This is a genomic window from Slackia faecicanis (assembly GCF_003725295.1).
Classification (GTDB): Bacteria; Actinomycetota; Coriobacteriia; order Coriobacteriales; family Eggerthellaceae; genus Slackia; species Slackia faecicanis.
On sequence record NZ_QICB01000003.1, the window covers coordinates 172,782 to 230,452 of the forward strand.

The following is a 57,671-nucleotide window of genomic DNA, read 5'->3' on the forward strand; positions in this document are numbered from 1 at the left end:
GGATGACGAAGCCCACGATCATGATGGTCATGAAGCCCGACTCGATCGTCATCTGCATGAGCAGGGCCGCCGACATGGCCTTGCCGCCGGGAATGCCGCGGCGCCTGGCGTCGTCGACCACCAACGTGGCACCCGCCATATTCAGCGACGGCGCGATCGTGTTCATGAAGAACGTGCCGAATACCAGGGGCAACGTCTCTTTCGGCCCCATCTTTTCATCTACTGCGGCAAACGTGAAATGATACGACCAGCTTTGCGCGTAGTATTTGCCGAGCTGCGTCAAAATGGCGGCCACGAGCGGAATCACGGCGCCGCGCTTCATGGTCTCGATCAGCTCGACCAGCTGATCGCCCCTCAAGAGAATAAACGCCAAAACGATGACGATGACGAACCCGACGAGAAGTTTTTGGATGCTCGGCTTCAAGGCGAACCAGCTTTCCTGTCGAACGGCCGGCGAAAACGCTGCCGGCGAATGGACGGCCGCGAAAAGCGCCGCATGCCTACGTGTCGAAACGCGGCCTGGACCGTGCGACGGCGTGATTATACTCCGCGAACGCACGGGGCCGTCCCAAAGCGGCACATCCGTTTCGTATGCGGCACGCGAACGTCACCGCTTCGCGACAAAGAGCGCCCCGTTCGCAGGCGACATCAAGAAAGGTTTTCCGCACCCTCGAGCGCATCGCAATACACGTCGTAGAAACGCGGCCCCAAACCGAGCGCGAACGCTTGGTCGACCGCCCATACGCGCTCCGCATGCTCCTGCGAAGACTCCACGGATGCGTCGGCGCAGCATGCGACCAAATCGGCGTTTCGCGCATAGAACTCAAACGCCTCGGGGGTCATTATCTCCGCACGAACCGCGCGCGCCGTCTCCTCGTCCACGCTTTTACGGGCGCAGAAATACGTCGGCAGAAGAAGCGGACCCTCCGCGAATGTCCCGTGAACACGTCGCACGCCGTCGGCGCGCAAGCCGTACAGCGACGGCGCGACCGACACGTCGACGGCGCCCATACGGGCGGCCTGGAACGCCTCGATCGGCATGTCCGTAACGCGGCATTCCTCCAAAACATGACGCGCCGCCTCTTCCCCGTAGCGCTCCCATACCGCTTTGACCACCGTTTTCGCGGCAGAATTGTCTATGCCGCCGAACGAGACGCGGCATTGATCGACCGCTTCGATCAACGACGCCCCTTCGCACGAAACGCTCCCGTACGCCGTCATGGGGATCGCGACGAAAGGCAGCAGGTCATCCCCTCGACGAGACGCGCGCACGATCGGGGTGTTTTTCAGCTCCATCCACGACGCGCACGGATGGCACGGACCGAGCTTCGCGGCGATCCGCGCATTCTCGAACACCTCCAAGTCGGCAGAAACCACGATGTCGGGAAGCACCGCATCTTCGTCGTGCAGATACGATGCCATATGACGGCCGTAGCCCATGCCGAAGCACGTCACGCGAAGATCGATGCCTTGACGCGCCAGCCGCTCGCGCGCTCGGGCAAGATGCTCCTTCTCGAAATTATGCATGACGCAGATATGGCTCCAATACAGCTCGACCGTACGCATGGACATCATGCGACCTCCTCGCCCTCGCGCAAAGCGCGCTGCAACGCGCGCTGCCTACGATACTGTTCATCGAGCGCTCGGTACGCCTCGCGCTCGCGCGGGCTGCGCGCCCTGACGCAGGCGACCGACCCCTCCTTCATGACGATGCGCTCATGCGCCATCAGCGCAGTATGGGGATCGTGCGTCACGGCAAGCACCAGCTTCTCGGCGCCGCAAAGGGCCGAGAGCGCTACGGCCTTATCGATGCCCGCATTCTCGATTTCGTCCACCAAAACGACGGGGCTGTCGCAGACCAGGGCGACGTCCGCCGTCATAAGCGCGCGCGATTGGCCGCCCGAAAGCAAATTGAGCTTCGATTCCTTAAGCACGCGCTCGGGCGTGATTTCGTTAGCAAGCGCCACCACGTCGTCGATGCGAGCCTCTTTGCCGCGGCAGCGCGCATGCATGGCGACGAACTGCTCGACGGTCACATCGAGCACGAACCGCATATTCTGACCAAGATGCGCTATGGACGACCGCTCGAACGCCGAACGCTCGGCATAGTCGAGCTCTTTGCCGTCCACCAGCACCTTTCGCCTCGTAGGCGAATCGCCTACGCAAAGCTGCTCGATGTCTTTGACGAACCGGCTCTTTCCCGACCCGGTGTTGCCGACGATCGCATACATCTTGCCCATTTCGAGCTCGATCGACCCGAAATTCTCGGCACGGCCGTGCTTATCGGTGCCGGCCATGACGGTGATCGATTTCATCGCGCATCCTCCTCGAATTCCATCTTTCCCACGACGCCCTGCTGAAACGCCGAACCGACGCGGCATTCCCCGACGCAATACGAGCACACGCCCGCAGGCATCGCGTGACGCAAAACGTCGCCTTCGTACGTCCCGACGGCGGGCGCCGTCTCGATGTAGCGGGAAAGCGCTTGAACGCCATAGCCCGCCAAAGCGTCGACCGCGAATACTTCGGCCCCGGGATTCACGTCGGCCACGGCGCGGCATACGATTTCGCGCTCTGCCTGGGAAATCATGTCGACCTTCGTCAATACGACGAAATCGGCCTGCGAAAGCATCGGCCCTAGATGGCCGGGCGCCTTGCAGCTCGCCGTGGCATCGACCACGCACCCGGCGACCATCGACCGCGTAGCGGGGGAACAACGATTACAAAGGCCCGCCGTCTCGACGAACAGCACATCGCTTCCCCGACCATCGGCCCACGACCATATCTCGGGAATGTTCGACACGAGATAATGATCGGGGCATATATCGGCGCTGATGCCGGCGACCGCCGGCACGCCGAGCGCACGAAACGTCTCTTTGTCCTCGTCGGAAACGCAATCGATCTTGCACACCGCCGAGCTCAACCCTCTTTCACGCAGGCAGTCCACCACCCACGAAAGAACCGCGGTTTTGCCGACAGCCGACGAACCGCTGAAAAGAACGATTTTGCGCATAAGCGCCTCACTCTCGTTTTCCGTACGCCGCAAAATATGCGCCCGACGGCATATCTTGCGACCCTCTCCGCATTCGCCCAGCATCGCCGCAAGGGCCTTTCCCGTCAGTCCCGAATGGGACGAAATGGTAAAAAAGTTTCACTAAGCTAACACTTCTCGCGTACAATGCAGCTGCAAAACGGACACGAAGAAAGGAGGGAGCCTCGTGGATCGAGCCATCGCTCGCGCCATACACGCATCGCCGCTATTCGCGGGAACCCGTTTCGACGAATCGGCCATTCGGACCGAGACGCTTCGCAAGGGACGCCTGCTCGATGACATGCGAGGGTCGTGCGCCTGCGTCGGCCTGATCGTCGAAGGAGCGATCGACGTATACAGCGTCGCCGCCGACGGCTTCGAGGTCAAATTGGCGGAACTGGGCATCGGGGATTCGTTCGGCATCTGCAACCTCTGCTCGGAACGCGCCTTGCCGACGGTCCTTCGCTGCCGCACCGCCTGCCGCGTCATGCTCGTGCCGAAGGCTCGATTCATGGCCACGATGGAATCCGATGCGGAGCTGGCGCTGCGTTACGCACGCGTCTGCAACGAGAAGATCGCATTCCTGATCGGGCGCATCGAAGAGCTCGCGCAAGCCACATCCGCCGTGAAACTCGAAACCTACCTTTGCGAACATGCCGACGAAAACGGCATCGTCCGCATCGAAGGAACGCGCGACGATCTGGCCCGCTATCTCGGCATCAGCCGTTCGGCGCTTTTCAGGCAGATCGCGAGGCTGAAAGAAGAGGGAGTGGTATGCTCGCACGGCCGCGCGCTGCGTCTATGCCGCGCGCCACGCCTGCCACGATCGAACGAGGCGCGCTGACACGATGCGGGCCTACGGCCCGTCTGCTTTTTCGGCGCGACTGCGCGCCGTCTATTCACTGAAAGGAATCGTCCATGAACAAAAAACTCGTCGCGCTTCTGCTCGCAGGAGCGCTCGCGCTTGCAGCCCTCGCAGGCTGCAGCACGCAGGCCGCCGACCAGAGCCCGGCACAACCCGAAAGCCAGGCGCCCGCCGAATCGGCCGTCGTCAACGCCGCAGCATTGAAAGGCCCCACCGCCATGGGGCTCGTCGGCTTCATGAACGACGCCGAAACGGGCGTCGCCTCCGATAACGACTACCGATTCTCCATTGCGGCATCGCCCGACGAGCTGACGCCGCAAATCGCCCAAGGTGCGCTCGATATAGCCTGCGTCCCCGCCAACCTGGCATCGGTGCTCTACAACAACACCGACGGCGGCATCCGCGTCCTGGCTCTCAACACGCTCGGCGTGCTGTATATTTGCGACCGCAATGGATCGATCGGAAGCGTTGCCGACCTTGCCGGAAAGACCATCTACGCAAGCGGCAAGGGATCGACGCCCGAATACGCCCTCAACTATATCCTCGAAGGAAACGGTCTGACCCCGGGCGTCGACGTGACGATCGAATGGAAGAGCGAACATGCGGAATGCGTAGCCGCCATGGCGCAGGACGAAAGCGCCATCGCCTTGCTGCCGCAGCCTTTCGTTTCCGCCGCCCAGCTGAAAGACGAATCCATCCGCATCGCGCTCGACCTGACCGAGGAATGGGATGCCCTGCAGTCCGGCGCGAATGAAAGCTCGCTGATCACCGGCGTCGTGATTGCGCGCGCGGCATTCGCCGATGAGCACCCCGAAGCCGTCGCGGCCTTTATGCAGCACTACCGCGACTCCGTCGCGTTCGTCAACGACGACGTGCAAAGCGCGGCGGAATTGGTCGGCGCATACGACATCGTGCCCGCCCCCGTTGCGCAGAAAGCCATCCCCGCCTGCAATATCGTCTGCATCGAAGGCGACGATATGAAAACCCGTCTTTCCAGCTACCTCGAAGTGCTCTTCGAACAGAATCCCAAAGCCGTCGGCGGCGCGCTGCCGAACGACGACTTCTATTACGCGGCCTAGCAACGCAGGCCCGAAGCCGCAGACCCGAACGAAGGGAAGGCTTCGGGCCGCCGGCCGCTACGAAAACGGCATGCGGCCGTCGGATTCCCGCCCGCTTAAGAAAGGAGGGGCATGAGCGCCCAAACATCCCGATCTCGCTTGAAAGCATGGGCGCGTCGGCTCTGGCCCGTGGCATTCTGGCTTGCCGTGTGGCATATCGCCAGCGTAGCCATTGGGCACGACATCCTGCTCGTATCCCCCCTCGATGCAGGCGAGCGCCTCATCGAGTTGGCAAGGGAGGGCGACTTCTGGCTCTCGATCGGGCTTTCGCTTTCCCGCATCGCCGCAGGCTTCGCCTCGGCCCTGACGGCAGGCACCCTCTTGGCCGCCGCATCGGCGCGCCTGCCCCTCGTGCGCGAACTGCTCGCGCCCCTCGTGACCACGATCAAATCGGTTCCCGTGGCATCGTTCGTCATCTTGATTCTGATCTGGGTTTCGTCCGACCGGCTTTCGGTGGCCATTTCGTTTTTGATGGTGTTCCCCATCGTCTACGCCACGATGCTCGAGGGCATCGAGCAGACCGATCCCGACCTGCTCGAGATGGCAGACGTCTTCGAGGTCGGCCGTCTCGACCGCCTGCGCTTCATCTACGTCTCGCAGGTGCTGCCCTACTTCCAAGCCGCCTGCTCGCTTTCGCTCGGCATGTGCTGGAAAGCGGGCATCGCCGCCGAAGTGATCGGCCTTCCCGCCACATCGATCGGCGAGCATCTCTACGAAGCGAAGGTCTATCTGGCCACATCCGACCTGTTCGCCTGGACGTTCGTGATCATCTGCATCAGCATCGCAGGCGAAGCGCTGTTCGCCAGGCTCGTCGCGACCGTCGTACGCGCGATCGAACGAACGCTGTAAACACGGACGGCGCCCCGCGCAGGGACGCCGTCGATACGAAAGGAGGCGCTATGGACGAACGCCGTCTTCGCGAAATGCCGCGGCAAGCGCGCACCGAAGGCGCCGTGACGCTTGAGCACGTCGCCAAGCGCTACGGCGAGCACATCGTGTTCGACGATGCGAACGCTTCCTTCGCCCACGGACGCATCCATGCGATCATGGGCGCGTCGGGCCAAGGAAAAACCACGCTCCTGCGCCTGGTCGCAGGCTTGGAGCAGCCCGACGAAGGACGCATCGAAGGCATGGCGGGCCTACGCCGCGCCGCTGTGTTCCAAGAAGACCGCCTCTGCGAAAACCTCAGCGTGGCGGCGAACGTACGCATGCCCCACCCCGGCCTGAAAGGCGCCGAAAAACAGGAATTTCTCGGGCGCTGCGAAGCGCTGCTGACCGCCATGGCTCTGCCCGACTGCCTGGCGCGGCCGGTGCACGAACTCTCGGGCGGCATGAAACGGCGCGTGGCGATCGCGCGGGCCGTCATGGCCGAAGCAGACGTGCTGTTTTTCGACGAGCCGCTTAAAGGACTCGATCCCGCAGGATCCGCACTGGTCTTGGAGGCGATCGACCCGCTTCTCGACGGCAAGACGGTCTTTTGGTCGACGCATCGCGAAGAAGAGCTCGCACTGCTCGGCCGGCCGACGCTGCTGCGTATCGGGGACCTGAAACGAAACGGCGCCGAGGCCTGAGCCCTGGCGCCGTCGCGCATCCTACAGGTCGTCGACCAAGGCGGTCGACTTGGCATATGCGGTCGATTTCGCCTCGAAGAAGTCGGTCTTGACCATGTTGGCGTTGGAGTACTGCGACACCCAGCGCATGTTCTCGGGCTCCTGCACGTTGTCGGGGAACAGCGGCTCGTAGCCCAGGCTGGTCCAACGCTGATTGCCCAGATAGCGGATATAATCGGTCACCATGTCCTTCGTCAGGCCGGGGATGTCGTCGCCGATGACGTAATGGCCCCAGGCGATTTCCTGACGCACGCCCTCTTCCAGCATGGCGCGCAGCTCGGCCACGTTCTCGTCCACGAACAGCGACGGCTCTTCCTTCTGCAGCTCCAGGATGATGTTGCGGAACAGCCACAGATGCGTGTTCTCGTCGCGGTTGATGTAGCGGATCTCCTGCGCCGAGCCCGGCATCTTGCCGTTACGGGCCAGGTTATAGAAGAACATGAACCCGGAATAGAAGTACACGCCTTCCAGAATGAAGTTCGCCATCATCACCTTGAGCAGCGTGAACGGATGCTTGTCACGCTGAAACTCGTTGTACAAATCGCCGATGAACGTGTTGCGCGCAAGCAGGCGCTCGTCGGTGCGCCACTGGTACAGGATGTCGTTGCGCTGGTCGGGCGAGCAGATCGTGTCGAGCATGTAGCTGTAGCTCTGCGAATGCACGCATTCCTGAAACGTCTGAATATTGAGGCACAGGTTCACCTCGTTGGCCGTGATGTACTCGCCGATGGCAGGCAGGTTGGCCGACTGGATCGAATCCAGAAACACGAGAAACGACAAGATCTTGTCGTACGCGGTGCGCTCGGCGGGATCGAGGTGCGGATAATCCTTCACGTCCTGGCCCAGGTTGATTTCCTCGGGAATCCAGAAGTTGTTCATGGCCTGGCGGTACCAGTCGGACACCCAGGGGTATTTCATGTTGTTGAAGTCGTTGAGGTTGGTGGTGTTGCCGCCGATCATGCGGCGCTCGCGAACATCGACATCGCCCTGCGGATTGAACAGGGGTTTCTTCATCAACGATTCGTTCGGTTCTATAGTCATGGTCGTTACCTTCTTTTCTTATCGGAGGAACGGGGCGGCAGGCCGACGCGCCCTAGGACGAGCAGCTTTCGCACTCTTCCACTTCGAGCGATTTGCTGCGCACGTAGTAGACCGTCTTCACGCCGCATTTCCACGCCTCGTAATACAGGTCGAACACCTGGCGCATCGTGTAGTCGTTCGTGATGTAGAGATTCATCGACTGCGCCTGGTCCACGTGGCGCTGGCGGACGCCCGACGCGCGCACGCTCCACGTCTGGTCAATCAGATGCGCGGGCTTGTACAGCCAATACGTCGCAGGCGACAACTCGGGTGCGACGCGCGGCAGCATGCCCCCCTTCTTCTCTTCCAGGAAGAAACGGCGCATGATCGGATCGACGCCGGGCGTGGTGCCCGAAAGGATGCTCGTCGAAGACGTCGGCGCCACGGCCATGAGATACGCGTTGCGCATGCCGGCGGCGGCTTTCGCGCGCACGCTTCCCCACGCATCGGACACGTAGCCGCGCTTGTCGAAGTAGGCGCCCGTCTGCCAGTCGCTTCCCTCGAACACCTGATACGACCCCTTCTCGGCGGCCAGGTCGGCCGAAGCCTCCACGGCGCAGCGGTTGATGCGCTCGAACACCTCGTCGGCGAAGGCCAGATGCTCCTCGGATTCCCAGCGGATGCCGCGCGTGGCCAGCATGTGGTGGTATCCCGAAACGCCCAGGCCGATCGAGCGATAGCGCTTGTTCGTGATGCGGGCGTACTCGAGCGCGTAGAAATTCAGGTCGATCACGTTATCGAGCGCGCGAACCGCCGTGCGCACCACGTCGCGCATGGCGTCCTCGTCTTCCACCGGCAGTCTTCCCAGCGACAAGCTGGCCAGGTTGCACACCACGAAATCGCCGGGACGCGTGGTGGACACCACCACGGTATCGCCCTCCGACGTACGGGTTTCCACCGAAACGCTTTCGACGGGCGCCATGTTCTGCGCGATTTCGGTGCACAGGTTGCTGCAATAGATGATGCCCGCCTGCGGGTTGGGGTTGGCGCGGTTGACGATGTCGCGGTTGAACGTGAAGGGCGTGCCCGTCTCGACCGCGCTTTTCAGCACCAGACGCACGATGTCTTTGATCGTCATGGTGCGCTTCGGAATGCGCGGGTCGGCCACGCAGTCGAGATAGCGCTTCTCCCATTCTTCGCCGAAATAGTCCTCGAGCGCGTAGCCTTTCACGGTCAGGATGTCGTGCGGACACATGAGGTGCCAGTCCTGGTTCATATCCTGGCCGGCCATACGCCAGAACAAATCCGGATAGCACACGGCCGGAAACACATCGTGGGCCTTCATGCGATCGTCGCCGTTGTTGGTGCGCAGCTGCAGGAATTCCGGCAGGTCCTTATGCCAGGCGTCCAGATACACCGCCGCGGCGCCGGCGCGCATGCCCAGCTGGTCGACGGCCACCGCCGTGTCGTTGATGATGCGGATCCAGCGGATGACGCCGCCCGCCGCGCCTTCGAAACCACGGATGGTGCCACCCGTGGCGCGCACTTTGCCCAGGTACATGCCCATGCCGCCGCCGAACTTGCTCACCTGCGCGAAGTTGTCGATGCTGCGATAGATTCCCTCGAGACTGTCGGGCACCGTGTCGATGAAGCAGCTGGACAGCTGGTGATGCGGCTTGCGCGCGTTCGACATCGTGGGCGTTGCCATGGTCACCTCGAGCTTGGAGAGCATGTCGTAGAAGCGATGCACCCAGCCCATGCGGTCGTTCTCCTCGTCCATGGCCAGATGCAGCGCGATGCCCAGAAACATTTCCTGCGGGCTTTCGATCGCCACATGCTGGCGCGTGGTGATCACATAGCGCTTGATCAGCAGGTCGAGACCCGAATAGGTAAACAGTTCGTCGCGCTCAGGCACAATGAACGAAGCCGCCTGCTCGATTTCGGCGCGCGTGTAGCGCTGCAGAATATAGGCGCCGTACAGGTCCTGGTCGGTCAGCCAGCGCACTTTATCGTAGAAGGTGGCGATCCCGCGCGCAGCGCAGTCGGCCGCAAGCATGCGACGGAACGAGAACGACAGCAGACGGGCCGCGATGAACTCCCACTGAGGCGCTTCCTGGGTGGTAAGCTCCACCGCGGCGCGCGTGAGGGCCGCCAGGCGGTCATCGACCGACATGCCGGGCTTCACGAAGCTCTTGAACTTGGCGGCCAGGGCCGAAAGCGCATAGGCGTCGTCGGAAAACTGCTTCTGGACGCGCGCCAAGCATTCGTCGAGCGAGGCCACGCCCGCCGTCGAAACGATGTCGACACGCGCCGCGCGCAAGCGGGCGCGCTTGTCACGGTACAGAATATAGGCCTTCGCCTCGTCGAAATAGCCTTGCTCCATCAAGCAGCGCTCGACGATGTCCTGGATGCCCTCCACCGTACGCACGTCGGCGGCCGCGATCGAGGTTTCCACCGCGGTCAGCAACGCCGCCAGCTCGGCCTCTTCCGCCTCGCGGCCCGTGTCGGAAAACGCGCCCGCGATGGCCGCGACGATCTTCGACCCGTCGTAGGCTTCGGTCGCTCCGCTTCGTTTGACGATATCCATATATGCTCCCCTTCCGGCGCGGGGCGCGATGCGGCCGATCGTCCGCCCGCGCCCCGCGCTGGCTCATTGCTACTTTTTCAGTAGCATTTAAGCACAGCACGGCTGCAGCCGGAAACGGAAGAGGAAACAAGCGCAGTTTCACCGGAAACGCATGCGGAAAACGCCGGCTGGAAAATCCTGCCGCACGGCCTTACGCGGCCACGTTGAACTTGGCCGCTTCCTTGTCGGTTTCTTCCTGCGACCCTGCGTTCATCAGGTAGATTCCTACCACCACCAGGCCCAGGCCCAAGCCCGTGAACAGGCCGAACGGCTCGTTCCAGACAAGGCAGCCGATCAAGGTGGTCAACGCCGTGCCCGTGCCGCCCCAGATGCCGTATGCCAAACCAAGCGGCACGGTCTTGAGGACGATGACGAAAATCGAGAACGACACCACGTAGGCCACGATGGTCAGAGCCGACGGCCCCAGCACCGTGAAGCCTTCGGAAAGCTTCATCATCGTGGTGCCAATGACCTCGAACACGATAGAAATGCTCAACAACACGTACGGCATGGTTACACCCCCAGCTTCAACATGACCACGCCGCCGATGATCGCGGCGAGTCCCAGGCCCTTCTTCCAATTGAAGGACTCTTTCCAAAACACGGTGCCCACGACCGCCGTCAACGCAATGCCCAAGCCGGTCCATGCCGCATACACCGGCCCGAGCGGCAGCTCTTCGAGCACGAGCGAAATCAGATAAAACGCGATGCCGTAACCGATTACCGTTCCGACCAGGGGAAGCTTGCGCTGAAAGCCGTTCGAGAGCTTCATCATGGAATCGCCGAACACCTCGACGATCACAGCCACCCCTATCAATATGTAGGGAATCATGGCGCTGTCCTTTCTTTCTCATTCCCTCCTTCATCCATGACGCGCCGGGAGCCGTTTCCAACGCAAGCGCGCGAAAGCCGGAGACGGGCTTCGCGCGCCGTCCGGCTGCGGTCGCCGAGCACGCGTCGACAGACCCTCTGTGATCATGGATGCGGGCGCTTCGGGCGCCCTTGACGGCGTCGCATGCGTAGCGGCCTGATGCCGCGCGCGACGCCTTCGCCTCATTGCTCGACCGAGCATAAACTATGCCATAATGGCAGAGTCAATCGACGCATCCGAAGAACCGCGGCTTATGGAGAACGCTCCACAAGCGCGGCGAAAGAGGCCCTATGAAACACGAGCTTTTAAGCATCGGCGAGGTTTCGCGCATGAAAGGCGTCAGCCCCAAGTCGCTTCGCTACTACGAGCAGCTGGGAATCTTGACCCCCGCCCACGTTGACCCGCAGAGCGGCTACCGCTACTACGCCATGAACCAGATGATCGTGGTGGACGTGATCGTCACCTGCATCGAACTGGGCATTCCGCTGAAATCGCTGGCCGGCTACGTGGGCGAATCGGGCGCGCTCGACATTGCCTCGCTTCTGGCGCAAGGCCGCACGAAGGCGCTTGAAAACCTGCGGCGCGCGCGGCTATCGCTCGCCCAGATCGACGGCTACCTCGAAGAAGCGAACGAGCAGGAACGCTTGAGAGGCGGCGCGGAGCCGTATCTGCGCTCGGTCGCGAACCGCTGCATCCTCTACGCGCCGTGGACCGAGCCCGGCTTCGACGCGAAGCGCTACCTGTTCTTGACCACCAGGCTGTACGAATCGGCGGAATCGGCCGGTGCCATGCCGCTCTACCAATGGGGCATGGCGCGCAGCCCCCGCGCGGAGGGCGCGCGCTGGTGCGTCTTCGTAGAAGCGGCGATCGAAGACGACGCCTTCGCCGAAAAGATTTCCGCGCAAGGCGGGCGCACGGGCATCCGCCCGATCGAAGGCGCCGATATCTTCATCGCGCGCATCCCCGCCGGCGCCTATCGCGGAACGCGCATTCGCGAAGCCGGATTCGAGCCGTGCTTTCGCTCCGTATTCGAACAGGCCGAACGCCTCGAAGGCGCAATCGTGGCGGCCAAGGTGTGGGAAGCAGAAATACACCCCGCCGATTACGTGGTGGAACTGCTCGAACGGCAATAAAAAAAATGCCGCCCGTCGCAGTGACAGGCGGCATTCGACATTCGTGGGACGACTCCCGAGCCTACTCCTCTTCGAGGGCGGCGATGACCTCGTCGGTCATGTCCATGCTGTGATAGACGTTCTGGAGGTCTTCGAGCTCTTCCAGCTTGTCGATCAGGCGCATGACCTTCTTGGCGTCTGCAGGAGAAACCTGGGTCGGGGTGGAGGGCATCATGGTGAGCTCGGCACCCTTGGTCTCGACGCCGGCCTCTTCCAGAGCGGCCTTGACGGCCATCAGGTCGGAGGGGTTGGTGTAGACGATCCACTCGTCTTCGGCGTCTTCGTAGTCAAGGCCGCCGGCCTCGGCCACGAGCAGCATGAACTCGTCCTCGTCGACCGCGTTCTCCTTGTCGGCGACCTTCTTGTCGTCGGACTTGATGATCTTCTCGACCATGATCTGGCCCTTGCGGTCGAACTGGAAGGCGACGCAGCCGGGGGTGCCCAGGTTGCCGTTGGCGTGGCGGAATGCGGCGGACACGTCGGCAGCGGTGCGGTTGCGGTTGTCGGTCAGAGCCTCGCAATACACGGCAACGCCGGCGGGACCGTAACCCTCGTAGGTCAGGGTTTCGTAGGAAGCGGCGTCTTTGCCGGTGCCGAACGCCTTGTCGATAGCGGTCTTGATCTTATCCTTCGGCAGCGAGTAGCCCTTGGCCTTCTCGATAGCGGCGGCCAACGAAGCGTTGTTCGCCGGGTTCGGGTCGCCGCCCTCCTTCGCCGCAACGGTGATGTTGCGGGAAAGCTTGCTGAACAGCGCGGAGCGCTTCGCGTCCTGCGCGGCCTTGCGGTGTTTGGTGGTTGCCCATTTAGAGTGACCGGACATGCTTGCCTCTTTCTAGCGTTCGAACGTGCACGTTATGCGCACAGGGCGCGCATCCGTGCGTCGCGTGCGTCTTGAGAAAATAACGCGCGATATTTTAGCGCATAACCCCATGCGGCGTAAAGAAAAACGCCTCGCCATCACAGAGCCCCCATGCCCGCGCGAACCGGCGCGCGGCAGGCGCGGCGCACCCGCGCGAGCATCGCCGCCGCCCGCCGGCCGAATCGCCCCATACGAAAAGGGGCGGCGCCGAAGCGCCGCCCCTGCGGGTTGCGAGCCGAATAGGCGGCGCATGCGATGCGCGCGCAGCCGTTCGCTATCGGGCGCCTTCGCGCTCGGCCTCTTCGCCCTGATGGGCGCGATAGGCCTCGGCGTCGATGCACACGGCGACTTCGCTTCGGTCGCCGCTTTCCATAGCCTCTTTGGTCTCGGCGCGATCGGCATGGCCGAAGGTCTCCATGACCTCCATGCTGCTCAGACGCGACTCGGCGTCGGCGACGGACATGTTATCGTCTTCGCCCGGGTTAGCCACGTAGAGCACGCCGCGCTTGGCGTCGGAACGCGCGCCAACGAACAGGAACAAAAAGCCGATGATGCCCGCCAGCGTGGAAGCGCTGAGGATGGCGGCCTTCGCCGATACGATGAACGCCTCGTTATCGAACGCCAGGTTGGCGACGAAGATCGCCATGGTGAAGCCGACGCCGCCCAGAACGGCCGCACCGATCATGTGGTGCCAGTTCACGTTCGCGGGAAGCGAAGCCAGGCCGGTCTTGACCACGATGAAGCTGAACAGCAGGATGCCGATCGGCTTGCCCAGCAGCAGGCCGAAGAACACGCCCGTGAACACCGGCGAGCCGAGCATGGCGGACGGATCGGCGGTGGCCAGATGCACGTCGGCGTTGGTCAGCGCGAACAGCGGCAGGATCGCGAAGTAGACCCACGGATAGAGCTTGTGCTCGAGCCTGGTAGCGGGAGGAATGACCTGCGCGGCGATGGCGGACAGGTTCTTCACCTCGCGCATGTAGTCCTTCTGGCCGATGACCGGCTCATCGGGGCGATACGCCTCGTAGGCCTTGCGGATCTTCTTGTCGGACCAGGCGATGAAGCCCTTCAGATTGATGCGCGAGCCGGACGGGATGGCGAAGGCCAGCAGAACGCCCGCGATCGTGGAATGCACGCCGCTCATGTAGACGCAGAACCACAGCACCACGCCCACCAGCAGATACGGCACGAGCGAGTACATGTGGGAGCGGTTCATGAGCACGAGCACCACCATGACGCCCGCGGCGGCGGCCAGCCAGCCGATGCTGGGCGTCTGGCCGTAGAAGATGGCGATGACCAGGATGGCGATGATATCGTCGGCCACGGCCAGCGTGGACAGGAACACGCGCACGCCGATCGGCACGCGGTTGCCGAGCAGCGCCATGATGCCGAGCGCGAACGCGATATCGGTCGCGGTGGGAACGCCCCAGCCCATGACGGTGTCGGGGTTGCCCATGTTGAAGATCAGATAGATCACGATCGGCACCAACACGCCGCCGCATGCCGCCACGATGGGCAGCAGCGCCTGGCGGATGTTGGTCAGCTCGCCGACGGTCATCTCGTATTTGATCTCGAGACCGACCAGCAAGAAGAAGATAGCCATGAGGATGTCGTTGATGACATGCGAGATGGACATGGTGTATGCGGTATCGCCCAGAACGAAGCCGATGTTCTGGTGGATGGCGTGCTCGAACGATTCGTACACGCCGGTGTTCGCGATGATCAGCGCGACGATGGCGGCAAGCAGCATGATGCCTGCGGCCTTCGTGGCCGAATGGGTGAACTGGATGATCTTTTTGTACCGGGCCTGGTGAGCGTGAACCTCGTCGATGAAGATCGAGGGTTCGGCGCCCGTAGGACGCTTTTCAGCGGTCATTTCCCCTCCTCCGAAATCTATTCTGGCGGCCGCCCCGACCGGGCTGAGGCCTGCGGCGGGCGTGCCCTGTGCCCCACCGTCGAAACCCATCGGAAGCCGCAGGTCGAAAGCAAGGAAAAACGACCTATGACGAAGCGATGGAGTTGCCTATTATATCCCCCTGGTGTTTCGGATAGCGAAACTATGCCCCGCACGTTTCCGAACTGCCAAGAAAAACCCTACTGGAACCGCAGCTTGCCGCGGTCCGTCTTCGCCGAGGACACGCCTGACGAAACGCCGCGCATGCTGCACCCCGTCAAGGAGGATGCCGCCATGCACTCCGACATCATCATCACGAGCGAGCACGTCTTCGCGGGCGTCGAAGGATGCGACGAGGCGCGTGCCGCCGCGGTCTGCATCAAGGACGGCCGCATCCAGGCCGTCGTCGACCCCGCCGAAGCCGACGCCTACCGCGGCCCCGACACCCGCACGGTCGACTACGGCAGCGCCTTCGTCTGCCCGGGCCTGCACGACGCGCACCTGCACGCCTTCCATTCCGCCCTGTACTCGAGCCCTCTGGCCGAAAGCTTCCTCGGCGAATCCGAAGCCGACTGCGTGGCGCGCCTGGCGCCGCTGGCAGAGCGTCGCCCGACCGGCTGGCTGCTGGCGCAAGGGTGGCGCGAATACCGCTGGAAGACCCCCGTCATGCCGAGCAAGCATTCGCTCGACGAAGTCTACCCCGACCGCCCCGTGGCCCTGTACTCGGGCGACGCGCACACGCTGTGGCTCAATTCCTGCGCGCTGGCCGAGCTGGGCGTGACCCGCGACAGCGTGCCCCCCGTGGGCGGCAGCTACGACAAGGACGAAAACGGCGAACTCACCGGCATCGTGCGCGAGGCGGCCGCCATGGAGCTCATGCCGCGCATCGTGGCCTCGTTCACGCTCGACGAGATAGCCGATGCCTACCGCGGCTTCCTGCGCCGCCTGGCGTCGCATGGCATCACCTCCGTCTGCGACGTGAGCCTCATGGCGCAGCCCGGACTCGACTTCGTGCGCGACGACGTGTACGCGGCGCTTGAAGAAGCGGGCGACCTCACCGCGCGCGTGCACCTGTTCCCCACCCTGCTCGACGACATGGGCCGCTTCGAACGCATGCGCGAAACCTACCGTGGCCCGCTGCTCAACGTAGGCGGCTTCAAGCAGTTCTTCGACGGCGTTTCCAGCCAGCATACCGCCTACCTGCAGGCGCCCTACACCAACGCGCGCTTCGAGGGCGACCGCGGCCAGACCACGGTACCGTTCGCCACGATGCGCGACCTGATCATGAAGGCCGCCGAAAAAGGCTACCCTGTACGCATCCACACGATCGGAGACGAGGCGATCCACGAGGCGCTCGACATTTTCGAGGAGGCGCTCGAAACCTACGGAGCGCCGCGCTTCGGACGCAATTCGCTCGAACATCTGGAGAACTTCCAGCCCGACGACATCGAGCGCCTGGCGCGCCTGGGCGTAATCGCGTCGGTCCAGCCGCCGCACATCACGCTCGATCCGGGCGGCCCCGAGCGCGACCTGGGACCGATGCGCTGCCAGTACATGTGGCCGTTCGCCACCCTGCTCGCAGACGGCGCCACGCTGGCCCTGGGAACCGACTCGCCCGTCGTGGACGTCGACTCGCGCGGCGTGCTCTACACGGCCGTTACCAGGCAGGATGCCACGACCCACGCTCCGCAGGGCGGCTGGCTCCCCTCCGAGAAGATCGGCATGGCGGACGCGCTGCGCGCCTATGCCGCAGGTTCTGCCGCGGCGGCGAACGACCCCGACATCGGCACGCTCGAGGCGGGCAAATGGGCCGACATCGCCGTGTTCGACCTCGACCTGCTCGGCGAAGACGCCGCGCGCGAACCCGAGCGCATCCTCGACATGAACACGCTCGCCACCTACGTGGCGGGCCGCGCGGTCTACGAAGCGTAGCGCGCGACAAGAGCCCGGAGCGAACGCCGGCGACGCCTTGCGAAGGGCGGCGCCGGCGTTTTTCTTCGGCGCGGCGCAGACACGCCCGGGCGCGTTTCCACGTCCGTTTTGGCCATGCCCGGATGCGTGGTTCAAGCCACTTCGACAAGATGGCAACGCGGCTGCGCCATGACACGAGAAGTGCGCTACCATGAACCCAGAACCTAGTTCATCCAGCAACGAAAGGATGGAAAGCATGGATATCAAAGTCATTGGTCGCAAAGTCACCGTCACCGAGCCGTTGAACGCCTACGCCATCGAGAAGATCGGCAACGCCACCAAAGTCCTGAGCATCGATATCCCCGAAGCCGAGGTCGTACTGCGCGTCGAGAAGACCCGCGCCATCCCCTGCATCTGCGAAGTCACGCTGCGCCTCAAGGGCCACACCATCCACGTGGAAGAGCACGAAGAGGATATGTACGCCGCGATCGATGTGGCCGCCGCGAAGGTCCTGCGCCAGCTGCGCAAGTATAAGACCCGCGTCATCGACTACCGTATGCGCGAAACCCTGAAGGACACCGCCCCGGCAGAGGCCGGCGCCACCGACTTCGACGAACTCATGGCCGAGCTTTCCGCCGACAAAGAAGTGGTCCGCGTGAAGGAGATGGACTTCGAGCCTATGACCGAGGAAGAGGCCCTCATCCAGATCGACCTGCTGGGCCACGATTTCTTCGTCTACACCGACCGCGACACCAACGAAGTCAACGTCATGTATCGCCGCACGGGCGGCGGCTACGGCCTGCTGAAGCCGAAGGCCGAATAAACCGACAGCATGCATTGCCCGAGGAGGAGCGAAAGCTCCTCCTCTTTTTTCGTCTGCAGCCGTACGGTCGAGCCGCGCCCTCGCGAGGCGCAAGAGCGCCCCTTGAGCCGCACGTTGGAAACGAAACGGAAAGGCCCCGCAGCGGAACCATCTCGGGCGAGATGGGCGCTGCAGGGCCTTCCAAGACGTCATACGGACGCTTCTAGTAACGCGCCAGGAATTCCTTCGTGCGCTGATGCTGCGGATTGTTCACCACCTGGTCGGCGGGGCCTTCCTCGACGATCACGCCGCCGTCCATGAACACGATGCGGTCGGCCACGTCGCGCGCGAACTGCATCTCGTGCGTGACGATGACCATGGTCATGTGCTCGGCCGCCAGCTGCTTGATCACCTTGAGCACCTCGGCGGTGAGCTCGGGATCGAGCGCGCTGGTGGGTTCGTCGAAAAACACCACTTCGGGGTTCATGCACAGGGCGCGGGCGATGCTCACGCGCTGCTGCTGGCCGCCCGAAAGCTGGCAGGGCACCTTGTCTTCGTTGCCCTCAAGGCCCATCTTCGCGATCAGCTCGCGCGCCTGGCGCTCCACTTCGGCCTTGTCGCGCTTCTGCACGCAGACGGGCGCGTCCATGATGTTTTTGAGCACCGTGTAGTGCGGGAACAGGTTGTAGTTCTGAAACACCAGGCCGAACTTCATCTTCGCACGGCGCAGCACGTCGGACTTGGCGTATTCGGCCTTGCCGCTCTGGCCCGTGCTCGCGACGGTCATGTCGTCATAGTACAGCTCGCCCGAATCGAACGTCTCGAGCAGCGTGGCGCAGCGCAGAAGCGTCGACTTGCCGCCGCCCGACGGGCCGATCACGGCCACCACTTCGCCCGGCATGACGTCGAGCGAGATGTCCTTGAGCACTTCGTTCTTTCCGAAGCTCTTTTTCACGTGCGCCAGGCGCACCACGGGTTTTTGATCCATAAGACAACTTCCTTATTCGTCAAGCCTCGACCCTTAGTCGTGGTAGTAGTTCATCTTTTTCTCGACGCGGTTGAGGATGACCTCCACCACGAAGTTGAAGACCCAGTAGAAGATGGCCGCGAACACGAACGGCAGCATAGACACCTGCGAGGCCACGAGCGCCTTGGCCGAGCTGAACATCTCGCCGACGCCGATAGCGAACGCCAGCGACGTGTCTTTGACCAGCGTGATGATTTCGTTGGCCATGGCGGGCAGAATGCGCTTGACCACCTGCGGAAGCACGATCTTGGTAAACGTCTGCACACGGGAATAGCCCAGAACCTGCGCGGCCTCGAGCTGGCCCTTCGGCACGGACTGGATGCCGCTTCGATAGATCTCGGCGAAGTAGGCGGCGTAGTTGATGATGAACGCCACGATGGTCGCGCTGAACTTCGATTCGGTGCTCAGCTCGATGCCGAAGATGTAATACGGGGCGAAGTAAATGAAGAACATCTGCAGCATGAGCGGCGTGCCGCGCATGATCGAGATGTAGAACCTGACCAGCAGCGCCAGCGGCTTGAACTTGCTCATGCGGCCGAAGGCCACGACGATGCCGAGCGGCAGCGACCCGACCAGGGTCAGGAAAAAGATCTGCAAGGTGACCAGGAATCCCGATCCAAGGATTCCCAACATAGTACCGATGTCCACGACTATCCTCTCTCTACAGCGCAAATCGCGGACGAGCGTGCGCCCGTCCGCGATGGTGTTACAGGTTCGTTCTCTGGGAAGTCTACCTGAAAACGGCTTTACTTGATGAGCCAGTTCTCAAAAGACAAACCGTACTCGGAATACTTGTTGCAAAGCTCCTCGATCGTGCCGTCTTCGTACATGGCCTTCAGCGTCTGGCTGACTTTCTCGGCGGTTTCGACGTTGCCCTTCTTGAAGCCGACCGCGTAGTGTTCGGAGGAAAGCGTTTCGTCAAGCATGACGTAGGCATCGGGCTTCGCGCTCATCTGGTACTGAGCGATGGACAAGTCGCAGGCGACCGCATCCACAGCGCCGGATTCGAGCTGCATGAAGGCGGTGTTGTACTCGCCGATGGTCTCGAGCTTGCCGAAAGTTGCGGCGAGGCCGGCCTTGTCGCCTTCGAGCACGTCGAGGGCGGCGGAATCGACCTGGGTGATGACGGTCTTGCCCGCCAGGTCGTCGAAGGACGAGATGCCCTTGTCCTTCTTCACCACGACCACCTGGCCGTTGAGCATATAGGGCTCGGAGAAGGCGTAGTCGGCTTCGCGGCCTTCCATGGTGAAGCCGTTCCAAATGCAGGAAATAGCACCGCTATTGAGCAAGGTGTCCTTGGCATCCCAATCGATGGGCTCGTATTTGACCGTCCATCCGTTGCGCTCGGCCACCTCGGCGGCCAGATCGAGGTCGAAGCCGGTGTAGTTGCCGTCGTTGCCGACGAAACCGTAGGGCGGATACGACTGGTCGAATCCGACGATGAACTCGGCGCCCTCGGCGGGCGCGCCCTGGGGTTCGCTTTCCGTTGCGGCACCGCCGCCGCAGCCTGCCAGCATGACGGCCGACAGGGCCATCGCCGCCACGAAGGCGATGATCAAAGACAGCTTCTTCTTCATTTCGTCACCCTTCTTTCTGAAACGTTTTCCTCATTATGTTCCTCCATCACTTTAGCATGCTAAAGTGCTTGGCTGATAGTATAGCACAGCAGAGCGATGAAGTGAACAGAGCACAAAAAAGCCCCCCGAAAGCGGAGGGCGGACAATACGCGCCGGCAAACGGGCGCTATGCATTAGAAAGCGCAGGGGAAAGGCACGGAAATGAAGACATGCGGCAACCGGCCCCGACGGCCGGCGGAGTTTCGCTCAAAAACCCGCTGACAAATACGAGGCGTAAAACGGAAGACGAGAAACGAGCACGCTTGAAAGCACAAGCACGCAGCCGCAAACATCGACGGCGCATGCCCTCAAGCCCGCCGCCTTCGCCGACTTGCGCTGCATGAACCAACCAGTCGAAGCAAGCGCCGAAAAAACGACGATTGACACGACATAAGAAGGTACGACATCGGCGGCGGAAGCCACGTTGTTCGAAATTCCCGTCAAGAACAGCGCATGGCACGCCATCATTCCCGCCAGCACAACGATAAGCGGCGGCAAGGCCTTGAGCGCGCATGCATGCCAGCGACCGGTCTCGGGACGAAACGCCCGCATTATCGAAGCACCGAGCGACACGCCCCCCACCAGGGCGGCAAGCCCCAAGTTAACGGGCGCATGCCACGTATCCCACGAAGGCACCGTAGGCACCGAATACGCAAGCGCCACCATGGCGACCATCGCAGCACACGCGACAACCGACGCGACGGCGAGCGTGTTCGCGAACCGGCGGCTATACGTCAGCTTGAACGTATAGAGCCAATACACCCCGGCCGCGAACAAGAATGCGACGACGGCCGCGACTTCATTGGATAGAGGAGAACGCCCGATGCCCTCGACGGCATGCAGGGCGTTCGCAGGCGTTCCCAAATGCGTCGCCGACGCGATGAAGCCCGCCCAAGCAACAGCAAGCGGGACGATCAGCGCATGATTCATCCTATCGCGCACGGCCGCAGCCGTATCGCGGTGCACCAGAAGATACATCGTCGTCAACGCGAAGGCGACCGCGCCGGCGGGAGCCAACGCGGTGAACACCGCCAGCGAACCTCCGCTGAACCCCATGACCCTGCCCCCTATCTATATATCCTGCGCGCAGCAGGCTCGATCGCAAGCAGCGCGCGCACGTCATCGAGCGTCGCCTTGCACAGAAGCGTCAAGCCGCGATACGTCTCGGTGGCCGCCGCGGCGGCGAAGGCATCGAGAAAGCGGTCGGACCAGCACAGCAGATGGTCGCCGAGCAGCTCGCATAGAAGATCGGGGCGCGATCGCGCAACCTCTGCAGCCAGAATGAGCAGGCGCCCGAACTGATCCTCCGGATCGTTTTCGGCATAAAGGCCGCTCACGGCATGCGCGCGCATCCAGTCGCGCAGAAGGACCCATGTGCGCCCGTACATCACTTTCTCGCGATCCATGTATACCGACCCCCACGGCGGCGCGGGGGAGAAGCCGGCTCCGCGTATGAGACGCGTGAATTCCTCCGACATCGCATCGGGAAACTCGTCCGTGCCGCACGCAAAACGACAAGCGGCCTCCACGCGATCCGCTTCCTCTCCGAACGGCCAATCGAGCGCGATGTCGATATCGCGCAGCATTCCGAAGGCGCGGGCGGCGCCTTCTTTGACCGGATGGAACAAGAAGCAGGACCCGAGGATATCGGCGCAGGCCGCGAACGCCTCGAGAAACTCCTCGTCGCGAAGCATCGCCGCACTGCGTTCGGGGTCGCACACGCGATACGTCTTTTCTTGATTCATGGTCCTCCTCCCATGAAGCCGCGAAACGGCGCGGCCTATTCCCCTCCCAGGTCTCCCAGCTCGCAAGGGTTGGCGATCGCCCCCTCGCCGCGTTCGGCCGCAGCCGCTGCGGGCGACAAGAGCATGAAAAGATTCGGCTCCGTATACGACGAATCAGGCAACGGAAGCACGTCGGATACGGCCTCGGAACGAAGCGACGCCATGTCGTCGGCATCGCCTGCGGCGAGCGCGCGAAGCGGGCAGGCCTCGACGCAGATGGGCTGCTTGCCCTCGGCCACGCGGCTCGAGCACCCGTCGCACTTCGAGCTTTGACGGGTGAATTCGTCGATCGACGGCGCATGATACGGGCACGCGACGGTGCAGTAGCCGCAGCCGATGCATTTCTTCGCATCGACGCACACCAGGTCGAGCTCGTTTTTATGCATGGCGCCCGTCGGGCACACGTGCACGCATTCGGGCCTGTCGCAATGATTGCAGGCAAGCGATATGTGGTAGACGTAGGAGGTGACCCTGACGCATCCGTCGGCGCCGCTTTCGCAGACGCCGCCCTCGTAATCGATGACGCGGCGATAGACATGCCCCGCCGCCAGCCCGTGATAGTCGGCGCAGGCGGCCATGCACGTGCGACACCCCGTGCACCGCGTATTGTCGAAGAAGAATCCGCGCGCCAAAACCTCCCCCTTTCGACGCGAACAGCCGCCTTATTGTACGAAAAACGCCCCGCGCCCAAAAGCGCGAGGCGAAATCGCAGAAAGACGCACGCCGCGATCGGGCGGGCGAAAGCGCGCCGCCCGATCGCAAGCCCGTCTAGATCTCCAGCTCGTTGGCCACGAAGCCCGTAGCGTCGCCCGGCTCCTTGGCGGCAGGGCACGCCTTGATGAGCAGGCTCGGAACCGTCAAGGACGGATCGGCCAGAGGCGCGATGCCGGCCACGGCGTCGGGATGGGCCGCCTTGAGCTCGTCCAGATCGCCCCACTCGAGCGCGCGCAGCGGGCAGGCCTCGACGCAGATGGGCTGCTTGCCCTCGGCCACGCGGTCGCGGCACATGTCGCACTTCTTGGCCTTGTTCTCTTCCTTCACCAGGATCGGCACGCCGTAGGGGCAGGCGTCCACGCAGGCGCCGTTGCCCGTGCAGGTGTCCTGGTTGATGAACACGATGCCGTCTTCGTCCTTCTCGATCGCGCCCGTCGGACACGCCGCGAAGCACTTGGGGTTCTCGCAGTGATTGCACGCATCGGAGACGTGGTACATGAACGCGTCGCACGTCGCGGTGCCGTCGGCGCCGAGGGAGCAGCTTCCGCCCTCGTAGTCGAACACCCTGCGGAAGGCCACGTCGGCGGGCAGGTCTTTATAGTCTTTGCACGCCATCTCGCACGTGCGGCAACCCGTGCAGCGGGTGCTGTCGAAATAGAATCCGTAAGCCATTGCATTTCCCCCTTTAAGCCTTGGCGACCTGGACGATCATGGTGTGGGCGTTGCCGTTGCCCTTTCCAAGCGGCGAAGGCCTGTACGTGGTGAGCGTGTTCACGCATGCGCCCTTATCGACCTTGTCGCCGAACATGTCGGCCTTGTGCCACGCGCCCTGCGGAATGCCCACGGTGCCGGGGACGATGCGGGACGTGACTTTGGCCTCGATGCGGATCTCGCCCGCGGGGCTTTTCACCGAGCACATGTCGCCCGAAGCGATGCCGCGGCTCTCGGCGTCGGCCGGATTGATCCACAGCTGCTGACGCGCAACGGCCTCGAGTTCGGGGATGAAGCCGAACGACGAATGAGTGCGGCTCTTGTGGTGGAAACCGGAGCAGTACAGCGGGAACTCGTCGGTAGTGCTGCCGTAGCCCTGGAAGCCCGCGAAAAACATCGGGATCGGGTTGATCGCGTCGCCCTCTTCGAGCTCCCACGTAGCGGCGATTTCGGCCAGCTGCTCGGAATAGATCTCGATCTTGCCGGACGGGGTGGCAAGCGGATTGGCCACGGGATCGTCGCGGAAATCCTTCATGCCGATAGCCGTCGGAAGGGCGCGCTTGTACAGGCCCTGGGCCTTGATTTCGTCCCAGCTGGGCATCTCGGAATCCTCGGCGGCGCCCGCCTCGTAGATCTCCTGGATCCACTGCTCCTGGGTCTTGCCCTCGGTGAACTGCTCTTTCATGCCGAACTTGTCCGCGATGTCCGCCATCACGTCATAGCTCGTGCGGCACTCGCCCGGCGCCTCCTGGGCAGGACCGCCCACGCACACGCCCGTGTACCACTCGGTGTAGCCGTTGGTCTTCATGTTGAGCTGCTCGGAGCGCATGGCGTCGGGCAGCAGGATGTCCGCGTACTTGGCGGAGTCGGTCATCACGGTGTCCCAAACCAGAATGAACTCGCACTTGCTCTCGTCGGAAAGGATCTCGTGCACCTTGTTGATATCGCCATGCTGGTTAGTGATGCAGTTGCCCGCATAGTTCCACAGGAACTTGATGTCGTTGCTCAGCTGGTCGACGCCGGTGATACCCGCATTGGTGGCGGTCATCTCTTTGCCGTGGTCGACGGCATTAAGCCATTCGTAGCATGGGATACGTGCTTTAACGGGGTTCTTGCCGGACGGCAGACCGCCGACCAGCGAAACGGACGGCTCGGCCTCGCGCTGGCCGGTATTGGTGCCGGGAAGGCCGATCTTGCCCAGCAGGACGGGAATCATGCAAATCGCACGGCAGGTGTCCTCGCCGTTGGTGTGACGCTGCGGACCCCAGCCCTGAACCACGAACGGAGCCTCGGCGGCGGACAGGTCGGCAGCAAGCTGGCGAATGGTGTCGGCCGGAATCTGCGTGATCGGAGCGGCCCACTCGGGGGTCTTCTCGACCATATCGTAGCCGGTGCCCATGATGTAGTCCTTGTAGGACTTATTCTGGCCCTTGGCGCTTTCAGGCATGCTCTCCTCGTCGTAGCCCACGCAGTACGTATGCAGGAAGTCGAGGTCGACCTGATCGTTCGCAATGAACTCATGAGCAAGGGCGCAAGCCAGCGCGGCATCGGTGCCGGGACGAATCGGCAGCCACTCCTCAGGATGGCCCGAAGCGCTCTCGTTCATACGATAGTCGATGTTGACGATCTTGCCACCGCGACCCTGAACGGCCTCGCGGACACGAGCGAAGTCCCACACGATATTGGCGCCGCCCATGCGGGTCTCGGCCGGGCTGTTACCGAACATCACCACGAGGTCGGAATTGGCCTCGGCCTCAGTCATCGAAGACGCGAACACGTCGTCGTAGGGCGAGCACTCTTCGCCGTACATATACGGAAGAGCGGCCGAAATCATATTGGTGGAATAGTCGTAGCCGCGCTTCAGGTGACCGCCCAGCAGGTTGAGCAGACGCGAAGACGGATTACCCGTCGCAGAATACATGCCCGTGGCGTAATTGACGTAGATGGCATCGTTGCCGTACGTGTCGATCGTGTACTTCAGCTTGTCGGCGATGGTCTGGACAGCCTCGTCCCAGCTGATCTGCTCGAACTTGCCCTCGCCGCGCTTGCCGACGCGTTTCATGGGATACAGCAGGCGGTCGGGGCTGTTCAGCCAGCGGCGCATGGAGCGGCCGCGCAGGCAGGCACGCGCCTGAAGGTCGATATCGCCCGTGTTATCGGATTCCATGTACTGGACCTTGCCGTCTTTGACATGCCACTGGAACACGCAGTTGCCGCCGCAGTTGACGTTGCACTGGCTCCACGCGATCGTTTCCTCGGCGGCCTCGGGCGCCGCGGCCTCCTCGCTTTTCGGCGCGCAGCCGAACATGGAAGCGCCGCCCAGAACACCCGCGCCGGCGACGGCTCCCGCGAAGGTGCCCTTCACGAAATTGCGTCGCGAAACGGGATGTCCTTCGATTTCTTTCACCATGATTCCCCCTCTCATCAAGGATCATTCCTTGAAACGGTGTGACATGAATATACGTAAAACACCAGGTGAAAGCATCACACCCCACATGTGATTTCTCACACTGAGCCTCGATTCGCTTGCCGGGACGCCGTTTGTTCGTCACACTGATGCACGATGTCGTAAAAAGGAGAATCGTGAATCCCACCCAGCTTATACCGCATGCATCGAGCATCGGCTACGCGCTTTTCACCGTGATCAACGCCACGCAGATCTGGGGCGGCGTATTCCCGTTCCTTCCCAAAGACTTTCAGACCGACGAGGTGACGCTCACCTTCTATCTGGCGCAAACCATCGCATTCTGCACCGCATTCGTCGCAAGCACGTTCGGCTCGTACTACTTCCCCGCCCAAGCGCGCAAAATGCTCATTTCGCTCAGCGCAGGCATGGTGCTCGTCGGATCGTCATGCGTCATCGCCGCCATGTATATACCCGTCTACACCATCGCCTTCGTCTTGGCAGGCGGCATATCGACGGGGGTCGGAACGGCCGGCTTCTTCATGCTTTGGCAACGATACTTCTCGTCCATCGAAGCCGAAGCGAGCAACTATCGCCTCATCTTAGGAGCGGCGGCGGCATGCGCATGCTATTTCGCCCTTTACCTCATTCCCATAGCGCTTACCGCATTTCTGATTCCCGTCGTGATGCTTCCCATATGCGCCCTCTGTCTCTCCCTCTCGGCGCGAGAAATGGATTTCGACCAGCCTATGTTCGAAGACGTGCCGCGCGAGCATCCCCAAGTTTACATGCAGGTCATCAAGGACTCGAAAGCCAGCGCTCTTTGCGTGGCCGCCCTCGCCTTCGCAAGCGGCCTCGCGCGCGGCGTCGCCGTGATCAACCCGCAAATCTCGGACGTCGTGAACTTCGCCTCGATGGCGGGGCTTCTCCTTGCCGCCGCCACCCTGCTGGCGCTTTGGCTCACATCGTCTGTGCGGTTCGGGCTGCGCACGGTCTTTCGCGGCGTATACCCCATCGTGATAACGGGCCTCTTCCTGTTCCCCTTCATGCAGAAAGTCGGCCTCAGCCTGTTCGCGGGACTGACTTATATGGCATTCTCGCTTGTGACGCTCATCATGATGATGCAATGCGCCCAAACCTCCCGCGACCGTGGAACCAACCCCGTATTCGTCTACGGATTCTTCGGCAGCGCCGCCTACATCGCCCAGGGCATCGGATTCCTTCTCGGATGGTTCGCCAACGACATCGAAATACTCGGCGTCGGCCAAACCGCGCTTCTTTCCATCGTGGCCGCATACGTGCTCGGCATGGCTCTCTTCGTCTCGACGAGCGCGAAAGGACACGATGCGCCGAAACGCATCGACCGCATCGAATTTCTCACGCCCCCGCTGGCGCTGCACAGAAAATCGGCATCAGCGGCGCTCGGCATCGGCGACGAGAAGCCCGATTCGAGCGAAGAACCCGAAAACACCGACGGAAACACAGCCGGCATTCGAATCGATGCGAATGCGACGAGCAAGAAGACGCCGATGCGAAAACAGGAGCAAGGCACGACAACGAGCCCCCGATCGGCGCGACGCTTCGAAGGAACCGACCACGTCATCACCGACCGCCTTTCCAAACAATGCATCGTCGTTCGCGAAAAACACGGACTCTCGTCTCGCGAAACCGAAGTCATGGAACTGGTCGCACGCGGCAAATCCATGGCTTCGATCGCCGAAGAGCTGTTCATTTCGGAAAATACGGTTCGCACGCACTGCAAGCACATTTACAGCAAACTCGACATCCACTCCCGCCAAGAACTGAGCGATCTGGTATCGAACACAAAGCTGTAAAGACATCGGGGAGGACCGCTTCGAAATGCGGCCCTCCCCGATTCTTCCTACCTGGGAGCAAAACGGAAACGCGAGCAAGCCGGGCATTTCGCTCTGCCGGGCTCCGCCTTGAACAAGCGCCCGCATTTCTCGCACACCGACACATCGATGGGATTGTATTTCACGGCGGGAACGTCGAAGGAGCGCATATCGTCCCACCCGCCCAAATTCTGCTGAGGACAGCTCATGTAGCATAAGCCGCATTGCGTGCACCGGCTTGCATCATGCGCCAAGTAACGCGGCACGAAAGATCCCTCGCCCGGCTCGGAGCCTGCGGCGGGCATTTGATCGCCCGGATCCGCATCCGTCAGCGAAAGAGCGCCGTGGGGACACATGTTCACGCAGACGCCGCAGCCTTTGCAGGCTCCGTCTTCGACAAGCGTCTTCCAGCACAGCTCGATGCGTTTTTCCGCGGGAAGCGCCTGTGCGGCATCGAGCAGCATCGCGCGCGAACGAGAGACGCGCGGCGCCTGCGAGGGATCGGCCAGATGCGCGGCGCCCTTTTTCACGGCGTCCGCAGCCGTCGACAACGCGCGACGTCGCTGCGCGCCCGCCGTGCGCGCAGCAGCACGTTGCGGCGCGACAGATGCGGGAACGCGAGGCATGATGCGCTCGGCGAACTCGTCGCGACCGAAAAACTCCTTCAAACGGGAAAGCGTCTCTTTGATCTGCGCCACGGCGCAAGCACGCTCGCATGTCTTGCACGGCGACGTTTTCAGCACCACGGGAACGGCCAAGGCATAAGCGGCGACTTCGTCCCAAGGAAGCGATGCGAGGCATGCGACCGTCGCATCGGCATCGCCCTCATAGCGCTCGCACGCGATCACGACGCAGCCGCGGGCTGCGGAAACGGCGCTTTCCACCCGCGCGCACTGCGTCGACGACGCGTTGACCGCCTGCGTCGGACATGCCGTCACGCACAGGCCGCAATCGGTGCAGCCGCGCCAATCGGGCGTCGGCCCGTGCAGCGAAAGCTGCGAAGGACAGACCGCGCTGCATTCGTCGCACGGCGTTTTCTTCTGGATATCGTTCAGGCAAAGCCCTTCGATGCGCGTCGGATGGTTTTCATGCATCCAATAGCCCACCGCATACAATGCCGCCTCGTCGGCAATCCCCATAGCCATTCCTCCCCCGTCTATGAAACCAGGGAGCAGTATAGCGTGCGCAACGTGTGGCGAAGATGCGAACAGGACTCGAGAGCGACGGAAACATGGAGAGCGCCGAAGCGCTCAAGCCGACGCAGCACGCTACAGGCTGATAGCGGCGCCTGGATTGTCGGGCACGGCGCCGATCAGAACCTGGCCGCAATCTTGCACGCGACCGGCCATTTCGCGCACGTCGTACCAGAACTGATCCTCATAGGTGCCCTCGTCGCTGATCACGCCGACGGTTTCCAAGCCGACGCCGCGCGCGTCGAAGACGGAACGGTACAGATGGTATTCCTGAGTGACAACGAAGCAGCTTTCGGCTCGGTACACGTTCGCGACGCGCCACATGGTGTCGTAGGTGTGATATCCGCCCGGATCGCAGCAGACGTCGCCTGAGGGAACGCCGCGTTCGACGGCGTAGCGTTTCATGGCGGAAGGTTCGTCGTAGTTCGCCTCGCGGCCGTCGCCCGACATGATAATCGTAGATGCAAGCCCGCGGTTGTACAGGTCGATCGCGGCATCGACGCGGTTTTCGAGAATGGGAGACAACGAGCCGTCGGCATAGACGCTCGCGCCCAGCACGATGATGCAGTCGGCGCGTTCGGGCGCTTCCGCGGCGAGCGCTTCGTCCAAGGCGCATATGGCGCCCTTCGTGGAAAGCACGACCCAAGCGTTCACGCCGACAAGCACCGTCAAGCACAGAAGCACGACGACGCCGACGCCTTTGAAGAATCCTCGGATCAAAGTATTTCCTTCCCGGGCCTTTCGCCCCGCCGAACAACCCGGACGCACGCCGGGCCGCGCGCAAGAACACTCGCGCTCGATTTCCAGACGTATCCTACCCCACCTTGAAAAACGAGCCTGCGCGTCCGTCGACCTTCACGGGAAATCGCCTGCGTCTGCAAGAATGCAACACAAAACGGCCCGCCCGGCAGCGCAAAATCCGCAACGGAAAGCCGTCCGCAATCGAAGCGAAGCCGAAGCCGCCCGTTGAAACGTGCCGTCATACGCCGTCCGAAACCCGCAATCCCGTAAAGCGCCGCACGAGACCGGGCGCGAACGCGAAACGGGCGCCGCCCCGAAAGACGACGCCCGCGACCAAGCGGCCCGATGCCGCAACGAGCGAATCGACAACATCGGGCAACGCATGCCGCGAAACTGCAGAGGCGCCCGCGCGAACAAGGCCCGAAACAAAAAAATCCCGCCGCCACAACGGGCGACGGGACGATTTGCTTATTTTACGACGATGTTCACCAAACGGCCGGGGATGACGATCTTCTTGACGACCGTCTTGCCTTCGACCGCCTTCGAAGCGGCCGCGAGGGCCTCTTCGAGAATCGCGGTTTCGGCGGCGTCGGCAGCAACCGTGATGCGGGCCTTCACCTTGCCGTTCACCTGGACGGCCAGCTCGACCTCGTCGGCCTTGGCCATCTCGGGATCGAACGTCGGCCAGGCCTCGTTGTGCACGCTGCCCTCGTGGCCGAGGACCGTGTGCCACAGCTCCTCGGACATATGGGCGGCCATAGGCGCGAGCAGCTTCACGATGGTCTCGGCCACGTCGCGGCCGAGTTCGGCGTCGCGGGCGTCCGGCGCGGTCTTACGCAGATAATCGCCGGAAGCGTTCACCAGCTCCATGATCGCGGAGATGGCCGTGTTGAAGTTGTTGCGCTCGAAATCGTCGGTCGCCTTGCCCACGACGCGATGACGCTCGCGCAGCAGCACCTTGGCCGACTCGGCCGCCTGCTGCGCCGTGGCGGCGCCTTCCTCGTAGTAGGTCTGCTCGTCCGCTTCGCCCATCAGGTCGTAAACGATGCGCCACGCGCGGTTGAGGAAGCGATAGATGCCGCCGAGGCCAGCCTCGTTCCAGTCGAGGTCTTTGTCGGGCGGCGCCATGAACAGAATGTAGGTGCGCACGGCATCGGCGCCGTACTCGTCCATCATGACGACGGGAGAAACCACGTTGCCCTTCGACTTGGACATGGTTTCGCCGTGCTCGTCTTTCACCATGCCCTGGCACAGCAGGTTGGTGAACGGCTCGTCGAAATCGACCATGCCGGCGTCGCGCAGGACTTTCGTGAAGAAGCGCGAGTACAGCAGGTGCAAGATGGCATGCTCGATGCCGCCGATGTACTGGTCGACGGGCATGTAGCGGTTCGCCTTATCGGGAGCGAACGGCAGCTGGTCGTTATGCGGGTCGCAATAGCGCAGATAATACCAGCTCGAGCAAGTGAACGTGTCCATGGTGTCGGTCTCGCGACGTGCGGGGCGACCGCACTTCGGGCAGACGCACTCGACGAATTCCTTGTGGTCGGCCAGCTGCTCGCCCTTGGTGATGTCAAGATCGAGCGGCAGCTCGACCGGCAGGTCCTCTTCGGGAACGGGCACGATGCCGCACTCGTCGCAATAGATCGCAGGGATAGGGTTGCCCCAGTAGCGCTGACGGCTGATCAGCCAGTCGCGCAGACGGAACTGCACGGACAGCTTGCCCTTGCCCGCAGCCTCCAGGTCGCCGATGATCGCATCGACGGCGGGAGAATGCTTGCCGCCCTCCATGCCTGTGTATTTGCCGGACTGCACCAGGTAGCCCGTGGCCTCGAAGGACTGTTCCCAATCGACGTTTTCGACCACCATGTCCTGCTGGTCTTTGAGCTGTTCATACAGCTCGTCTTCCTTCGGCAGGATGATCGGCGGAACGGGCAGGCCGTATTTGCGGGCGAACTCGAAATCGCGCTGGTCGCCGCAGGGAACGGCCATGACGGCGCCTGTGCCGTAATCGGCCACGACGTAGTCGGCCACCCACACGGGAACCTTCTTGCCGTTAATCGGGTTGACCACGTAGCGGCCCGTGAACGCACCGTGCTTCTCGAGGTCGCCCTGGGCGCGCTCGACGGCGGTGACCTTCTCGACGCCTTCCATGACCTCGCGCACGGCGGCCTCGTACTCGGTGCCTTCGACCAGCTCGATCAGGCCGTCGTATTCGGGAGCCAGCAGGAAGAAGCTGCAGCCGAACAGCGTATCGGGGCGGGTGGTGAACACCGTGATGTCGTGGCCCTCCATGGGCTCGCCGTTTTCGTCGCACAGCGCGAAATCGACCTCGGCGCCTTCGGAGCGACCGATCCAGTTGGCCTGCATCTGCTTGACGCGCTCGGGCCAGCCATCCAGCTTGTCAAGGTCGTCGAGCAGCTCCTGGGCGTATTCGGTGATCTTGAAGTACCACTGCTCCAACTCGCGGCGCTCGACCGCGTTGCCGCAGCGCCAGCACACGCCGTCGGTGACCTGCTCGTTCGCCAAAACGGTATGGCAGGACTCGCACCAATTCACGGGGTTGCTGCGACGCTCGACCAGGCCCTTCTCCCACATCTTGAGGAAGATCCACTGACCCCAACGATAGTATTCCTTATCACACGTGCGCACCGTGCGGTCCCAGTCGTAGGAGAAGCCCATGCGCTTGAACACGTTACGCTGGGTTTCGATGTTGCCGTACGTCCAGGTGGCAGGATGGCCGTTGTGCTTGATGGCCGCGTTTTCGGCGGGAAGGCCGAAGGCGTCCCAACCCATGGGGTGCAACACGTCGAAGCCGCGCATCTTGCTGTAGCGGGCGATCACGTCGCCGATGGAGTAGTTGCGCGCGTGGCCCATGTGCGGGTCGCCCGACGGATACGGGAACATCTCGAGCACGTATTTCTTCGGCTTCGAGGAATCCTCTTCCATCTTGTTCTGTTCGGTCTGCTCCCAGACGGCCTGCCAACGAGGCTCTATCTCATGGGGGTTGTACTCTTTCATCTGCAGCTCCTGATATCTTGCACGTCCAGCCGCACGCGGCTTTCGAAACATGAATTCCGCCTATTATACGGCCGTACGCAAGAATGGAGAAATCGCCCACGAGAAAATTAACGCGCCCGTGAGAAACCGGGGCGCATTCGCGCGCGAACGGCTGACGCACCTCGCGCATCGGGAAAACGGAGGCGACGCAAAAGGGCGCCGGCACGATGCCGACGCCCTTCTTATGCGAAATGATGAGAAACGCGATGCTACAGGAAGCGATAGCTCACGGTGCGCACGCCCCAATCGAAACACGAGCTTGCACCGAAGGCCTTCCAGACGCCCGGCTGCAGATCGAGCGATCGGGAGCCGCCGCCCATGCCGCCCAGGTCGTTCACCGTGGCGACCACCGTGGAGCCGCCGTAGCTTATTTCGACCTGGCGGCCCAGATACGAACGCGCGTTGGGCCACGACAGAGGCACGGCAACGCCCATGGAGGTCTCGGTGACCAGCGCGCCCGAAGCCGTGGGCTTGCCGAGCGTGCCGTCGGTGGTGGAGCCGTATGCGGAAGCAGAGCCGGTCTTCCAACCCGCCTGGTCGACGGCGGGGCCGCTGGAATTGCCGGTATTGCCGGAACCGCCCGCCTGGGAGTTCGAGCCGTTGGATGCGGAATCGTTCGATGCAGGCGGCTTCTGTTCGGAAGGAGCAGAAGCCTGGGGCTGTTCGGCAGGAGGCTCGGCTGCGGCGGCTTTCGCCTGTTCGGCGGCCAGAGCTTCGGCCTGGGCCTTCAACGCTGCAAGACGCTCGGCCTCGGCCGCGGCGGCGGCTTCGTCTTGGGCCTTCGCCAGCTGGGCCTCGGCGTTGGAGACCACCTGGGCGGCCTCGGCGCTTTTCTGCTCGGCCTCGGCGATCTTGGCCATCTGCGCGTCTTTCTTCTTGTTCATGTCATCGAGCGCAGAGGCGAACGCCTCTTCGCGCTGACGCTGACGCTCGATTTCTTCGGCCTGGGCCTTCTGAACCGAATCGACGTAATGCAGGTTGTTCAGCAGGTCGCTGAGGTTTTCGGAATTCAGCAGCACCTTGAGCACGCCCACGCCGCCGGTCTTGTATTCGTACGACATCATGTCGCCCAGACGGATGCGGCCCTCCTGGACCTCGCCCTGGGCCTCGAGCACGCCTTCGACGGCGTCATCGATCTGGTCTTGCAGACCGTCCGCTTCGTCTTGCAGCTTCGCGTGCTCCTGGCTGATCTGCGCCAGGCGCTCCTCGGCCGCGTCGAGCGTCTGCTGCGCGTCCGATACGCCATCGGCCCATGCCGCGGCGGCGGGCATGGGCAGACAAAGCGCTGCTGCCAGCACGCAGGCCGGCAGCAGCGAAGATATGTTCTTCAAGTACCTGATGAGAACTACTTTCCTCGGTGGACAGGAAGGGCGCCTTAGCGCGCGGTGCTCACGTAGGGAGTCTTGTCCTTCAGGAGCACGTCATGAGCGCCGCCCTCGACGATGGACGTGGAGGAGACGACGGTCAGCTTCGCCTTGTCGCGGAACTCGGGGATGGTCAGAGCGCCGCAGTTGCACATGGTGGAGCGGATCTTGAGCAGCGTGACGGCGATGTTGTCCTTCAGGCTGCCGGCGTAAGGCACGTAGGAGTCGACGCCCTCTTCGAAGGACAGCGACTTCTTGCCGCCCAGATCGTAACGACCCCAGTTGCGGGCGCGGGCGGAACCTTCGCCCCAGTATTCCTTCATGTAGGTGCCGTTGACGACGACCTTGTTCGAGGGGCTCTCGTCGAAGCGGGCGAAGTAGCGGCCCAGCATGACGAAGTCGGAACCCATGGCCAGGGCCAGGGAGATGTGGTGGTCGTAGACGATGCCGCCGTCGGAGCAGATCGGCACGTAGATGCCGGTCTGCTCGAAGTACTCGTCACGGGCCTTGGCGACTTCGATGGTCGCGGTGGCCTGGCCGCGGCCGATGCCCTTGGTCTCGCGGGTGATGCAGATGGAACCGCCGCCGATACCGACCTTCACGAAGTCTGCGCCGGCCTCGGCGAGGAAGCGGAAGCCTTCGCGGTCGACGACGTTGCCCGCACCGATCTTGACGTCGTTGCCATAGTGCTCGCGGACCCATTCGATGGTCATCTTCTGCCAGTCGGAGAAGCCTTCGGAAGAGTCAATGCACAGCACGTCGGCGCCGGCCTCGACCAGAGCGGGAACGCGCTCGGCGTAGTCGCGGGAGTTGATGCCCGCACCCACGATGTAGCGCTTCTCGGCATCGAGCATCTCGAGCGGATTGTCCTTATGGGAATCGTAATCTTTACGGAAGGTCATGTAGACCAGGTGATCCTGGTCGTCGACCAGCGGGAGGCTGTTGAGCTTGTGGTCCCAGATGATGTCGTTGGCCTCTTTGAGAGAGGTCTCGGCGGGGGCCACGATCAGCTTCTCGCGCGGAGTCATGAAATCGCAGACCTTGGCGTCGAGGGACATGCGGGACAGGCGGTAGTCGCGCTCGGTCACCACGCCGAGCAGCTTGCCGTTGGGCTTGCCGTCATCGGTGACGGGCATGGTGGAATGGCCCGTGACCTCCTTGAGCTCGAGAACCTGCTCGAGGGTCATGTCGGGAGACAGGGTTGCGTCGCTCACCACGAAGCCGGCCTTATGCTGCTTCACGCGGGAAACCATGGCAGCCTGGTCCTCGATGGACTGGTTGCCGTAGATGAAGGACAGGCCGCCTTCGGTGGCCAGCGCCACGGCCATGCGGTCGTCGGAAACGGCGGCCATGATGGCGGACACCATGGGGATGTTCAGCGAGAGAGGGCACTCCTCTTCGCCCTTGCGGTAGCGGACAAGCGGCGTTTTCAGGCTGACCTTGGTCGGGATGCAGCTGGCGGGCGTGTGCCCAGGGACCAGCAGGTACTCGTTGAAGGTGCGCGAGGGCTCCTCGTAATAAAACGCCATGTGGCTACTCCTTCGTATTCGGGGCTATATATGACCGGTTATTATAGGCCTCGAACGGCGTTTTGGCACACCTCCGCGCAAAAACGTCCTTTTCCGAAGAAGCGCCACACGAAAACAGCACCTTTCGCTTTAGCCGAATAAAGCGAAAGGCGCTGGCACGCGGCGCAGCGGGGCCGCAACCGCACAGCGCATGAAAGATGGAACTTGGCGGGATAGCGGCGGGCCGACGGACGCCGCGGCGTGACGTGCTATACCATGCACCCTGATACGCATCAGCCCGATGAAAGCAGGAAGCCATGGAGCACAAGAACGCCTGGCTCTCCTACGACGAGGCCGACCTCGCCGCAGTGGAGTCTTTCGCGACCGATTACAAGAAATTCATCAGCGAGAACAAAACCGAGCGCGAGTGCGCCGCCGCGGCCGTCGCCATGGCCCGAGAGGCCGGCTATGTCTCCGTCGATGAAGCCCGCGCGGCAGGCCGCACGCTCGAAGCCGGCGACAAGGTGTACGCCGAATGCTTCGGCAAGTCGGTCATCCTGGCCCAGATCGGCCGCCGCCCGATGGAGGAAGGCCTCAACATCCTTGGCGCGCACATCGACAGCCCGCGCCTGGACATCAAGCAGAACCCGCTTTACGAAGCGGGCGGATTCGCGCTGCTCGACACGCACTACTACGGCGGCATCAAGAAATACCAGTGGGTCACCCTTCCCTTGGCCATCCACGGCGTGATCGCCAAGAAAGACGGCGGCGTCGTGGAAGTGAACATGGGCGAAGACGAAGGCGACCCCGTGTTCTGTGTCACCGACCTGCTGGTGCATCTGGCCCAAGACCAGCTGCAAAAGAAGGCCTCCGAGGTGATCGAAGGCGAAAACCTCGACATCCTGGCCGGCAGCCGTCCGGCGAAGGCTCCCGAAGCGGCCGAGAAGGCCGCGGGCGCGCAGACGAGCGAGTTGGAGAAGCTTGCCGAGAAAGAGCCCGTCAAGGCGCTGCTGCTTTCCATTCTGGCCGAGAAATACGACATGGAAGAGGCCGACTTCCTTTCCAGCGAGCTGGAAGTGGTTCCCGCGGGCGCGGCCCGCGACTGCGGCTTCGACCGTTCTATGGTGATCGGCTACGGCCACGACGACCGCGTGTGCGCCTACCCCAGCCTGATCGCCCAGCTCGAGGCGACCGACCTTGACAAGACCGGCGTGTGCATCCTCGTGGACAAAGAGGAAATCGGCAGCGTGGGCGCCACCGGCATGACCTCGATGTTCTTCGAGAACACCATCGCCGAGATCATGGACCTGGCAGGCCAGGCGGGAGACCTGCCCCTGCGCCGCTGCCTGGCCAACTCCAGCATGCTTTCCAGCGACGTATCCGCGGGCTTCGACCCGTCTTACGCGAGCGCGTTCGAAACGAAGAACGCCGCATACCTGGGCCGCGGCGTGGTATTCAACAAGTTCACGGGCAGCCGTGGCAAAAGCGGCTCCAACGACGCCAACGCCGAATACATGGCCAAGATCCGCGCCGTCATGGAGAAGGGCGAAGCGGCCTTCCAGACCGCAGAGCTTGGCAAGGTGGACATCGGAGGCGGCGGCACCATCGCCTACATCCTGGCCAAATACGGCATGAACGTCATCGACTGCGGCGTGGCCGTGCTGAACATGCACGCGCCGTGGGAGGTCATCGACAAGGCCGACCTCTACGAGACGCTCAAGGCCTATCGCGCGTTCCTGAAATACGCGTAAGCGACGCGCGGCTGAAGCGTTCACGATCGCGTTCGGGGCGGAATTCGCACATGCGGGTTTCGCCCCTTTCTCGTTCGCCGCGCCGCGAATCGCGGACAAGCCCGCTGCCCTATCACGATTCCCCCGATAAACCCTGCGACGCGCGCATGCGCAGAAAGGAACGTCGTGTCCACCATCCCCTCCCGCAAGCCGGGCGAACCCGCCAAGCCTTCCGTCTCGGGCGGACAGGTGTTCAAGAAATTCATCGGCTATTACAGCAAGTACAAGTTCCTGTTCTGGTTCGACCTGGTATGCGCCACGCTTCTGGCCTGCATCGACCTGGCGTTCCCGCAGCTGCTCAACTTCTTCACGCGCGATTTCTTCCTGCAGCCCGCCCCCGTGGTGATGGGCGCGCTCGGCCTGATCTGCGCCGGCATGGTGGCGCTGTATCTGCTGCGCACGGGTTGCCAGTGGTTCATCGCGCGCTGGGGCCACGTCATGGGCGCGCGCATGGAGGCCGACATGCGCACCGACCTGTTCGAGCAATACCAGCGCCTCAGCTTTTCGTATTACGACAAGAACAACACCGGCGAAATGATGAGCCGCCTGGTCACCGACCTGTTCGACGTGTCCGAGCTCGCCCACCACGGCCCCGAGAACATCTTCATCTGCTCGCTTAAAATCGTGGGCTCGTTCGCGCTGCTGTTCTTCATCAACGTGCCGCTCACGCTGATCATGCTGGCCTGCACCCTTGTCATGGCCGCCTACGCGGCGTGGACCAACTACCGCAAACGCGTCATTTTCACCGAGAACCGCCGCACCATGGCGGGCGTCAACTCGTGCATCCAGGACGCCCTGGGCGGCATGCGCGTGGTGAAATCGTTCGGCAACGAGGCGCTCGAAGCCGAGAAATTCGCGCGCACCAACCGCCTGTTCGTGGAGACGAAAGAGCGCTCGTACAAGTTCATGGGGCGCTTCCATGCCGTGAATTCCCTGTTCACGGGCCTGTTGTACACGATCGTCGTCGTGGGTGGCGGCTACTTCATGGTACAGGGGCAGATCGAGCCCACCGACCTGGCGATCTATGCCCTCTACATCGGCATCTTCCTTTCGCCGATCGAGCAGCTGATCAACTTCGCCGAGCAGTTCCAGAAAGGCTACGCGGGATTCCGCCGCTTCGCCGAGATCATGGCGATCGAACCAGCCGTGCAGGACAGGCCCGGCGCGACCGACCTGGAGAAGGCGGAAAGCGTCGGCGTGCGCGGCGACATCCGCTACGAAGACGTGGCGTTTTCCTACGACGGAGCCGCCGACGTGCTGCGCGGCTTCACCCTGCATGCGCCCGCGGGCAAGACCACCGCGCTCGTGGGCCCGAGCGGCGGCGGCAAAACCACCACGTGCTCGCTGCTGCCCCGCTTCTACGACGTCTGCGGCGGACGCGTGACGATCGACGGCGTCGACGTGCGCGACGTCGCGCTGACATCGCTGCGCCGCACCGTCGGAATCGTACAGCAGGACGTCTATCTGTTCGACGGCACCATCCGCGACAACATCTTGTACGGAAACCCCGCGGCAAGCGACGCCGAGGTGATCGAGGCGGCCAAACGCGCGAACATCCACGACGCCATCATGAGCTTCGACGACGGCTACGACACTTACGTGGGCGAGCGCGGCGCGCGCCTGTCGGGCGGACAGAAGCAGCGCATCTCGATCGCGCGCGTGTTCCTGAAAAACCCGCCGATCCTGATCCTGGACGAAGCCACCAGCGCGCTCGACAACGAAAGCGAGCGCCATGTGCAAGAATCGCTGGCGGAGCTTTCCAAGGGCCGCACCACGCTGGTGATCGCGCACCGGCTTTCCACCATTCGCGGCGCCGACAAGATCGCCGTCGTGGACGACGGCCGCGTAGTGGAGGAAGGCACGCACGACGAGCTGATTGCTCTCGGCGGCACCTACGCCCGCTACTGCGCCATGCAGTTCGGCGTGTGATGCAGACGCGCGGCAAGCGAGCCGAAACGCACGAAGGACCCGGCATGCCGGGTCCTTTCTCTTTCGGGGCGAAACGTCTATGGACGGAAATCCTTCGGCGCGAACACGCGCAGCGCGCCGGGCTCGATGCTCAAGCTGACGGGCAGGAGCGGGCCTTCGTCGCCGTCGACGCCGCATGACAGTTCGGCATCCAAGCAGCTTATCTCGAACGACCTCGCGTGCAGATACAGCACTTCGCGGCTTTTCTCGAGCGTGCGGGCAAGGGCGTGCGGCGCAAGCGACGCCAAGGCGGGAAACGAGGCGCGCTTCAGCGCGATCAAGTGCAGCAGGCCGTCGTCGAGACGCGTCGGCACGCACGACGTGAATTCGTTGGCCAGCGCGTTCGCGGAAAACGCGACGAACGAGCCGATGTCTTCGATGATTTCCTCCCCGTCGGCCACGATGCGCAGGCGGTAGCGGCGGTCGTTTCCCACGCGCAGCAATTCGCTGGCGGCATAGGCCGACAGGCCGAAGCGCGTCTTGACGTCGGACGACACCTCGCGAATGCCCTCGGGAAGCGTGCCGCCCGTCACGGTGTGGGCGAACGAGACGCCGTTGACGAACGTGGCGTCCAGCACCTTCGTCTTCGAGAAGTCGAGGGCCGCCACGACCTGCGCGGGATCGGACGGCAGGCCGAGCGTGCGCACGAAGCCGTTGCCCGTTCCCGCAGGAAGCGGATTGAACGTCGGCATGCGCCCGTAGCGCCTGCGACCCTCGAACAGGCCGCGCAGCCCCAGCCCGACCGTGCCGTCGCCGCCCATGACGAACAGCGCCTCGACGCTCGCGCACGCCTCGCAGGCCCATGACTCCACATCGTAGGCGGAGCGCGACATGCGGCATTCCACCTGGTCGAACGCCTCTTCGAGCAGCGGCAGGACGCACTGGGCGAAAACAGCGCCGTCGCGCCGGCCCGAATCGGGATTCACGATCAGCAACGCCTTCCCCATGCGTCCTCCCTTCCCTGCATCGAAACGCGTCCGCGCGCGCAAACGCCGCGGCGCATCGCCTTCCATGCGACCTTATCCGCTTCGGGCGGGCGCGGGCAAGCGAAAACAACAGCGGGAAACGAACGGAAACCGTTTCGATACCGATCCGACACCTCGCAGCCGGAAACCGCGGCCGCATGACATGAAAAAGCCCGCCGAACCGACGGGCTTCGCGTGAGAGCGCCTCTTTCGCCTAGCAGCCGCAGCCGCAAGAATGCTCGTGGGCGTGGGCGTGGCCGCAACCGCAACCAGCATCGCCCTGCACGGCCACCGCATCCGATGCCGCGAGCGCCGCCGCGACGGCGCGCTCCTCGTCGGTAGTCACCACTTCGTAGGGCCATTCGGCAAGGCCGCCCGCATCGTAGACGTTCACGTAGCCGATGGCCTCCATGTGCTCGGTCGCACGGGCGCTGCGCTCACCGTTGTCGCAATACAGCACGATGGCCGACGCGTCGTCGGAAAGCTCCATGCCGCGCACGTTGGCGATAGCGTCCAGGCCGCGCTCGCCCAGCGCCTCGTCGTAGAGGCAGTCGCAGATGTCTTCGGCGGCCATGCAGCCGGCGCCCGGGATATGGCCCGCGTCGTATTCTTCCTTCGAGCGCACGTCGACCAGCAGCATATGCGGGTCGTTGGCGATCATCTCCTGCACTTCGGCAGCATCGAGTTTCATCGTGATGTCCTCTCTTTTTCCCGACGCCGCGCCCGAAAGCACGCTTGCGGGCGCGGCGGATTTCCTTCTATGAACGCATACGCCAGGCGAAGCGGCGCTGTAAGGCTGCAGCGGCCGCTCCGGCGGAAAGCGCATCGACGGTTTTCGCGCCGATGCGTCGACCGCCGCGCGCCGATGGCACGCACGACGGCGAAACGCCTCCGTCATTCCAGCGGCATGCGTCAGGCGAAATGCCCCGTTTCGACCAGCTCGACCGATTTCACCGCGCCGCCCTCGACGACCATCTTCGCCACGCTAGGCGCCGAACCGCCGCGCGGACGCGTCACCGAGCCGGGACACACCACCAGGCTCGCAGGCGAAGCGGCCTTGCCCTTCAGGATGCGCGGCACATGCGTATGGCCGTGCACCGCCACCTGCGGAACCGGGTCGCCCGGCTGCAGCGCCGACGTGCATCCGCGCAACGCGCGCTGCAGATCGTCGGGCGTGTGCGTCACCAGGAATCGTACGCCGCCGATCACGGGCGTGGCGAACCGGCCCACCGCTTCGCCGTATTCGCGGCAATCGTTGTTGCCCAGCACCGCCGTGACCGGCGCGAGCGTTTCGAGCTCGGCCAGAATGCCGGGGTCGCAGATATCGCCCGCATGCACGATGAAATCGCAGTCGGCAAGCTCGGCGAAGGCGGCCTGAGGCAGCACGCCGTGCGTATCGGACAGAATGCCCACGAGCAGGGGCCCATCGACGCCCGACCGCGCGGCGCCGGCCATGCGCTGATCGGCCACGGCTATTCCTCCTCGTCTTCTTCCTCGGCCGCGTCGATGATCGATGCGGGCGAGAGCCAATCGATATACGGGCGGCAGAGCAGGCGCGCATCGCGGTAGGCCTGTGCCATGGTGACGACGGTCTGGCCCTGGTAGTTGCCCGATTTCTGCAGCTCCACCACAAGCGCCACGTCAGGCGTCGGCGAGTCGGTCAAGATCAGCGGAAGCAGCAGGTTCATGCTGTTCGTGCGCGGGTAATACGCGGGAACGGCGGTCTTGTAGTTCCAGCGCACCTGGCGCTTGGCCACGTCGATCGCGGCGTTGATGCTCGTGCTGAGGCGGTTGAACAGGCGCGTGTCGTTCTCGATCACGCCGCGCAGCTTCTCGAAACGCTCGCCGCGCGCGCCGTCGGAAAGCTCCTCGATGCCCGCCAGGATGCCCAGGCACTCCTGAGACGACGCCAGCTCGTCGCGCAGGAAATTCACCGGCAGCCTGTGCACGTTGTCCACCACGATGTGGTGCACGTCGCACACCACCTCGCGATCCAGGTCGAACAGCAGGTCTTCCTTGCGCTCAAGATAGCTTGCGGGCTGCGGCAGCGGATTGAGCTCGCGCACCAGGCGCTTGCCGAGTCTGCCCGTGCCCGCCGTGCAAAAGCCCGAAAACGACCACGGATAGCGCGTCTCTTCCGGCTTGTCGGGGTCGGACGGCTCGAAGCAGGCGTAGATGTCTTCGTAGTGCTTGTCCACCAGGCCCGTGTTGAACACGGCGAAATCCTCATCGGAGGAAAAGCCCACCTTGTCTTCGAGCGTCAGACGGTAGAAGGTGTAACGGATGTAATTGTGCAGAATGTCGAACTTGCGCGTGTTGGCGTCGAGTCCGGCGCCGCTGAAATCCCACGGCTCGTCGAGGGCGAGGTCGGCCAGCGTGGCCAAGAATTCCTGCCACGTTCCCAGGTAGCCGAAGCGCTCGAGCGCTTTGCCGGGAATGACGCGGCGGCGCGGGCGTCGGATGTCCGGGCGCGAAGCCGCGGCGCCCTGCGCCGATCCGGCCTTGCTCGCAGACGCGGGCTTGGCGGTACGGCGGCGGGCAGACGAATCATGCTCGGATGCGCCGCGACGCGTCTGGGCGGCGTCCTGCTTCTTGTCGTCTTTCTCATCCGAAGCGGAATCGGCCTTCTTGTCGGATTCGGCCGCCTTGCCTGCGGGCGCCTTCTTCGCCTGGTCGCCCGCATTCGGCTTGGCATCCGGCGAAGCGTCCGCAGAAGAAGCGTCCTGGGCCGCATCGGCCTGCTCGTGAGCGCCGCAGCCTCGGCCCGGTTTCGGGGCGCTGCCCGATTGAGCGGAACGGCGCACCGGGGTTTTCCCCTGCTTCTGCTCTTCCGCTTTTTCGGCCTGCTTTTCTTTTACCTGGTCAGTATTAGTATCTATTTGATTGTCAGTACTATTTTTATCTTTCTTATTCGCGTCTACTTTACTTTTCTTGTCTTGTTTTTTTTCAGCTTCAGCAGACTCTTTTGAATCGGCTTTCTTAGATTCACTATCGTTACTATTCGCATCATTAGTATCTTTTTGATTGCTAGGTTTCTTTTTGTCTGCTTGGTTACTTTGCTGCGCCTTATCTTTTTTAGAAACCGCGTTCGCGAAACGAGCCTCTTCATCGGCTGCAGCCTGGCGCGCCGGGTCATCGCCCTCTTCGCCCTCGACGGGCGCGACCTCGTCGACGGAGGGCGCGTCGTTTTCGTAATCCTCGAACTCGTGCAGGCAGAACATCGACTGCGATACGCCGCCGATCTCTTTCGTGGACAGGCTCACGAAATCGGACATTTCCTCAAGCATGGGCTTGAGCTTCAGAAAGCCGTAGTCTTCGCGGTTGATGCCTTCGCGAACGAAGCACCAGCCAAGGCTTGCCAGCGGGTAGTCTTCGTCGAAATCGAACTTCTTCTTCAGCGCACGATAGATGAACCGACGGTCGTCGTCGGACATGTGCGGCTTTGCGGGTTTGCGGGCCATAAGGCCTCCTATCGTATGAAATGAACGGCGCAGACGCATACCGCGCCGGAATCGGACATGCGGCCATCATACGGAAAACGCGCGGCTCCATTCGCCGATGCATCGAAAAAGCGGACGGCTTCGCGCATAACGAACAAGGCGCCGCGCATGAGGATGCACGGCGCCTTGGCGTAAGGCGTTCGTCGGATGACGGGGCTATTTGTGATACGGCTCGCCGCGGCTAATTTTGAACGCGCGATAGATCTGCTCGAGCAGGACCACGCGCGCCAGGTTGTGCGGAAGCGTGATTTTGCCGAACGACAGGCATTCGTCGGCGAAATCGTGCACGCTGCGGCTCACGCCGCCCGATCCGCCCACCACGAAGGTGATGTCGCTTATGCCCGAAAGCATGAGCGCGTCCATGCGCGCGGCGATTCCCTCGCTGGACAGCTGCTTGCCGCCCACGTCGAGCAGGATGACGTGCGAATGCTCGGGCAGCGCCTCAAGGATGCCCTTGCCCTCGGTTTTGCGGGCGCCTTCCTCGCCGCCGCACTTCGCGGGATCGCGGTCGGGAATCTCTTCGATGGTCACCTTGGCATACGCCTTCAAGCGCTTCATGTATTCGGCGCAGGCTTCGACCCAGAATTTCTCTTTCAGCTTGCCGACGGCGATTACGTGGATTTTCACGACCCGGCATCTCCTTTCATGTGCGTGCGCACGATTCTATCCGATGGGCATGCGCTCCACAACGAGGAACGCCATGGTGTAGGGCGTCACGCGCGGCCATGCGCTCAGCGCTTCGTCGCGGTGCGGGTCGCCTTCGCGCAGAAGCTCCAGGCGCAAACGGGCGCCGCGATAACGCTCGGCCTTCGAGGCGGCCTGGGCGTTCACTTCCTCGTAGACGAGCACGCAGGTTCCCGTGCGCTCGATGTTCTCGCGCGTCCTGTTGGGCGCGAGCGTCATGACCACGTGGTCGTCGTCGGCCATCATGGGAACGAACACGGCGGCATTGGGCGTGCCGTCCTCGTTCACCGTGGCCACCACGGCGGCGCCTGCCACGGCCGCCATGGAATCGGCGAGGTCTTTGCCCTCGAGCGTGGTGAATTTGTCCGTTGCGGCATAGCGCTGAGACATGGCTGCCTTCCTTTCTACAAAGCGTCGCGCAAGGCGGCGAGTTTCGCACGAACCGACGGGTCGAGGCGCTCGCCCACCGTGTTCTTCACGGCCACGCGCGGGCATTCGTCCAGGTCGTATTCGTGATCGTTCACTTCGACCGCATGGCTGAAGCCATTGGCGCTCATGCGGTCCACGCCGAAGCCGAACACCGTGTTCTGGATGGTGGCGTCGCTGGTCACCACCATGGTCTCGATACCGCGCTCGCGCGCGTCGCGGCTCAGCTTCTCGATCACCTTGTCGGCGGAATCGCCCGCGCGCGAGAACATGATGCGTACGCCGGCGATCTTCTCGCACGAGCCGTCCGAGAGCTCGTTGCGCGCTCCGTCGAACACGATGACCGCCTCGCAATCGCGGCCGGCATAGGCCACCACGTCGTTGATCAGCGCCTCGCGCGCGCGATTGAACGCATCGTCGGCGTAATCGGGGTTCGGGCCCGCATCGCGCAGATGGCGGTAGCGCGAGCCGCTGCGCAGCACGTTGTAGCCGTCGACGATCAGCAGTTTCCTTCTCTGTTTTGCCATTTGTATACCTGGTTTCTTTTTGATACCTGGTATGTAATTACGCCTGCGCCTTCACATGGCACTGACGCATCCACTCGTACATGACGGCGGTAGCGGCCTGGGCCACGTTGAGCGAGCCGACCTTGCCCTCCTGGGGAAGCTTGGTCAAAAAGTCGCAGCTCTCCTGTGTCAGGCGCGACAGGCCCTCGCCTTCGTTGCCCATCACCAGGACGATTTTGCCGTGCAGGGGCGCTTCCCACACCGTGTAGTGCGCCTGCTCGCTGGCGCCTGCCACCCAAAAGCCCGCCTCTTTGAGCTTCTCAAGCGTGGAGGCGATGTTGGGAACCTGGGCGCACGGAATATGATTGATGGCGCCCGCGGAGCTCTTGTAGGTGGCGGCCGTCACATGCGCGCTGCGCTTGTTGGGGATAATCAGGCCCGATGCGCCGACGATTTCGACGGAGCGCGCGATGGCGCCCAGGTTGCCGGCATCGGTGATGTGGTCGAGCACCACGACGAGCGCGTTGCCGTCATGCTCTTCGGCATGCTGCTCGGCGGCACGCAGGATGTCCTTGAAACCCGCGTAGCGATACGGACGGGCCTCGGCCATGATGCCCTGGTGGCTTCCGCGCGCGCTCAGCTCGTCGAGCTTGCGGCGCGTCACCGTTTTCACGGGCACGTCGAACTGACGGGCCTTGCGCAGAATGTCTTTGACCTGGCCGTCCTGCTGCAGGTTGTCGGCCATCAGCACGCATTTGACGGGCATCTGGGCGCGCAGCGCCTCGATGACCGGGCGTTTTCCCTCGATATAGTCTGCCATGATTTTCCTATCGCCTTATTCCCCTGAGCGGCCGGTGCGAGTTTTCGGCCGCGTATCTTTCAAGCGCCTCGAAGGACGCGAATTCGTAACGGTTGATTATCGCATGTCCCCATAAGGAAAGGGCCCGCAATGCGAACCCTTTCAAGAAACCCATGTCGAAACGCCGTGCGCGACATCGTGCGCCCGACCGCAATCGCGATCCTCCGGCCGCAATTGTCAGGCAGCGACCACGCAGTCACGAGCACGCGACCGCACAGCCGGTTAAACCGTACAACCAACCGCAGCCTTTCATCCGCGTCCATCCAGCCACGCCCGCAGCCTCCTAACCACGGCCGCCCAGCCACGCCCGCAGCCTTCCGGCCGCTACCGCCCGGCTTTACCGGGCGGAAACGAAATCGCGCAGCAGACGCGCCGCGGCACGATAGAACACCCGCGACGAGATGCGCTCCACCTCGCACGCGAAATCGCACATCCACATCGCTGGGTGCTCGTCGAAAAACAGTTCGAACGCCGTCGCTGGCGAACCGCCGGGAAGATCGGCCAGGGCAACGCCGCATGATGCCGCGTCCACCGCCCCCGATTCCACGCTCGCAAGAAACTGCAGCAGCTCAAGCTCGGACGAAACATGGTCGAGCGATTCGTTCGTGCCCTGAGGACGACCCAGGCCGCATGCGGCGCAAAAGCGCTCGACGGCGATGGCGGAGGGGCTGACGAAAAGCAGCGGGGCCGCATGGGTGCGCGCCGCCGCCCAAACGCTTTCGTACGGACTTGCCGCAGGCGTCGGCGGACCGACGAACAGCCGCGTCGCCTCCTGGCGCAGCGCATGCAAAACGGCCTCGGGACCTTCGCCTGAATCCGCCCGCGTCAGCTCGCCGCACTCCGCATCGGCGGCAAACCCCCACGCACGGCGCAGCTCGTCCAGCGCATCGGCCCATTCGCCCGACGCAATCGGCATCACGGCGCCGCGATCGGGATAGCGAAATGAAAACGCAAGAAACTCGCAGGTCGTGGCAACAAGGCCCCAATCCGTCACAACATCATGCGACCCTGCGGCCCCACAAGAAACGCTTTGCATGTGTTTACCCCTTTCCCCCGTCATCGCTTCGACACAACGGCCTTCATCTTCGGCGCGAACAAGACAACATGCACCAAAGCAAGCGCCATGAACAACTGCGCCGAAAACGCATGGACAGGCGCCCAGAAGAAAAACCCTCCGGCATACAGGCCGAACGTCGGCAGCACGGCACCCGACACCATCAGGCCCGAAACCGCGCAAACCGCCAGATCGACGAAGATCGCCGCATTCAACACGAACGAAAAAGCCTTGCCCGCACGGCGTTTGCGAAATCCGTTCTGGAACAGCCTGGCGCCTTCCTCGTGGCGCGCCGCCACATGGACGATCACCGCAACCGCGAACACAAGCCCCGCCCATTCATGCACGCCATAGCCAGTCGAATCGGGAAACATCAGCGCGATCGCGCCCGCGGCAAGCACGACGTCGAAAACGAATGATCGCATACTCATCGATGTCACCTCGACTTTCTTACCATGACGATGGCGATGCATGCGAACATGGCGGGCACCAGAAGCCACACCATGAGGCTGACGCCCGATGCCCGGCGGTAGCCGTCGGAAAGGGCACTCCACGCGTGGCAATCGACTGACGCGCAGCCATCTTCCGGACACTTCATCTCATGGATGCCGTCGGGTGCGGGCACGTTATCGAACCCGTGGCATTGCCCGGTGGCGCACCCCTGCACGACAGGGCATTCCGATTCGGCCGTGATGCCCGCAGGTGCGCCCACGGCGTCGAGCGCGACATCGGCCGCGAAAAACGACAGCAGGCACGCCGCCGCGAAAAGAGCCGCGTAAGCGAAGATTCGCCTCATCGCGCCATCACCTTCCCTTCAGACAGCCGAAATACAACCGACGAACCCGCGCGTCGCATGCGCTCGCACAAAACGACACGCGGGTCTTTTCGCCTATTCGGCCGACTTCAACGGAAGATGCTTGACGCCCAGAAGCAGCATCAAAACGCCCAGGGCGAACACGCCGGCGACGACGCCGAATTCGATCGGCGCAGGCGCATACACGCTGTTCGCATACAGGCTCGCAAACGAGCCGTACGCATCGTAGCCGCCAAGCGCCGCATGATCGGTCAAAACGGTGGGCATGTCGAGATTAGGAACCTGGAACCCGCCTACGATAAGCTGCACGCGCTTGCAGAAGATGCCGACGATGGCCAGCACGGACGCCACGATGAGCAGCGCATTGGAGCGCAGCTTAGGCGTGAAGCACACGACGGCACACGCGATACACCCGATAACCTCGACCCAGAAGAAGGGGGCGAGCACGCCGCTCGTGAGCATCTCCACGATGCCCACGCCGCCTTCGGAAAGCGGATAACCCGTAGTCAGAAGGTCGCATCCGAAGAAATACAGGTCCACGCACACGAACGCGCCCAGAAGCTTCGCCATCTTGACGAGGTTGTCGTCGGCCACGTCGAAATAGCCCGCCGCACGCAGCGCGATGACGACGGCCAGCACCAGGGCGGTTCCGCACACCAGGGCGGAGCTCACGAACCACGGGGCCAGAAGGGCGGTATGCCAGAACTCGTGGGAAATGTTCAGTCCCAGAATCCAAGCCGTCACCGAATGGACCAGCACCGCCACCACAAGCGCGACCACGCTGATGACGCGCAGGGCCACCGCGCGCATCTTGCCTTGCTCGAAGCGGATCTGCGCCCACAGATAGAAAAGCGAAAGCACCAGATACGTTCCGATGACCAGCACGTCCCACATCAGCGGACTGGTCAGATTGGAGTACACGAACAGCTCCCACAGACGGATCGGCTGGCCGAGGTCGACCACCACCAGGCCGATCGCGCACACGGTGCAGCAGATCGAGGTCCACACGGCGACCTTGCTGATGCCGCCGAAGCCCTTGATGCCGAACGCCTTCGGCATGGAGCTGATGATCAGGCCGCCCGCGGACAGGCCGACGAAGAACATGAAGGACATGATGTAGAGACCCCACGAATCAAGGTCGCGCATGCCCGTCTGGATCATGCCGCCCGAAAGCTGGACCATCCACAACGCGATGCCGGCGACGGTGATGACGGCGGACACGGCAATGGCAATATTGAGGGCCTTGCCCGCTTTGCAAGGCGCCCCGGTCTTGGCGGCGGATGCCGCCTGCTTGTTGTCAGACATTCTTTCCCCTCGCTTACACCAGGTAATACACGGACGGAGAGGTTCCGCTATCGGGAAGGAGCTGCATGTATTCGCGCTCCCTGATAAGCTTGGACACCTCGGAATCGGGATCGTCGAAATCGCCGAAATAGCGCACGCGTGCGGGGCACACCTCGATGCACGCGGGCTGGAGCCCCTGCGCAAGGCGATGCCAACACATGGTGCATTTCTCCACCGTGTGCTTCTGATGCTTGGCAACGCTCACATCGCCCATATCCTGGCCGATCGCATACACGGGCTCTTCCCAGTTGAAGCTGCGCACGCCCGTGTAAGGGCAGGCGGCCATGCACATGCGGCAGCCGATGCACTTGTCGTAATCCTGGCGAACGGCACCCGTGGCCTCGTCTTTATACGTCGCGCCCACAGGGCACACCTTCACGCATGCGGGGTTGTCGCAATGCTGGCACGAAACGGCGATGTTCCCCATGGAAAGGTTGGGATAGGTTCCCTTCGGGGTGTCGCGATTCTCGCCGCCTTCGGTCAGGATGCGATTCCACCACACGCCGTCGGGCAGGTTGTTCTCCACCTTGCATGCAACGGCGCACGCGTGGCAGCCGATGCACGACTTCTTATCGATAACATATCCGAGACGCATCGCTATTCACCCTCTTCGTTCCACACGCGGACCTCGCAAAGCACGTCCATGAAATTGTTGTTCACGCCGAACACGTCGTATTCGGTGGAGCTGAGCTCAGACCAGCCGCCCGCCTTGTGCTGGTAGCGCTGCCATCCCTTGGGATAGACCAGCGTGCCGGGACGAATGGCGTCGGAGAAGACCGCCCTGGCAACCGCCGTTCCGCGATCGTTGTAGCATTCCACGTAATCGCCGTCAGCGATGCCGCGCGCAGCCGCATCAGCGGGGTTGATCCGCACGAACGGCTCGGAGTCGAGCTCGCGCAGAAGCGGCGTACTGTACCACTGGGAGTGCACGCGATAGCGAGGACGCTCGCTCATGAGCACCAGCGGATACTTCTTGTACAGGTCGTTTTCGGGCCATGCCTCCAAAGGCGGGAACCAACGCGCCATGCGGTCGCGTTCCACCTCTTCGGGCGTCGGGGTCTTGCTGGAAAGCGCGCGCACCATGGGCATTTCGCGATAGAACTCGAAGCGGCCCGAAGCCGTGCCGAAGACACCGTCCTTGTAGGCGATATGGGGCTCTTTTTCGGCGTCGCCCTCGATGAAGCGAATCTGCTTCTTCTCGCGCAGCGCATCCATGCTCACGCCGACCATCGCGCACGTGTCGCAGTCGAAAAGCTCCTCGAGGATTTCCTCGTTGGACAGGGTGAAAAATTCGCCCAGGCCGAGCTTTTCGGCCAGCTCGGTGATAATCTGGGTGTCGGGCTTGCTCTCGTACAAAGGTTCAATCGCCTTCTCGCTGTAGTTCAGCGAGAAGCACTGGCCGGCGTTGGCCACCTCTTCGAGCTCGAACCACTGCGCCACGGGAAGCACCATGTCGGCATAGCGGGCCGAATCGGTCATGACGGAATCGGCCACCACCACGTAATCGAGCGACGGGATGATGTCGTCGGTCCATGCGTGCGTGTCGGTGTGGGTGTTCAAGGGGTTGGCCGAATACATCCACAGCATCTTGATCTTGGCATCTTGGCCTGCAAATTTGCCGGTCTTGGCAACGTTGGCGAAATCGACGCTGGGAATGCTCAGGCCCGTGCTCGCGCCGGTCGGCGCCTTATAGGCGGCGTTGTCGCCCATGTGGATGCCCCAGTACGAACCGTACGAAGCGCCGGGCTTGCCGAGGTTGCCGACAAGCGCGCAAAGCGTCAGGCCCGCCATGGTGGTGTGGCCGCCGTTGTTGTATGCCTGCGGGCCGTAGCCCTCGTAATGAAACACCGGGCCGTCGATGCAGACGTCGGCCAGATACTCGATGTCTTCGACGGAAACCTCGCACAGCTCGCTCGCCTCTTCGAGGCTATGCGACATGATCTCCTCTTTCAGCAGCTCGTATGCCGTGCGGCACGCCACGCCGCCAAGGTCGTACGAACCCTCGATCGCCACATGCGTCGGGTCGGCCTCCGTCAAGGGAACGAGCGCGCCGTCGACGAGCACCATATAGGGGTCGTCCATGACCTCCTGGCCGGTCGTCGGGTCGATCACGCCGGTTGCAACGGGGGCGATGCCGGTGTCGCTGCGACGGACGAACATACCCGTGTCGCTGCGCACCAAAAACGGCGCCACCGTGTGGTCGCGAAGATAGGCCACGTCCTGCGCACCGCGCTCCACGATCACGCGCATGATGGCGTACTTCAAAAGCGTGTCGCTTCCCGGGCGGACGGGAATCCACTTGTCGGATTTCGACGCGATCTGCGTGTACGTGGGGTCGATGACGACGAGCTTGGTGCCGCCCTCCATCGCCTCTTTGATGTGATGCCAGTTCTGAACCTGCGCATCGGTGATGTTGGCGCCCCACACCATGATGGTCTTGGCGTTCTTTGCATCGGTGGGCTCGTTACCCTCCCACATGGCCAGGCCCATCAACGGAGTGATGTAGAGGCCGGCAACCGCCTGCATGCCGTAGAAGCTGCCCATGTCCAAGCACGGCGTGATGCTGCTGGCATTGAGGATGTTCTGCAAACGGCCGTAGGCGCCCGTGATGCCCGCCGACTGATTGCCCGAAGCGGTCAAAAACGCGAGCGCGCCTTCGCCGTATTCGGCCTGGGTCTTCTTGATGTTCTCGGCGATTTCGGTCAGAGCCTCATCCCAGCTGATGCGCTCCCACTGACCCGCACCGCGCTCGGTTCCCTGCACGCGACGCATGGGATACTGAACACGCTCGGGGTCGTAGATGCGATGCACGTGCGAAAGGCCGCGCTGGCAGATGCGGCTGTAGCAATCCTCGTTGTACGGCGCGCGAGACGTCTTGACCACCTTGCCGTCGCGCACATGCACGTTCAGATGGCAGAAGCCGAAACAGTTCGGCCTGCATACTCCTCGAAAGATCGTTTCGCCCTCGTTGTTCGGCTGTCCCGCAACGAATTCCCCTGCAACCTGCGGCAGCCCCGGCTGCGATTGAGCGCATGACGTAAGCGAGACGGTCGCCGTCGTTCCGGCGGCAACCGCGGCCGTCGTCTTCAGAAAGCTTCTACGCGTGATTGTGCGAGAGCCCGCATTCTGTTCCGCTGCCAATGTTCCCCCTAACAAAAGATTCGAACCGTCCGCTTCAAAGGCGTTGCGTTGCGCATCGCGACGACCTTTCCCCTGCGGACGTCCTCCCTCACGCAAGCGGCGCTTGCGTCCTTGACAAGAACCAGCTGATTCTTTTGTCATAGGTTGTCATACATACAGGGGATATTCAAGGATTGAATAGGGCAATATATGACAATGATTATTCTATTTTGAGTATGATCGACGAAAAAACGCCTGAAGAAACGCGTCTTATCCTATTTCTTCGCGCCGTCGCCCACGAATCCGTCGGCAAAACTGCTCGGAAGCACGAGCGTGCCGCCCGATTCCTCCATGCCCTCGCACGCAAGATGCATGGTACGCAGGCGCATCGCAACGTCGTTGGCGTCGTAGCTTTCGGAGGCGTCGGCGAGCATGGCGGATATATCCTGCTCGGCCTCGGCCAGCACGATGCGTGCATTGCGTTTGCGCTCGGCAACGGCCTCGGCGGCCATGGCCTTTTGCAGCTCCTTCGGAATGACGATGTCGCGCACCTCCACGTCGATGATGTCGATGCCCCAAGGGGAAAGCTTCTGTTCGATGCGGTCTTTCAACTCGTCGTCGAGCTGCTCGCGCCGCGTTGCCAGCTCCGCGACGGAAATGCGGCCGATGGCCTCCCTCATCGAGGTCTGGGCCACCCACGAAACCGCCGTCACGTAGTCCTCCACCTCCACGGCCGCCTTCTCGGGGTCGAAGACCATCCAGAACAGGACCGCGTCGACATTCACCGGCACCAGGTCTTTCGTGAGCGTTTCCTCGGCGCCGAAATACACCGACGCCACGCGCTGGTCGATGCGCACCGTATAGAACTCGACGATGGGAATGGTGAACACGATGCCCGGCCCCGCAACCCTGTTGAACCGGCCGAAGCGCATGACCACGGCCTTCTCCCATTCCAAAACGATATGGATGGAATTAGACGCGAGAAGGCCCACGAAGCACGCAACGAGCAGCGCCGCCAGGCCGATGCGCCCCGCCACCAGCGCCCATGCCGACGCCACGATCGCGAAGGCGAGCGCGAAAACCGCGATGGAAAACACCGTTGCGCCATTGCGGGTGGTTCTCCTGCGTTCGATCTGCGGCATGGACGGCGTGCCGTCGAAACGAAGGGGGCCGCAAGCGCCCTTCTGCCTTGATTCCTTCTGCTTGCGAGCTTTTTTGCCCATCGTCTCCCCTATCCCCGCCTGATCGGCATGTTCAATACGGCATTGCCATTCGTTCGAGCGATCACGCGCCACGCGACGCATGGCCGCAGTCTGCGTCGTCGAAGCGGACGAACCGCACGCCTCCCTTGGCAGGTTCACCGCCTGCTTGCGCGTCCCGTTGCTCCTTGATGGTTTTCAGAATCTGCCGCTCGGCGTCGTCAAGCGTCATGCCCACCTCGAGGCAGCGCTTGAGGTATTCGCGCGCCAACCCTTCGGACACCGCAGAAACGGACACGTCGCAGCGTTCGCTCACATCGGCGACGAAGGCCCCTTGCCGGCGCTTCGACACGATATAGCCGTCCTCTTCGAGGCTGCCGTACACCTTGCTGACCGTGTTGTAGTTCACGCCCACCTCGGCCGCCAGGCCTCGCACCGTGGGAAGCTGGTCGTCCGTTTTATAGTATCCAGAAGTAATCAAGTATATGAAACGATTTTTCAGCTGCAGCCATACGGGAAGGCTGCTCTTCTCATTGACTTCGAAAAGCGCCATCTTCTGTCATTCCAATCGAATCCGAACCAAACGCCGACGCGTTTCCACGCGCATCTTCCTGCGGATACGCAAGCTGCATATCCTGCCATTGGGCGGCTTCCACGATGGACCATCTCAGGCACCATCCGCCGAGCAAAATCAAAACCCCCACAAAAACACAGGCAAGAGAACCTTCGAACCGAAGCGAGGGGAATCGCGACGCAAAGACCTCGCATGCAAAGGGAATCGCCAGCCCGCACACGACAAATCCCGCCCACCAGGCAGCACAGACGCTCCCATCCACGAACAGAGACGCACACAGCTGCCACCACGGCCCGTCTTTTCCCGCAAGAGCATCGACGATGAAAAGACCCGCGAAAAGCGTCTCGCACGCGATGGCGCCCAGGTCGATGAGAAGCAGCCTGCGCACGAAGGGCCGCACGAACGCCGATTCGCCGACCACGGTGGCAACCACAAGGATGACGGCGCATCCGCACGATGCCGACGAGAAGAGAAACAGCGCAAGTATCCACCAGGAATGCCACAACTCGATCGCGGGGCCGACGCTCACAAGCAGCGCGCCCGTGTAGACCATGACGAACAACGCCGCGACCATCGTGACCGTTTCAAGAAGACGGATGGCTTTCCGAGGCCATGCCATACCGTCGAAAAACGCCGCGAAGCACAGCAGCGCACCCGACGCGAGTAAGACGGCCAACGAGAAAACCCCGAACGTGATAAACGATGCCGAGGGAGTGAAGAACAGCAAGGCCAAGCGGTCGATGCGCCCCAGGTCGAACACGAGGCAGGCCACGCCGAAAGCGACAAGGCCCTCCCCCGCAAGGAGGGAAAACGCCTTAACGCGGCGCAGCGAATCGCGCGCATTCGCAGCACTCGGCAAGCCTGCGTGACCCGCAAGAACATGGCCTTTCGCAAACACGTCAAGAAGCGACACGAGGGAAAGCACCCCCGCGCCCGCGCCGCCGAAGAAAAGATATGCCACCACAAGATCGCTGAACAAAGAAACCCCGCAAACAGGAGCCGGACGCACTTCAACCCGGCCATCGACAGAGGCAGCATAGTACACAAAGCCGATTCCGACAACGTACGAAGAGAGGGCCCGAAAACGAGCCCTCCCAAGAAAACCTCTGTCGAAACACCGCGCGCGATGCCGTGCGACCGACAGCGATCGTAATCCTCCTGCCGCAGTTGACTGGCAGCGGCTACGCAGTCACGAGCACGCGACCGACCGCAACCTCTCGGCCACAACCACCCGGCCACGACCGCAAATCTCGGCCACGGCCTCCCGGCTACCGCCCAGCCACCGCCGCACGGCTTACCGAGCGGAAACGCTACGCGCGCTTGATGCGAGCGCCCGCGTTGGTGTCTTCGACCATCAGTCCCAGCTCATTGAGGCGGTCGCGAATCGCATCGGCGCGACCCCAGTCTTTCGCGGCGCGAGCCTCGGCGCGCGCCGCAAGCAAGGCCTCGGCGGCAGCTTCGATGCCATCGCCCTCGAAGCCCACCAAGTCGGCGGCAAGGCCCACCAGCTCGTCCGGAAGATCGAGCGCTTCGCGAATGGGAACCTCGATGCCCAGAATGGCGAATGCGCCCATGATGGAAGCGGCACACACCACGGCAGCCTCCTCGTCGACGGCGCCCGCCGCCTGCTCGAGGTAGGTATTGGCCTCGGTGACCAGGTTGAAGTAGGCGGCCAGGGCGCCCGCGGTGTTGAAGTCGTCGTTCATCTGCGCCTCGAACTCAGCCGACGCGGCCTCGGTGGCGGCGATGAGCTTCTGCGCCGCCTGCTCGTCTACAGCGGCGCCTTCCTCGACGTGGTTCGCGGCCCAGCGCAGGTTCTCCACCGCCGTGGCAATGCGGGCCAGCGAATTCTCGGCGCCCTCGAGGCGCTCGTAGGAGAAGTCGAGCGGCGAGCGGTAATGCGTCTGCAGCATGAGCAGGCGCAGCGCCGGCGCGGAGTGCTCGTCGAGCACCTCTTTGAGCGTGTAGAAGTTGCCGAGCGACTTGCTCATCTTCTCGCCGTCGACGCGCAGCATGCCCGTGTGCATCCAGGTGTTGACGAAGGGAACGTGCCAGCAACACGTGGCCTGGGCACACTCGTTCTCATGATGCGGGAACGCCAGGTCGCCGCCGCCGCCGTGGATGTCGATCGGGGTGCCCAGGTAGCGATGCACCATGGCCGCGCACTCGGTGTGCCAGCCGGGGCGGCCGTCGCCCCACGGAGAAGGCCAGCTGGGCTCGCCGGGCTTGGCGCCCTTCCACAGCGCGAAATCGAGCGGGTCGCGCTTGTCTTCGTTTTCCTCGATGCGGGCGCCCACCATGAGGTCATCGATCTTGCGGCCCGAAACCTCGCCGTAGTTCTCATCGCTGCGCACCGCGAAATACACGTCGCCGTTATCGACGGCATAGGCGTGGCCCTGCTCGATCAGACTCTTGATCATGGCGATCATGGGGCCGATTTCCTTCGTGGCGCGCGGGCGGATGTCGGGATCCATGATATTGAAGCGACGCATCTGCTCGATGAACGCGTCGGAGAACTCGGAGGCCACCTCTTCGGACGTGCGGCCCTGCTCGTTGGCGCGATTGATGATCTTGTCATCGACGTCGGTCAGGTTCTGGGCGAACGTGACCTCGTAGCCGCTCGCGATGAGCCAGCGGCGGATGACGTCGAACGAAAGGAAGGTGCGGGCGTTGCCGATGTGGATCTGGTCGTACACGGTGGGGCCGCACACGTACATGCGGACCTTGCCCTCTTCGATCGGCACGAACTCGCGCTTCTCGCGCACCTGGCTGTTATAGATACGAATCATGATTCCTCCCGGAAATAACGTGACGAGCATGCATCATGCTTACATAGACAAGGTCGAGATGCGCCTTGACGCAGCGCCCGAAAGCTTACAACAGATCGGGCGCGTATCCCACGCGCAGTTCCGCACGAGCCGAAAGCCGCTTGATGCGGCTTTCGGGCGCGTCAGGACTGCTTGAACATGGAATATGCGCCCGATCATCCGGAAAAGCTAACATCGCTGCAGCAAAGCGACGGCCTGAGCCGAAACGCCTTCTTCGCGGCCTTCGAACCCGAGACGCTCGGTCGTGGTGGCCTTCACGCCCACCGCGTCGACCGAAACGCCCATGGCGC

At 62.7% G+C, this 57,671-nt stretch carries 52 protein-coding genes (2 of these 52 cut by a window edge); 10 read left to right on the forward strand and 42 right to left on the reverse strand.

What is annotated here, in order from left to right; genetic code table 11:
• From DMP07_RS05690 to DMP07_RS05705, 4 genes are all read right to left on the reverse strand, one after another.
• Positions 1-424, reverse strand: partial view of a lysylphosphatidylglycerol synthase transmembrane domain-containing protein gene (locus tag DMP07_RS05690; protein WP_244594884.1) — the start only. 755 nt of this gene lie to the left of the window's left edge; the window shows 424 of its 1,179 coding nt (coding positions 1-424); the start codon lies at positions 422-424; its stop codon lies off the left edge, out of view.
• Positions 425-648: 224 nt separating this feature from the next.
• A complete protein-coding gene (locus tag DMP07_RS05695) occupies positions 649-1,575 on the reverse strand; it encodes a hypothetical protein (protein ID WP_123198178.1) in 927 nt (308 codons plus the stop codon).
• Positions 1,572-2,315, reverse strand: coding sequence for an ATP-binding cassette domain-containing protein (locus tag DMP07_RS05700; RefSeq protein ID WP_123198179.1), 744 nt, complete (start codon positions 2,313-2,315; stop codon positions 1,572-1,574). The genes DMP07_RS05695 and DMP07_RS05700 overlap by 4 nt, the downstream gene beginning before the upstream one ends.
• On the reverse strand, positions 2,312-3,013 hold the full coding sequence (locus DMP07_RS05705; RefSeq protein ID WP_211324520.1) for a GTP-binding protein: 702 nt from the start codon (positions 3,011-3,013) through the stop codon (positions 2,312-2,314). The genes DMP07_RS05700 and DMP07_RS05705 overlap by 4 nt, the downstream gene beginning before the upstream one ends.
• Before the next feature lie 205 nt (positions 3,014-3,218).
• Between DMP07_RS05705 and DMP07_RS05710 the strand changes: the two genes are divergently transcribed.
• The 4 genes from DMP07_RS05710 (at position 3,219) to DMP07_RS05725 (ending at position 6,585) form a co-directional block, all read left to right on the forward strand.
• A complete protein-coding gene (locus DMP07_RS05710; RefSeq protein ID WP_123198181.1) occupies positions 3,219-3,875 on the forward strand; it encodes a Crp/Fnr family transcriptional regulator in 657 nt (218 codons plus the stop codon).
• A gap of 74 nt (positions 3,876-3,949) precedes the next feature.
• The gene (locus DMP07_RS05715; RefSeq protein ID WP_123198182.1) at positions 3,950-4,975 is read left to right on the forward strand and encodes an ABC transporter substrate-binding protein; all 1,026 of its coding nucleotides are present in this window, start codon (positions 3,950-3,952) and stop codon (positions 4,973-4,975) included.
• Between the two features lie 168 nt (positions 4,976-5,143).
• Positions 5,144-5,863 (forward strand): ABC transporter permease, encoded by a 720-nt coding sequence (locus DMP07_RS05720; protein ID WP_244594885.1) that lies wholly within the window; start codon positions 5,144-5,146, stop codon positions 5,861-5,863.
• A gap of 50 nt (positions 5,864-5,913) precedes the next feature.
• A complete protein-coding gene (locus DMP07_RS05725; RefSeq protein ID WP_123198184.1) occupies positions 5,914-6,585 on the forward strand; it encodes an ATP-binding cassette domain-containing protein in 672 nt (223 codons plus the stop codon).
• Positions 6,586-6,606: 21 nt separating this feature from the next.
• On the opposite strand, the gene DMP07_RS05730 is transcribed toward DMP07_RS05725, so the two are convergent.
• The 4 genes from DMP07_RS05730 to DMP07_RS05745 form a co-directional block, all read right to left on the reverse strand.
• Positions 6,607-7,665 (reverse strand): ribonucleotide-diphosphate reductase subunit beta, encoded by a 1,059-nt coding sequence (locus DMP07_RS05730; RefSeq protein WP_123198185.1) that lies wholly within the window; start codon positions 7,663-7,665, stop codon positions 6,607-6,609.
• A gap of 52 nt (positions 7,666-7,717) precedes the next feature.
• Entirely contained in the window at positions 7,718-10,231 is a 2,514-nt protein-coding gene (locus DMP07_RS05735; RefSeq protein ID WP_123198186.1) for a ribonucleoside-diphosphate reductase subunit alpha, read from the reverse strand.
• Positions 10,232-10,421: 190 nt separating this feature from the next.
• Complete coding sequence (locus DMP07_RS05740) at positions 10,422-10,781, reverse strand: DMT family transporter (protein ID WP_123198187.1); 360 nt, start codon at positions 10,779-10,781, stop codon at positions 10,422-10,424.
• 2 nt (positions 10,782-10,783) lie between these two features.
• The gene (locus DMP07_RS05745; RefSeq protein ID WP_123198188.1) at positions 10,784-11,101 is read right to left on the reverse strand and encodes a DMT family transporter; all 318 of its coding nucleotides are present in this window, start codon (positions 11,099-11,101) and stop codon (positions 10,784-10,786) included.
• A gap of 329 nt (positions 11,102-11,430) precedes the next feature.
• Between DMP07_RS05745 and DMP07_RS05750 the strand changes: the two genes are divergently transcribed.
• Positions 11,431-12,273, forward strand: coding sequence for a MerR family DNA-binding transcriptional regulator (locus tag DMP07_RS05750; RefSeq protein WP_123198189.1), 843 nt, complete (start codon positions 11,431-11,433; stop codon positions 12,271-12,273).
• A gap of 61 nt (positions 12,274-12,334) precedes the next feature.
• Here the strand turns inward: DMP07_RS05750 and DMP07_RS05755 are convergent, their stop codons facing one another.
• Together DMP07_RS05755 and nhaA are read right to left on the reverse strand one after the other, a co-directional pair.
• A complete protein-coding gene (locus DMP07_RS05755) occupies positions 12,335-13,132 on the reverse strand; it encodes a YebC/PmpR family DNA-binding transcriptional regulator (protein ID WP_123198190.1) in 798 nt (265 codons plus the stop codon).
• Between the two features lie 313 nt (positions 13,133-13,445).
• On the reverse strand, positions 13,446-15,047 hold the full coding sequence (nhaA, locus tag DMP07_RS05760; protein WP_123198191.1) for a Na+/H+ antiporter NhaA: 1,602 nt from the start codon (positions 15,045-15,047) through the stop codon (positions 13,446-13,448).
• A 183-nt stretch (positions 15,048-15,230) separates the two neighbouring features.
• Here nhaA and DMP07_RS05765 point away from each other — a divergent pair, with 183 nt between their 5' ends.
• The gene (locus DMP07_RS05765) at positions 15,231-16,997 is read left to right on the forward strand and encodes an amidohydrolase (RefSeq protein ID WP_244594886.1); all 1,767 of its coding nucleotides are present in this window, start codon (positions 15,231-15,233) and stop codon (positions 16,995-16,997) included.
• A 235-nt stretch (positions 16,998-17,232) separates the two neighbouring features.
• Complete coding sequence (gene hpf / locus DMP07_RS05770) at positions 17,233-17,799, forward strand: ribosome hibernation-promoting factor, HPF/YfiA family (RefSeq protein ID WP_123198192.1); 567 nt, start codon at positions 17,233-17,235, stop codon at positions 17,797-17,799.
• A 202-nt stretch (positions 17,800-18,001) separates the two neighbouring features.
• Here hpf and DMP07_RS05775 read toward each other — a convergent pair whose 3' ends face one another.
• The 8 genes from DMP07_RS05775 to DMP07_RS05810 form a co-directional block, all read right to left on the reverse strand.
• The gene (locus tag DMP07_RS05775; protein ID WP_123198193.1) at positions 18,002-18,766 is read right to left on the reverse strand and encodes an amino acid ABC transporter ATP-binding protein; all 765 of its coding nucleotides are present in this window, start codon (positions 18,764-18,766) and stop codon (positions 18,002-18,004) included.
• A gap of 33 nt (positions 18,767-18,799) precedes the next feature.
• On the reverse strand, positions 18,800-19,438 hold the full coding sequence (locus tag DMP07_RS05780) for an amino acid ABC transporter permease (protein ID WP_425303985.1): 639 nt from the start codon (positions 19,436-19,438) through the stop codon (positions 18,800-18,802).
• 113 nt (positions 19,439-19,551) lie between these two features.
• Positions 19,552-20,382: an amino acid ABC transporter substrate-binding protein gene (locus tag DMP07_RS05785; protein ID WP_123198195.1), complete on the reverse strand. Its 831-nt coding sequence runs from the start codon at positions 20,380-20,382 to the stop codon at positions 19,552-19,554.
• A gap of 246 nt (positions 20,383-20,628) precedes the next feature.
• On the reverse strand, positions 20,629-21,477 hold the full coding sequence (locus tag DMP07_RS05790) for a dimethyl sulfoxide reductase anchor subunit family protein (RefSeq protein WP_123198196.1): 849 nt from the start codon (positions 21,475-21,477) through the stop codon (positions 20,629-20,631).
• An 11-nt stretch (positions 21,478-21,488) separates the two neighbouring features.
• Complete coding sequence (locus tag DMP07_RS05795; protein WP_123198197.1) at positions 21,489-22,166, reverse strand: molecular chaperone TorD family protein; 678 nt, start codon at positions 22,164-22,166, stop codon at positions 21,489-21,491.
• Between the two features lie 35 nt (positions 22,167-22,201).
• A complete protein-coding gene (locus DMP07_RS05800) occupies positions 22,202-22,837 on the reverse strand; it encodes a 4Fe-4S dicluster domain-containing protein (protein ID WP_123198198.1) in 636 nt (211 codons plus the stop codon).
• Positions 22,838-22,973: 136 nt separating this feature from the next.
• Positions 22,974-23,591, reverse strand: coding sequence for a 4Fe-4S dicluster domain-containing protein (locus DMP07_RS05805; RefSeq protein WP_123198199.1), 618 nt, complete (start codon positions 23,589-23,591; stop codon positions 22,974-22,976).
• A 13-nt stretch (positions 23,592-23,604) separates the two neighbouring features.
• Positions 23,605-26,040, reverse strand: coding sequence for a DMSO/selenate family reductase complex A subunit (locus DMP07_RS05810; protein WP_123198200.1), 2,436 nt, complete (start codon positions 26,038-26,040; stop codon positions 23,605-23,607).
• A 146-nt stretch (positions 26,041-26,186) separates the two neighbouring features.
• Here DMP07_RS05810 and DMP07_RS05815 point away from each other — a divergent pair, with 146 nt between their 5' ends.
• Positions 26,187-27,869 carry a helix-turn-helix transcriptional regulator gene (locus DMP07_RS05815; protein ID WP_123198201.1) on the forward strand — a complete coding sequence of 561 codons (1,683 nt, stop codon included), beginning with the start codon at positions 26,187-26,189 and terminating at the stop codon, positions 27,867-27,869.
• 47 nt (positions 27,870-27,916) lie between these two features.
• On the opposite strand, the gene DMP07_RS05820 is transcribed toward DMP07_RS05815, so the two are convergent.
• The 5 genes from DMP07_RS05820 to DMP07_RS05840 form a co-directional block, all read right to left on the reverse strand.
• Positions 27,917-29,032, reverse strand: coding sequence for a 4Fe-4S dicluster domain-containing protein (locus DMP07_RS05820; protein ID WP_123198202.1), 1,116 nt, complete (start codon positions 29,030-29,032; stop codon positions 27,917-27,919).
• A 123-nt stretch (positions 29,033-29,155) separates the two neighbouring features.
• Positions 29,156-29,800: a SanA/YdcF family protein gene (locus DMP07_RS05825; RefSeq protein WP_244594888.1), complete on the reverse strand. Its 645-nt coding sequence runs from the start codon at positions 29,798-29,800 to the stop codon at positions 29,156-29,158.
• Between the two features lie 489 nt (positions 29,801-30,289).
• Positions 30,290-32,839, reverse strand: a complete 2,550-nt coding sequence (gene leuS / locus DMP07_RS05830) for a leucine--tRNA ligase (protein WP_123198203.1) — start codon at positions 32,837-32,839, stop codon at positions 30,290-30,292.
• 248 nt (positions 32,840-33,087) lie between these two features.
• Positions 33,088-34,209, reverse strand: a complete 1,122-nt coding sequence (locus DMP07_RS05835) for a coiled-coil domain-containing protein (protein WP_244594889.1) — start codon at positions 34,207-34,209, stop codon at positions 33,088-33,090.
• Positions 34,210-34,253: 44 nt separating this feature from the next.
• A complete protein-coding gene (locus tag DMP07_RS05840) occupies positions 34,254-35,771 on the reverse strand; it encodes an IMP dehydrogenase (RefSeq protein WP_123198204.1) in 1,518 nt (505 codons plus the stop codon).
• Positions 35,772-36,067: 296 nt separating this feature from the next.
• Between DMP07_RS05840 and DMP07_RS05845 the strand changes: the two genes are divergently transcribed.
• Together DMP07_RS05845 and DMP07_RS05850 are read left to right on the forward strand one after the other, a co-directional pair.
• Positions 36,068-37,501, forward strand: coding sequence for an aminopeptidase (locus DMP07_RS05845; RefSeq protein WP_123198205.1), 1,434 nt, complete (start codon positions 36,068-36,070; stop codon positions 37,499-37,501).
• A 165-nt stretch (positions 37,502-37,666) separates the two neighbouring features.
• The gene (locus DMP07_RS05850; RefSeq protein ID WP_211324521.1) at positions 37,667-39,469 is read left to right on the forward strand and encodes an ABC transporter ATP-binding protein; all 1,803 of its coding nucleotides are present in this window, start codon (positions 37,667-37,669) and stop codon (positions 39,467-39,469) included.
• A 77-nt stretch (positions 39,470-39,546) separates the two neighbouring features.
• Here DMP07_RS05850 and DMP07_RS05855 read toward each other — a convergent pair whose 3' ends face one another.
• The 19 genes from DMP07_RS05855 to ispF form a co-directional block, all read right to left on the reverse strand.
• Positions 39,547-40,455 (reverse strand): diacylglycerol/lipid kinase family protein, encoded by a 909-nt coding sequence (locus DMP07_RS05855; RefSeq protein WP_161957040.1) that lies wholly within the window; start codon positions 40,453-40,455, stop codon positions 39,547-39,549.
• Positions 40,456-40,687: 232 nt separating this feature from the next.
• Positions 40,688-41,164: a rhodanese-like domain-containing protein gene (locus DMP07_RS05860; protein ID WP_123198275.1), complete on the reverse strand. Its 477-nt coding sequence runs from the start codon at positions 41,162-41,164 to the stop codon at positions 40,688-40,690.
• Positions 41,165-41,385: 221 nt separating this feature from the next.
• Positions 41,386-41,943, reverse strand: coding sequence for a metallophosphoesterase family protein (locus DMP07_RS05865; RefSeq protein WP_244594890.1), 558 nt, complete (start codon positions 41,941-41,943; stop codon positions 41,386-41,388).
• Between the two features lie 2 nt (positions 41,944-41,945).
• Entirely contained in the window at positions 41,946-43,934 is a 1,989-nt protein-coding gene (locus DMP07_RS05870; protein ID WP_123198207.1) for a DUF3825 domain-containing protein, read from the reverse strand.
• Positions 43,935-44,129: 195 nt separating this feature from the next.
• Complete coding sequence (gene rlmH / locus DMP07_RS05875) at positions 44,130-44,600, reverse strand: 23S rRNA (pseudouridine(1915)-N(3))-methyltransferase RlmH (RefSeq protein WP_123198208.1); 471 nt, start codon at positions 44,598-44,600, stop codon at positions 44,130-44,132.
• Positions 44,601-44,636: 36 nt separating this feature from the next.
• A complete protein-coding gene (locus tag DMP07_RS05880) occupies positions 44,637-45,047 on the reverse strand; it encodes a pyridoxamine 5'-phosphate oxidase family protein (RefSeq protein ID WP_123198209.1) in 411 nt (136 codons plus the stop codon).
• Between the two features lie 14 nt (positions 45,048-45,061).
• Positions 45,062-45,610: an NYN domain-containing protein gene (locus DMP07_RS05885; protein ID WP_123198210.1), complete on the reverse strand. Its 549-nt coding sequence runs from the start codon at positions 45,608-45,610 to the stop codon at positions 45,062-45,064.
• 37 nt (positions 45,611-45,647) lie between these two features.
• On the reverse strand, positions 45,648-46,409 hold the full coding sequence (rlmB, locus tag DMP07_RS05890; protein WP_123198211.1) for a 23S rRNA (guanosine(2251)-2'-O)-methyltransferase RlmB: 762 nt from the start codon (positions 46,407-46,409) through the stop codon (positions 45,648-45,650).
• A gap of 376 nt (positions 46,410-46,785) precedes the next feature.
• Complete coding sequence (locus tag DMP07_RS05895) at positions 46,786-47,484, reverse strand: TorD/DmsD family molecular chaperone (protein ID WP_161957041.1); 699 nt, start codon at positions 47,482-47,484, stop codon at positions 46,786-46,788.
• 20 nt (positions 47,485-47,504) lie between these two features.
• Positions 47,505-47,933 carry a DUF4405 domain-containing protein gene (locus tag DMP07_RS05900; protein ID WP_123198277.1) on the reverse strand — a complete coding sequence of 143 codons (429 nt, stop codon included), beginning with the start codon at positions 47,931-47,933 and terminating at the stop codon, positions 47,505-47,507.
• A 5-nt stretch (positions 47,934-47,938) separates the two neighbouring features.
• Entirely contained in the window at positions 47,939-48,298 is a 360-nt protein-coding gene (locus DMP07_RS05905; protein ID WP_123198213.1) for a hypothetical protein, read from the reverse strand.
• A 93-nt stretch (positions 48,299-48,391) separates the two neighbouring features.
• Positions 48,392-49,621, reverse strand: coding sequence for an NrfD/PsrC family molybdoenzyme membrane anchor subunit (nrfD, locus tag DMP07_RS05910; protein ID WP_123198214.1), 1,230 nt, complete (start codon positions 49,619-49,621; stop codon positions 48,392-48,394).
• Positions 49,622-49,634: 13 nt separating this feature from the next.
• Positions 49,635-50,255: a 4Fe-4S dicluster domain-containing protein gene (locus tag DMP07_RS05915; protein WP_162843077.1), complete on the reverse strand. Its 621-nt coding sequence runs from the start codon at positions 50,253-50,255 to the stop codon at positions 49,635-49,637.
• A gap of 2 nt (positions 50,256-50,257) precedes the next feature.
• Positions 50,258-52,942, reverse strand: coding sequence for a molybdopterin-containing oxidoreductase family protein (locus DMP07_RS05920; protein WP_123198216.1), 2,685 nt, complete (start codon positions 52,940-52,942; stop codon positions 50,258-50,260).
• 113 nt (positions 52,943-53,055) lie between these two features.
• Positions 53,056-54,003, reverse strand: a complete 948-nt coding sequence (locus tag DMP07_RS05925) for a slipin family protein (RefSeq protein ID WP_123198217.1) — start codon at positions 54,001-54,003, stop codon at positions 53,056-53,058.
• A 61-nt stretch (positions 54,004-54,064) separates the two neighbouring features.
• Positions 54,065-54,532 carry a GntR family transcriptional regulator gene (locus tag DMP07_RS05930; RefSeq protein ID WP_123198218.1) on the reverse strand — a complete coding sequence of 156 codons (468 nt, stop codon included), beginning with the start codon at positions 54,530-54,532 and terminating at the stop codon, positions 54,065-54,067.
• Positions 54,510-55,532 (reverse strand): NrfD/PsrC family molybdoenzyme membrane anchor subunit, encoded by a 1,023-nt coding sequence (nrfD, locus tag DMP07_RS05935; protein ID WP_161957042.1) that lies wholly within the window; start codon positions 55,530-55,532, stop codon positions 54,510-54,512. The genes DMP07_RS05930 and nrfD (DMP07_RS05935) overlap by 23 nt, the downstream gene beginning before the upstream one ends.
• A 331-nt stretch (positions 55,533-55,863) precedes the next feature.
• Positions 55,864-57,342, reverse strand: coding sequence for a cysteine--tRNA ligase (gene cysS / locus DMP07_RS05940; RefSeq protein ID WP_211324522.1), 1,479 nt, complete (start codon positions 57,340-57,342; stop codon positions 55,864-55,866).
• 207 nt (positions 57,343-57,549) lie between these two features.
• Positions 57,550-57,671, reverse strand: the end of a protein-coding gene (gene ispF, locus DMP07_RS05945; protein WP_123198279.1) for a 2-C-methyl-D-erythritol 2,4-cyclodiphosphate synthase. It continues 352 nt past the right edge of the window; 122 of the gene's 474 nt are visible here — the last part of the coding sequence; its start codon lies off the right edge, out of view — the gene reads right to left on this strand; it ends in the stop codon at positions 57,550-57,552.

What these genes read in the sequence shown, in the direction of transcription:
- DMP07_RS05900 (WP_123198277.1), bottom strand. Translation starts at nt 47,933, where the DNA reads ATGAGTATGCGATCATTCGTTTTCGACGTCGTGCTTGCCGCGGGCGCG.
- rlmB (WP_123198211.1), bottom strand. Translation starts at nt 46,409, where the DNA reads ATGGCAGACTATATCGAGGGAAAACGCCCGGTCATCGAGGCGCTGCGC.
- DMP07_RS05855 (WP_161957040.1), bottom strand. Translation starts at nt 40,455, where the DNA reads ATGGGGAAGGCGTTGCTGATCGTGAATCCCGATTCGGGCCGGCGCGAC.
- cysS (WP_211324522.1), bottom strand. Translation starts at nt 57,342, where the DNA reads ATGATTCGTATCTATAACAGCCAGGTGCGCGAGAAGCGCGAGTTCGTG.
- leuS (WP_123198203.1), bottom strand. Translation starts at nt 32,839, where the DNA reads ATGAAAGAGTACAACCCCCATGAGATAGAGCCTCGTTGGCAGGCCGTC.
- hpf (WP_123198192.1), top strand. Translation starts at nt 17,233, where the DNA reads ATGGATATCAAAGTCATTGGTCGCAAAGTCACCGTCACCGAGCCGTTG.
- DMP07_RS05790 (WP_123198196.1), bottom strand. Translation starts at nt 21,477, where the DNA reads ATGGGGTTCAGCGGAGGTTCGCTGGCGGTGTTCACCGCGTTGGCTCCC.
- DMP07_RS05915 (WP_162843077.1), bottom strand. Translation starts at nt 50,255, where the DNA reads ATGCGTCTCGGATATGTTATCGATAAGAAGTCGTGCATCGGCTGCCAC.
- DMP07_RS05735 (WP_123198186.1), bottom strand. Translation starts at nt 10,231, where the DNA reads ATGGATATCGTCAAACGAAGCGGAGCGACCGAAGCCTACGACGGGTCG.
- DMP07_RS05930 (WP_123198218.1), bottom strand. Translation starts at nt 54,532, where the DNA reads ATGGCGCTTTTCGAAGTCAATGAGAAGAGCAGCCTTCCCGTATGGCTG.
- DMP07_RS05815 (WP_123198201.1), top strand. Translation starts at nt 26,187, where the DNA reads ATGCACGATGTCGTAAAAAGGAGAATCGTGAATCCCACCCAGCTTATA.
- DMP07_RS05745 (WP_123198188.1), bottom strand. Translation starts at nt 11,101, where the DNA reads ATGATTCCCTACATATTGATAGGGGTGGCTGTGATCGTCGAGGTGTTC.
- DMP07_RS05740 (WP_123198187.1), bottom strand. Translation starts at nt 10,781, where the DNA reads ATGCCGTACGTGTTGTTGAGCATTTCTATCGTGTTCGAGGTCATTGGC.
- DMP07_RS05780 (WP_425303985.1), bottom strand. Translation starts at nt 19,438, where the DNA reads ATGTTGGGAATCCTTGGATCGGGATTCCTGGTCACCTTGCAGATCTTT.
- DMP07_RS05730 (WP_123198185.1), bottom strand. Translation starts at nt 7,665, where the DNA reads ATGACTATAGAACCGAACGAATCGTTGATGAAGAAACCCCTGTTCAAT.
- DMP07_RS05805 (WP_123198199.1), bottom strand. Translation starts at nt 23,591, where the DNA reads ATGGCTTACGGATTCTATTTCGACAGCACCCGCTGCACGGGTTGCCGC.
- DMP07_RS05870 (WP_123198207.1), bottom strand. Translation starts at nt 43,934, where the DNA reads ATGGCCCGCAAACCCGCAAAGCCGCACATGTCCGACGACGACCGTCGG.
- DMP07_RS05905 (WP_123198213.1), bottom strand. Translation starts at nt 48,298, where the DNA reads ATGAGGCGAATCTTCGCTTACGCGGCTCTTTTCGCGGCGGCGTGCCTG.
- DMP07_RS05765 (WP_244594886.1), top strand. Translation starts at nt 15,231, where the DNA reads ATGCCCCGCACGTTTCCGAACTGCCAAGAAAAACCCTACTGGAACCGC.
- DMP07_RS05845 (WP_123198205.1), top strand. Translation starts at nt 36,068, where the DNA reads ATGGAGCACAAGAACGCCTGGCTCTCCTACGACGAGGCCGACCTCGCC.
- nrfD (WP_123198214.1), bottom strand. Translation starts at nt 49,621, where the DNA reads ATGTCTGACAACAAGCAGGCGGCATCCGCCGCCAAGACCGGGGCGCCT.
- DMP07_RS05775 (WP_123198193.1), bottom strand. Translation starts at nt 18,766, where the DNA reads ATGGATCAAAAACCCGTGGTGCGCCTGGCGCACGTGAAAAAGAGCTTC.
- DMP07_RS05715 (WP_123198182.1), top strand. Translation starts at nt 3,950, where the DNA reads ATGAACAAAAAACTCGTCGCGCTTCTGCTCGCAGGAGCGCTCGCGCTT.
- DMP07_RS05705 (WP_211324520.1), bottom strand. Translation starts at nt 3,013, where the DNA reads ATGCGCAAAATCGTTCTTTTCAGCGGTTCGTCGGCTGTCGGCAAAACC.
- DMP07_RS05700 (WP_123198179.1), bottom strand. Translation starts at nt 2,315, where the DNA reads ATGAAATCGATCACCGTCATGGCCGGCACCGATAAGCACGGCCGTGCC.
- DMP07_RS05795 (WP_123198197.1), bottom strand. Translation starts at nt 22,166, where the DNA reads ATGAATCAAGAAAAGACGTATCGCGTGTGCGACCCCGAACGCAGTGCG.
- DMP07_RS05810 (WP_123198200.1), bottom strand. Translation starts at nt 26,040, where the DNA reads ATGGTGAAAGAAATCGAAGGACATCCCGTTTCGCGACGCAATTTCGTG.
- DMP07_RS05755 (WP_123198190.1), bottom strand. Translation starts at nt 13,132, where the DNA reads ATGTCCGGTCACTCTAAATGGGCAACCACCAAACACCGCAAGGCCGCG.
- DMP07_RS05785 (WP_123198195.1), bottom strand. Translation starts at nt 20,382, where the DNA reads ATGAAGAAGAAGCTGTCTTTGATCATCGCCTTCGTGGCGGCGATGGCC.
- DMP07_RS05695 (WP_123198178.1), bottom strand. Translation starts at nt 1,575, where the DNA reads ATGATGTCCATGCGTACGGTCGAGCTGTATTGGAGCCATATCTGCGTC.
- DMP07_RS05925 (WP_123198217.1), bottom strand. Translation starts at nt 54,003, where the DNA reads ATGGGCAAAAAAGCTCGCAAGCAGAAGGAATCAAGGCAGAAGGGCGCT.
- DMP07_RS05725 (WP_123198184.1), top strand. Translation starts at nt 5,914, where the DNA reads ATGGACGAACGCCGTCTTCGCGAAATGCCGCGGCAAGCGCGCACCGAA.
- DMP07_RS05885 (WP_123198210.1), bottom strand. Translation starts at nt 45,610, where the DNA reads ATGGCAAAACAGAGAAGGAAACTGCTGATCGTCGACGGCTACAACGTG.
- nhaA (WP_123198191.1), bottom strand. Translation starts at nt 15,047, where the DNA reads ATGACCGCTGAAAAGCGTCCTACGGGCGCCGAACCCTCGATCTTCATC.
- DMP07_RS05840 (WP_123198204.1), bottom strand. Translation starts at nt 35,771, where the DNA reads ATGGCGTTTTATTACGAGGAGCCCTCGCGCACCTTCAACGAGTACCTG.
- DMP07_RS05860 (WP_123198275.1), bottom strand. Translation starts at nt 41,164, where the DNA reads ATGAAACTCGATGCTGCCGAAGTGCAGGAGATGATCGCCAACGACCCG.
- DMP07_RS05750 (WP_123198189.1), top strand. Translation starts at nt 11,431, where the DNA reads ATGAAACACGAGCTTTTAAGCATCGGCGAGGTTTCGCGCATGAAAGGC.
- DMP07_RS05880 (WP_123198209.1), bottom strand. Translation starts at nt 45,047, where the DNA reads ATGTCTCAGCGCTATGCCGCAACGGACAAATTCACCACGCTCGAGGGC.
- DMP07_RS05820 (WP_123198202.1), bottom strand. Translation starts at nt 29,032, where the DNA reads ATGGCTATGGGGATTGCCGACGAGGCGGCATTGTATGCGGTGGGCTAT.
- DMP07_RS05895 (WP_161957041.1), bottom strand. Translation starts at nt 47,484, where the DNA reads ATGCAAAGCGTTTCTTGTGGGGCCGCAGGGTCGCATGATGTTGTGACG.
- DMP07_RS05920 (WP_123198216.1), bottom strand. Translation starts at nt 52,942, where the DNA reads ATGACAAAAGAATCAGCTGGTTCTTGTCAAGGACGCAAGCGCCGCTTG.